48 protein-coding genes are annotated in these 57,671 nt (G+C 49.9%); 32 read left to right on the forward strand and 16 right to left on the reverse strand.

The genetic code is table 11. The features are described 5' to 3' along the window. Window positions 1-79: 79 nt before the first annotated feature. From dnaN to ACHZBS_RS11605, 3 genes are all read left to right on the forward strand, one after another. The gene (gene dnaN, locus ACHZBS_RS11595; RefSeq protein ID WP_319406670.1) at window positions 80-1,195 is read left to right on the forward strand and encodes a DNA polymerase III subunit beta; all 1,116 of its coding nucleotides are present in this window, start codon (window positions 80-82) and stop codon (window positions 1,193-1,195) included. Between the two features lie 22 nt (window positions 1,196-1,217). Next, window positions 1,218-3,614, forward strand: a complete 2,397-nt coding sequence (gene gyrB, locus ACHZBS_RS11600; protein WP_319406671.1) for a DNA topoisomerase (ATP-hydrolyzing) subunit B — start codon at window positions 1,218-1,220, stop codon at window positions 3,612-3,614. A 324-nt stretch (window positions 3,615-3,938) separates the two neighbouring features. Further along, complete coding sequence (locus ACHZBS_RS11605) at window positions 3,939-4,733, forward strand: thymidylate synthase (protein ID WP_319406672.1); 795 nt, start codon at window positions 3,939-3,941, stop codon at window positions 4,731-4,733. Window positions 4,734-4,814: 81 nt separating this feature from the next. On the opposite strand, the gene asnS is transcribed toward ACHZBS_RS11605, so the two are convergent. Together asnS and ACHZBS_RS11615 are read right to left on the reverse strand one after the other, a co-directional pair. After that, window positions 4,815-6,197, reverse strand: coding sequence for an asparagine--tRNA ligase (gene asnS / locus ACHZBS_RS11610; RefSeq protein WP_319406673.1), 1,383 nt, complete (start codon window positions 6,195-6,197; stop codon window positions 4,815-4,817). Next, entirely contained in the window at window positions 6,197-7,774 is a 1,578-nt protein-coding gene (locus ACHZBS_RS11615) for a Do family serine endopeptidase (protein WP_319406674.1), read from the reverse strand. Before ACHZBS_RS11615 ends, asnS begins: the two co-directional genes overlap by 1 nt. Here ACHZBS_RS11615 and ACHZBS_RS11620 point away from each other — a divergent pair. The 11 genes from ACHZBS_RS11620 (at window position 7,664) to ACHZBS_RS11670 (ending at window position 18,726) form a co-directional block, all read left to right on the forward strand. Continuing rightward, a complete protein-coding gene (locus ACHZBS_RS11620) occupies window positions 7,664-10,183 on the forward strand; it encodes a TIGR03960 family B12-binding radical SAM protein (RefSeq protein WP_319406675.1) in 2,520 nt (839 codons plus the stop codon). The genes ACHZBS_RS11615 and ACHZBS_RS11620 overlap by 111 nt on opposite strands. Beyond that, on the forward strand, window positions 10,176-11,717 hold the full coding sequence (locus ACHZBS_RS11625) for an Rne/Rng family ribonuclease (protein ID WP_319406676.1): 1,542 nt from the start codon (window positions 10,176-10,178) through the stop codon (window positions 11,715-11,717). Before ACHZBS_RS11620 ends, ACHZBS_RS11625 begins: the two co-directional genes overlap by 8 nt. Before the next feature lie 185 nt (window positions 11,718-11,902). Then, on the forward strand, window positions 11,903-12,037 hold the full coding sequence (gene rpmH, locus ACHZBS_RS11630; RefSeq protein ID WP_155318169.1) for a 50S ribosomal protein L34: 135 nt from the start codon (window positions 11,903-11,905) through the stop codon (window positions 12,035-12,037). Between the two features lie 36 nt (window positions 12,038-12,073). Then, window positions 12,074-12,469, forward strand: coding sequence for a ribonuclease P protein component (gene rnpA, locus ACHZBS_RS11635; RefSeq protein ID WP_319406677.1), 396 nt, complete (start codon window positions 12,074-12,076; stop codon window positions 12,467-12,469). 11 nt (window positions 12,470-12,480) lie between these two features. Next, window positions 12,481-12,690: a membrane protein insertion efficiency factor YidD gene (yidD, locus tag ACHZBS_RS11640; protein ID WP_319406678.1), complete on the forward strand. Its 210-nt coding sequence runs from the start codon at window positions 12,481-12,483 to the stop codon at window positions 12,688-12,690. Between the two features lie 140 nt (window positions 12,691-12,830). Continuing rightward, window positions 12,831-14,492 (forward strand): membrane protein insertase YidC, encoded by a 1,662-nt coding sequence (gene yidC, locus ACHZBS_RS11645; RefSeq protein WP_319406679.1) that lies wholly within the window; start codon window positions 12,831-12,833, stop codon window positions 14,490-14,492. 15 nt (window positions 14,493-14,507) lie between these two features. After that, complete coding sequence (gene jag / locus ACHZBS_RS11650; protein ID WP_319406680.1) at window positions 14,508-15,290, forward strand: RNA-binding cell elongation regulator Jag/EloR; 783 nt, start codon at window positions 14,508-14,510, stop codon at window positions 15,288-15,290. 30 nt (window positions 15,291-15,320) lie between these two features. Beyond that, the gene (mnmE, locus tag ACHZBS_RS11655) at window positions 15,321-16,736 is read left to right on the forward strand and encodes a tRNA uridine-5-carboxymethylaminomethyl(34) synthesis GTPase MnmE (protein ID WP_319406681.1); all 1,416 of its coding nucleotides are present in this window, start codon (window positions 15,321-15,323) and stop codon (window positions 16,734-16,736) included. A gap of 37 nt (window positions 16,737-16,773) precedes the next feature. Beyond that, entirely contained in the window at window positions 16,774-17,457 is a 684-nt protein-coding gene (locus ACHZBS_RS11660; protein ID WP_319406682.1) for a YkgJ family cysteine cluster protein, read from the forward strand. Window positions 17,458-17,466: 9 nt separating this feature from the next. Then, entirely contained in the window at window positions 17,467-17,811 is a 345-nt protein-coding gene (locus ACHZBS_RS11665; RefSeq protein WP_319406683.1) for a hypothetical protein, read from the forward strand. Between the two features lie 60 nt (window positions 17,812-17,871). Further along, complete coding sequence (locus ACHZBS_RS11670; RefSeq protein WP_319406684.1) at window positions 17,872-18,726, forward strand: 50S ribosomal protein L11 methyltransferase; 855 nt, start codon at window positions 17,872-17,874, stop codon at window positions 18,724-18,726. A gap of 136 nt (window positions 18,727-18,862) precedes the next feature. On the opposite strand, the gene ACHZBS_RS11675 is transcribed toward ACHZBS_RS11670, so the two are convergent. From ACHZBS_RS11675 to ACHZBS_RS11685, 3 genes are all read right to left on the reverse strand, one after another. Further along, a complete protein-coding gene (locus ACHZBS_RS11675; protein ID WP_324292403.1) occupies window positions 18,863-19,045 on the reverse strand; it encodes a hypothetical protein in 183 nt (60 codons plus the stop codon). A 396-nt stretch (window positions 19,046-19,441) separates the two neighbouring features. Next, window positions 19,442-20,569 carry a sodium ion-translocating decarboxylase subunit beta gene (locus tag ACHZBS_RS11680; protein WP_319406686.1) on the reverse strand — a complete coding sequence of 376 codons (1,128 nt, stop codon included), beginning with the start codon at window positions 20,567-20,569 and terminating at the stop codon, window positions 19,442-19,444. An 18-nt stretch (window positions 20,570-20,587) separates the two neighbouring features. Further along, window positions 20,588-20,998: an OadG family protein gene (locus ACHZBS_RS11685; protein ID WP_319406687.1), complete on the reverse strand. Its 411-nt coding sequence runs from the start codon at window positions 20,996-20,998 to the stop codon at window positions 20,588-20,590. Between the two features lie 340 nt (window positions 20,999-21,338). On the opposite strand from ACHZBS_RS11685, the gene ACHZBS_RS11690 reads away from it, so the two are divergent. The 4 genes from ACHZBS_RS11690 (at window position 21,339) to ACHZBS_RS11705 (ending at window position 26,133) form a co-directional block, all read left to right on the forward strand. Next, on the forward strand, window positions 21,339-22,517 hold the full coding sequence (locus ACHZBS_RS11690; protein ID WP_319406688.1) for a BMP family ABC transporter substrate-binding protein: 1,179 nt from the start codon (window positions 21,339-21,341) through the stop codon (window positions 22,515-22,517). A 77-nt stretch (window positions 22,518-22,594) separates the two neighbouring features. Next, window positions 22,595-24,139 (forward strand): ABC transporter ATP-binding protein, encoded by a 1,545-nt coding sequence (locus tag ACHZBS_RS11695; RefSeq protein ID WP_319406689.1) that lies wholly within the window; start codon window positions 22,595-22,597, stop codon window positions 24,137-24,139. Then, on the forward strand, window positions 24,126-25,208 hold the full coding sequence (locus tag ACHZBS_RS11700) for an ABC transporter permease (protein WP_319406690.1): 1,083 nt from the start codon (window positions 24,126-24,128) through the stop codon (window positions 25,206-25,208). Before ACHZBS_RS11695 ends, ACHZBS_RS11700 begins: the two co-directional genes overlap by 14 nt. A gap of 4 nt (window positions 25,209-25,212) precedes the next feature. Further along, window positions 25,213-26,133, forward strand: a complete 921-nt coding sequence (locus ACHZBS_RS11705) for an ABC transporter permease (RefSeq protein ID WP_319406691.1) — start codon at window positions 25,213-25,215, stop codon at window positions 26,131-26,133. 42 nt (window positions 26,134-26,175) lie between these two features. Here the strand turns inward: ACHZBS_RS11705 and ACHZBS_RS11710 are convergent, their stop codons facing one another. Further along, window positions 26,176-27,549, reverse strand: a complete 1,374-nt coding sequence (locus ACHZBS_RS11710; RefSeq protein WP_319406692.1) for a sigma-54 dependent transcriptional regulator — start codon at window positions 27,547-27,549, stop codon at window positions 26,176-26,178. Between the two features lie 400 nt (window positions 27,550-27,949). Here ACHZBS_RS11710 and ACHZBS_RS11715 point away from each other — a divergent pair, with 400 nt between their 5' ends. The 7 genes from ACHZBS_RS11715 (at window position 27,950) to ACHZBS_RS11745 (ending at window position 37,199) form a co-directional block, all read left to right on the forward strand. Next, window positions 27,950-28,816, forward strand: coding sequence for a methylenetetrahydrofolate reductase (locus ACHZBS_RS11715; RefSeq protein WP_319406693.1), 867 nt, complete (start codon window positions 27,950-27,952; stop codon window positions 28,814-28,816). Window positions 28,817-28,874: 58 nt separating this feature from the next. Next, window positions 28,875-33,347 (forward strand): FAD-dependent oxidoreductase, encoded by a 4,473-nt coding sequence (locus tag ACHZBS_RS11720; RefSeq protein ID WP_319406694.1) that lies wholly within the window; start codon window positions 28,875-28,877, stop codon window positions 33,345-33,347. A 186-nt stretch (window positions 33,348-33,533) separates the two neighbouring features. Then, entirely contained in the window at window positions 33,534-33,947 is a 414-nt protein-coding gene (locus ACHZBS_RS11725; protein WP_319406695.1) for a hydrogenase iron-sulfur subunit, read from the forward strand. Window positions 33,948-33,998: 51 nt separating this feature from the next. Then, complete coding sequence (locus ACHZBS_RS11730) at window positions 33,999-34,667, forward strand: methylenetetrahydrofolate reductase C-terminal domain-containing protein (protein ID WP_319406696.1); 669 nt, start codon at window positions 33,999-34,001, stop codon at window positions 34,665-34,667. Further along, entirely contained in the window at window positions 34,664-35,605 is a 942-nt protein-coding gene (locus ACHZBS_RS11735; RefSeq protein ID WP_319406697.1) for a methylenetetrahydrofolate reductase, read from the forward strand. The genes ACHZBS_RS11730 and ACHZBS_RS11735 overlap by 4 nt, the downstream gene beginning before the upstream one ends. Before the next feature lie 131 nt (window positions 35,606-35,736). Next, window positions 35,737-36,126, forward strand: a complete 390-nt coding sequence (locus tag ACHZBS_RS11740; RefSeq protein ID WP_319406698.1) for a response regulator — start codon at window positions 35,737-35,739, stop codon at window positions 36,124-36,126. Window positions 36,127-36,341: 215 nt separating this feature from the next. Beyond that, on the forward strand, window positions 36,342-37,199 hold the full coding sequence (locus tag ACHZBS_RS11745; protein ID WP_394707983.1) for a shikimate dehydrogenase family protein: 858 nt from the start codon (window positions 36,342-36,344) through the stop codon (window positions 37,197-37,199). A gap of 42 nt (window positions 37,200-37,241) precedes the next feature. Here ACHZBS_RS11745 and ACHZBS_RS11750 read toward each other — a convergent pair whose 3' ends face one another. Continuing rightward, window positions 37,242-38,633, reverse strand: a complete 1,392-nt coding sequence (locus ACHZBS_RS11750; protein WP_319406700.1) for a sigma 54-interacting transcriptional regulator — start codon at window positions 38,631-38,633, stop codon at window positions 37,242-37,244. 253 nt (window positions 38,634-38,886) lie between these two features. Here ACHZBS_RS11750 and ACHZBS_RS11755 point away from each other — a divergent pair, with 253 nt between their 5' ends. The 6 genes from ACHZBS_RS11755 to ACHZBS_RS11780 all read left to right on the forward strand — a co-directional run bounded on the left by ACHZBS_RS11755 (window position 38,887) and on the right by ACHZBS_RS11780 (window position 45,911). Beyond that, on the forward strand, window positions 38,887-39,114 hold the full coding sequence (locus ACHZBS_RS11755) for a hypothetical protein (RefSeq protein WP_319406701.1): 228 nt from the start codon (window positions 38,887-38,889) through the stop codon (window positions 39,112-39,114). Between the two features lie 13 nt (window positions 39,115-39,127). Beyond that, window positions 39,128-40,051 carry a hydrogenase 2 operon protein HybA gene (hybA, locus tag ACHZBS_RS11760; protein ID WP_319406702.1) on the forward strand — a complete coding sequence of 308 codons (924 nt, stop codon included), beginning with the start codon at window positions 39,128-39,130 and terminating at the stop codon, window positions 40,049-40,051. After that, window positions 40,048-41,253, forward strand: coding sequence for an NrfD/PsrC family molybdoenzyme membrane anchor subunit (nrfD, locus tag ACHZBS_RS11765; RefSeq protein ID WP_319406703.1), 1,206 nt, complete (start codon window positions 40,048-40,050; stop codon window positions 41,251-41,253). Before hybA ends, nrfD begins: the two co-directional genes overlap by 4 nt. Beyond that, complete coding sequence (locus ACHZBS_RS11770) at window positions 41,250-43,328, forward strand: tetrathionate reductase family octaheme c-type cytochrome (RefSeq protein ID WP_394707984.1); 2,079 nt, start codon at window positions 41,250-41,252, stop codon at window positions 43,326-43,328. The genes nrfD and ACHZBS_RS11770 overlap by 4 nt, the downstream gene beginning before the upstream one ends. A 359-nt stretch (window positions 43,329-43,687) precedes the next feature. Next, entirely contained in the window at window positions 43,688-44,407 is a 720-nt protein-coding gene (gene prxU / locus ACHZBS_RS11775) for a thioredoxin-dependent peroxiredoxin (protein ID WP_319406704.1), read from the forward strand. A 118-nt stretch (window positions 44,408-44,525) separates the two neighbouring features. After that, the gene (locus ACHZBS_RS11780) at window positions 44,526-45,911 is read left to right on the forward strand and encodes a rhodanese-like domain-containing protein (protein ID WP_319406705.1); all 1,386 of its coding nucleotides are present in this window, start codon (window positions 44,526-44,528) and stop codon (window positions 45,909-45,911) included. A gap of 177 nt (window positions 45,912-46,088) precedes the next feature. On the opposite strand, the gene ACHZBS_RS11785 is transcribed toward ACHZBS_RS11780, so the two are convergent. The 8 genes from ACHZBS_RS11785 to ACHZBS_RS11820 form a co-directional block, all read right to left on the reverse strand. Continuing rightward, on the reverse strand, window positions 46,089-48,188 hold the full coding sequence (locus ACHZBS_RS11785) for an ASKHA domain-containing protein (RefSeq protein ID WP_319406706.1): 2,100 nt from the start codon (window positions 48,186-48,188) through the stop codon (window positions 46,089-46,091). A gap of 155 nt (window positions 48,189-48,343) precedes the next feature. Next, window positions 48,344-48,682, reverse strand: a complete 339-nt coding sequence (gene trxA / locus ACHZBS_RS11790; protein WP_319406707.1) for a thioredoxin — start codon at window positions 48,680-48,682, stop codon at window positions 48,344-48,346. Between the two features lie 96 nt (window positions 48,683-48,778). Further along, window positions 48,779-49,096 (reverse strand): hypothetical protein, encoded by a 318-nt coding sequence (locus ACHZBS_RS11795; protein WP_319406708.1) that lies wholly within the window; start codon window positions 49,094-49,096, stop codon window positions 48,779-48,781. A gap of 647 nt (window positions 49,097-49,743) precedes the next feature. Further along, window positions 49,744-51,072 carry an FAD-dependent oxidoreductase gene (locus tag ACHZBS_RS11800; protein WP_319406709.1) on the reverse strand — a complete coding sequence of 443 codons (1,329 nt, stop codon included), beginning with the start codon at window positions 51,070-51,072 and terminating at the stop codon, window positions 49,744-49,746. 12 nt (window positions 51,073-51,084) lie between these two features. Continuing rightward, complete coding sequence (locus tag ACHZBS_RS11805; protein WP_319406710.1) at window positions 51,085-52,746, reverse strand: bile acid:sodium symporter; 1,662 nt, start codon at window positions 52,744-52,746, stop codon at window positions 51,085-51,087. 237 nt (window positions 52,747-52,983) lie between these two features. Continuing rightward, window positions 52,984-54,330 (reverse strand): FAD-dependent oxidoreductase, encoded by a 1,347-nt coding sequence (locus ACHZBS_RS11810; protein WP_319406711.1) that lies wholly within the window; start codon window positions 54,328-54,330, stop codon window positions 52,984-52,986. Between the two features lie 35 nt (window positions 54,331-54,365). After that, the gene (locus ACHZBS_RS11815; protein WP_319406712.1) at window positions 54,366-54,767 is read right to left on the reverse strand and encodes an OsmC family protein; all 402 of its coding nucleotides are present in this window, start codon (window positions 54,765-54,767) and stop codon (window positions 54,366-54,368) included. A 203-nt stretch (window positions 54,768-54,970) separates the two neighbouring features. Next, on the reverse strand, window positions 54,971-55,237 hold the full coding sequence (locus tag ACHZBS_RS11820) for a hypothetical protein (RefSeq protein WP_319406713.1): 267 nt from the start codon (window positions 55,235-55,237) through the stop codon (window positions 54,971-54,973). 238 nt (window positions 55,238-55,475) lie between these two features. On the opposite strand from ACHZBS_RS11820, the gene ACHZBS_RS11825 reads away from it, so the two are divergent. Further along, window positions 55,476-56,894, forward strand: a complete 1,419-nt coding sequence (locus ACHZBS_RS11825) for a sigma 54-interacting transcriptional regulator (protein ID WP_319406714.1) — start codon at window positions 55,476-55,478, stop codon at window positions 56,892-56,894. A 268-nt stretch (window positions 56,895-57,162) separates the two neighbouring features. On the opposite strand, the gene ACHZBS_RS11830 is transcribed toward ACHZBS_RS11825, so the two are convergent. Then, the gene (locus ACHZBS_RS11830; RefSeq protein ID WP_319406715.1) at window positions 57,163-57,645 is read right to left on the reverse strand and encodes a universal stress protein; all 483 of its coding nucleotides are present in this window, start codon (window positions 57,643-57,645) and stop codon (window positions 57,163-57,165) included. Window positions 57,646-57,671 lie beyond the last annotated feature (26 nt).

The following is a 57,671-nucleotide window of genomic DNA, read 5'->3' on the forward strand; positions in this document are numbered from 1 at the left end:
ATAAATTCAATTAATTAAATAATTATAAACTTTTGTCGGCTTCAACTACTATAACAATATATTTAAAAGGGATTATATTATGAAATTCATTATCAACAAATTCCAAATTGTTAATGTGCTGGCAAAAGTGCAAGGCCTTACCGGACGCCGAAGCAATCTCGCTATTACTGAAAATATTTTGATTCGGGCTGTTAACGATGGAATTCATCTGACTGCCACCGACCTTGAAACCGGATTTGAAGGGTTTTATCCGGCGTCCATTGAAAAAGAAGGCGCGGTAGCTGTCAGTGCTAAAAAATTATTTGAAATTCTTAGGGAATTTCCATCAGAGGATATTCTTATCCATGAAGTGGAAAATAAATGGATAGAGATAGGCAATGAAAAAGTTCAGTACCATATTGTGGGTATGAATCCGGACGATTTTCCTGAAACACCTCATATTATTGATGTTGATTTTTTTTCCATCGAAGCATCTATTTTAGAAAAGATGATAGAACGATCCATCATCATATCAGCCGCGGGTGATGAAAAACGAGCGCACATCAACGGAGTTTTCGTTGAAAGGACCCATCAAGATGTAAATCGGCTTAGGTTCGTTTCCACAGATGGCAGCCGTTTAAATGCGGTTAATCATTTTTATGCGTCATCGGAAGATATTCCTGCTGGTGAAGGAGTGTTGGTTCCTAAAAAGGGATTGAATGAAGTAGCAAAATTTTTAGACATCGAAGGAGAAGTTCACATTGGTATAAAGGATAGTAATTTCATAGTAAAGAAGGAAAAAGAAACGATTATTATTCGTATGCTGGAGGGAGAGTTTCCTAAGTATGAAGATATACTGGCAAAAGGGAATGACCATCTTATCAAACTGGATAAAATTAAATTTGGAAAAATGCTTAAAAGAATGTCGATTTTGGCAACGGATAACTATAAAGGAGCTGTTTTCACCTTCGATGACAATAAACTGGTGGTGACTGCCACTAATCCTGATTATGGAGAATCTAAAGAAGAAACGGAAATCGAATTCACCGGAAACCCCATTGAAGCAGCCTTTAACCCAAAATTTTTTATGGATACCCTAAGTGTTATCGATGAAGAAAATGTGATTATTAATATTGTAGACGGTAGCCGTCCCTGTATTGTTGAAGGGGATACAGATAAAACCTTTATCGGCGTCATTATGCCGATGAGAATTTAAAATAAATGAGAATTTAAAATAAATGAACGACAATTACGATGCAGATAGTATTGATGTTTTAGAGGGTCTTGAACCGGTTCGATTGAGACCGTCCATGTATATTGGCAATGTTGATGTGGCCGGTCTCCACCACCTTGTATACGAGGTGGTGGACAATAGTATCGATGAGGCCATGGCGGGATATTGCGAAAATATTCGGGTTACCATTCATAATGACAACAGCATCAGTGTCGAAGACAATGGTAGAGGGATTCCCGTTGATATTCACCGTACGGAAAATGTACCGGCGGTAGAGGTGGTATTGACAAAACTGCATGCCGGCGGGAAATTCGACAACGACAGTTACAAGGTGTCCGGTGGACTTCATGGGGTTGGGGTAAGTGTGGTCAATGCCCTGTCTAAATTTCTTGAAGTTGAAATCTACGCAAAGGGAAAAATTTACTATCAGACCTATGAGCGCGGATTAAAGACCTGTGAATTGAAGATTATTGGAGAAACCGAAAAAAGAGGTACCCGAATTCACTTTGTTCCGGATGACCAGATTTTTAATGTATCCGAATTCAGCTACGACATTTTGTCCCGTCGGTTAAGAGAACTGGCCTTTCTCAATAAAGGAGTAAGTATTTTTATTGAAGATGAGCGGTTCGATAAAAACGACAGCTATTTTTACGAAGGGGGTATCGTTTCATTTGTAGAGTATTTGAATAAACGGCACACGGTTCTTCATGAACCGGTTTTTATTGAAGGTTATCGAAACGACGTTAATATTGAAGTAGCTATCCAATATAATGGGACTTATAAAGAAAATATTTTTTCTTTTGCTAATAATATCAATACAGTAGAAGGTGGATTTCACCTGATTGGATTCAAGGCGGCATTAACCCGGTGTATTAACCAATATGCCGTAAACGGGCATCTGCCGAAAAATCTTACCGCTAAAATCAGCGGTGACGATGTTCGAGAAGGATTGACGGCGATCATCAGCGTCAAAATAAAGTCCCCCCAGTTTGAAGGACAAACCAAAACTAAACTGGGCAATAGTGAAGTCAAAGGCCTGGTTGAATCACTAGTAAATGAAAAACTCAGTGCTTTTATGGAGGAAAACCCCGCGGTATCCAGGAAAATTATGGAAAAGGCCGTGGATGCTGCCAGAGCGCGGGATGCTGCCAAGCGGGCACGCGATATGGCTAGAAATAAGGGAGCACTGATCGATTCTACCCTTCCAGGTAAACTGGCAGACTGTCAGATATCTGATCCGACTCTACGGGAACTGTTTCTGGTTGAAGGAGATTCCGCCGGTGGATCTGCTAAACAGGGAAGGGATAGAAAATTTCAGGCTATTTTGCCTTTGAAAGGAAAAATTTTAAATGTGGAGAAGGCGCGTTTTGACAAAATACTTAGAAGTGAAGAAATTAAAAATATAATTACAGCTTTAGGAACAGGTGTGGGTAAGGAAGAATATAATATTGACAAGATCCGCTATCACAAAATTATTATAATGACCGATGCGGATGTGGATGGATCCCATATTCGGACCCTGTTGCTTACCTTTTTCTATCGGCAGATGCCCGAACTGGTAGACAAAGGGTATTTGTACATTGCCCAACCCCCTCTTTTTAAAATAGGGAAAGGTAAAAGTGAATCATATATGAAAGATGAAGGTGAACTAAATGATTTTATTTTGAAAAAAATTTGTGAAAGAAAGCAGATTAAAATTGTAAATAGCGGGAAAATAATATCTGATCATCAGCTTTTTATTTTTCTGGGTGATTTGAGTGATTACACGTCAGCAATGGCTAAACTGGAAAACCGCGGGTTTGATTCTTTGGTTGTGGAGATGCTGGTCAAAGAGGATGTTCAAGATAAAGCATTCTTGCAGGACTTGGACAAAATGAAAGATTTAAAGGGCAAAATTGATAAGCACGGATATTTGACGGAAAATCTGTCCTGGAATGATGAAGATGAAATATTTGAGTTGACTGTAAGATCAACGGATCCAAATAATTATCAGAAGACCGTCATCATTGGCAGGAGTTTGATTTATTCATCCGATTTTCAAAAATGTTTGATTTTAAATAAAAAATTGGAAGTAGATGATATTCCTCCATTTGAAATATTCACGAAGGATCGCGATGATCCACCAGTAATTATTGAAGATAAACGGCAACTTCTGCTATATCTGCTGGAAGATGGTAAAAAAGGTATAAATATTCAGAGATATAAAGGCCTTGGTGAAATGAACCCCGAGCAGTTGTGGCAGACCACCATGCATCCCGACAAGCGCAATCTCCTAAAAGTTACTGTGGAAGATGCAGTTGAATCTGATGAGATATTTACAATCCTGATGGGTGATGAAGTTGAACCCAGGCGGGACTTCATTCAAAACAATGCGTTAGAAGTCAGTATGCTCGATATATAAAGAACTTACTTTAACAGACAGTTGACTTAAAAAAGAACCCCTGAAATTCCGTTGGGAAGATCAGGGGTTCTTAAATGGGTGCGCTCTTTTAAATAGCAAATAATAAAATCGAATTCCGCTTCAGAAGGAGATTCAGGAGTATAACTGAAAATTTAAGATGAGCCTCAAGTCAGGTTATCTGCATCAAAGAGCACACACTGAATCTCATAAACATCTTTACTTGTCAATTATTTTTTTTAGGCGCTATACTTTTTCTTCCGGTATAATATATCGTAAAAATTGATATAGTTTTTAATTCTTTTCCATGATAGCAAGGTGGAAAAAATGAAAATTCATCGAATAAATGCCAGAGATCTTCCGGATCTGTGGTTTCAAGCGGTTCATGATATTCTTGATAAGGGGAACCGATTTACCATTGACCGTGGCTCGTATGCCGGCCAAACAAGGCTTGAATACGATTATTTTTGTGGACATGTGAAATTTCCGGGAACCCTGCCATTAATACCGGATATTCCCCCATCCTGTTGTATTCCGAATCCGGTTGAAGAGGCTTATATCTTTGGCGGAGAAGGATACAATCGATCGTATATTGAATATTTAATGACTGGACACAAAGAACCCGGGGAATCCTACACCTATGGTGAGCGCTTGACGCGGGTTCCCATTAGCGGCGATAAATTGAGTTGGTGGAAGAAAAAAAACCGCGACATTATCGACGAAAGGGATACTGATGGAAAAGCGGTCTTCACAGAAAATGGAGAGTTGTATCTGAATCAGATCGAATGGATTATTGATACATACAAGCGGTTCGGATCCAGAAATAACCAGATGGTGCTCCAAGTCGCGCACCCCTCTGATTTAACATTGCTCGATCCTCCCTGTTTGCGGTCAATTGATACGCGCATTCAGGACGAGACGCTTCATTTCATCGTTTATTTTCGATCCTGGGACCTTTGGGGGGGGATGCCGGCGAATCTGGCGGGCATTCAAAATTTAAAAGAATATATGGCTGGTGAAATTGGCGTCCAGGATGGAGAAATGATTGTTGAAAGCAAGGGCCTTCATCTATACGGATATGCTGAAGAACTGGCTAAACTTCGTTGTTTAAAGCAAGCCTGATTTTTAAATCACAAGAAAACAAATATCTTGCCGACTGTCGGTCTCCATCATGGTATTATAACTGGTAAACCGAAGATATTTTTAAAACTCAATATTCCCCGGGGTTCTGGGAAAGGGAATCACATCCCTGATGTTCGACAGGCCGGTAATAAGCATTAACAACCGTTCGAAACCCAGTCCAAATCCACTGTGGGGAACCGTTCCGTAGCGCCTTGAGTCCAGGTACCACCAGTAGTTTTCCTTAGAAAGCCCACCCCCGACCATTCGGTTTTCCAGCACGTCTAATCGTTCTTCACGCTGGCTGCCTCCGATCAATTCACCGATTCGCGGCACCAGAATATCCATGGCTCCAACCGTTTCGCCGTCATCGTTCAGACGCATGTAAAAGGGTTTGATGGTTTTTGGATAATCATAAATGATAATTGGTTTTTTAAAATATTTTTCGGTCAGATAACGTTCATGTTCGGATTGAAGATCTGATCCGTAAGACAAATTGAATTCAAAGGATTCTTTTGACCCTAGCAAAATGTCGATGGCGTCTTTGTAGGGAATACGAAAAAAATCAGATGAAATGATATTTTCGAGTGTTTTCATCAACGTTTTGTCAACAAACCGAGCAAACAGGTTTAAATCATCTGCACACGTGTCGATGGCAAAACGGACGAGATGTTTGATGAGAGCTTCACCTAAATCCATGTTACCAGCTAGATCGCAAAAGGCCATCTCCGGTTCGATCATCCAGAACTCAGCCACGTGACGGCTGGTGTTGGAATTTTCAGCGCGAAAAGTCGGTCCAAAAGTGTATACATCTCCTAAGGCGAGGGCAAACATTTCGGCGGACAGCTGTCCTGAAACCGTCAGATTGGATTCCGCGCCGAAAAAATCCTTGGAAAAATCAATTTTTTCGTCTGAATTCATCGGCATGGATGGCTTCAGCGTCGTTACTCGAAATAGTTCTCCAGCACCTTCACAGTCTGATCCGGTAATCACCGGGGTGTGAATGTAGCGAAATCTCCGATCCCTGAAAAATTGGTGGACCGCCCAGGAAAGTTCGGAACGGATTCTGAAGACAGCTCCATATTTATTGGTCCGTGGCCTCAAATGGGCAATGGTTCTCAGATATTCATCGGTATGGCGTTTTTTCTGTAACGGGAAGGTTTCGGGTGCGATACTGATAATATCCATTTTTTCAGCCCGAACCTCCCATTGCTGTCCGCCGCCCTGGGATGGGACAAGGCTACCCGATACGGCAACTGCCGATCCGGTAGTCAGCTTTTTAATTTCGATGTAGTCTGATATTCTTTCATCAACGACAATCTGCATATTTTTCAGACAGGAACCATCATTGACTTCGATAAAAGAAAAATTTTTGGAGTCCCGTTTGGTTCGAATCCATCCTTTAATCAGTATATTATCAATAGGAGCAGAGGTTTTTAGTAGCTCGATAATTTTTTTTCTTTTCATTATGAATTATCTTTCATGGTTGTATTCACATAGTATAGATTTCCATGGCGCTGAATGAGAAGTACCACTGACGGTTTGTTCCGGTATTTTACCATGGCCGCTTTAAAATCCGCCATATTTTCCACCTGGGCTTCGTCGATCTGGCGTATAATATCTCCGGGTCTCACGCCGATATGGTCAAGATAGGAACCCCTGCGTATTTTTATGATTATAACCCCGATGTTGGTCAGGACGTCATATTTGGACTGGACCTGTTTATCAAGGTCGGAAACAGTGATGCCCAACCTCTGTCCGGCTAAATCCAGTGCCCGATCGAGAGGAAATATAGCCGTTTTGATATTTGTTTGAGCGGTTTTTCCTTTTCTTCTGTATTCAACCGATATGGTTTGGTCGGCGGATATTTCGTTCATCTTCAATTGATAAGTGGAGATGTCGGTTGTCTTCAAGCCGTCTATGGAAAGGATGATATCACCTTCACGAAGGCCCGCCTTTGCCGACGGGCCTTGCGGATCCACTGCAGTGACCATTAGTCCAAGATCGCCTTGGATATCGAGATATTTGGAAAGGCTGGAATCAATGGGTTGAACCGTGATGCCGACCCATGCCTGAATCACCTCTCCAAAATTGATCAGGTCGGAAATGATTCGTTTTGCCCGATTTATAGGAATGGCAAAACCGATGCCCTGGGCTTGCGCAAAGATAGCCGTGTTGATGCCGATTAACTCTCCGTTGATATTAAGCAGGGGGCCGCCGCTGTTTCCCGGATTGATGGAGGCATCGGTTTGAATGAAGCGGTGGAAGACCCTTTCTGCGGTCTTGATACTTCGATTGATAGAACTGACCACACCGGTGGTGACCGTATGGGAAAAACCAAAGGGATTTCCGATGGCAATAACCGATTCTCCGATCATTAAATCATCTGAATTGCCCATTTCAATGGCTGGTAACTCGTGATCCGATTTTATTTTAAGCACAGCCAAATCCGAATCCGGGTCCATTCCCACAATGGTCGCCTCGAATTCTCTTTGATCGTTCAGCGCCACGCTGATGGTGCTTGCCTTTTCGACGACGTGGGTATTGGTTAAAACAAAACCGCGCATGCCGTCAATGATGACGCCGGAGCCAAGACTGGTTCGCTTTTCCCTTCGTTCAAGTTCGGGGGAAAAAAAATCCCTGAAAAAGGTATCCAACAGCGGGTCTATCCCATATCCTGAAAAAGGATTGGAATTCTTGCGGATTTCATATTGTGAACTTATATTGACCACGGCCGGGCCTGCTTTTCGTACCGCCTTGACGACATTGTTTTCTCGTGTTTCAATGCCGCAAAAGCCATTTTGCCAGCTGATAAGAGTGATAATCAAAGATCCCGCAAAAAGCAGCAAGGATCTTTTTTTTAGGTCGTTTTGTTTGGCGATCATTGGCATGTCAACCCGTTTCCATAAAAATATCAGGTATAGAAACATAACATGAGTGAAACATCCATTCAAGATATCCTGCCGTTGGTCCAGATGCCCAGCCGTTATTTGGGAAGCGAAATCAACCGTATTAAAAAATCCTGGAATCAAACCCAAGTGCATGTCGCGCTGGCATTTCCAGACCTTTATGAAATTGCCACATCCCACTTCGGCATTCAGATTTTATATGGGATGCTAAATGCTCGGGAGAATATTCTGGCCGAGAGGGTCTTTGCCCCAGCAGTGGATATGGAGGAGCAACTTCGAAAAAACAGGCTGCCGTTAGGCTCTCTAGAGTCCCAAACCCCGCTCAAAGAATTTGATATTATCGGCTTCAGCCTGCTTTACGAGTTAAACTATACGAATATGGTGAACATGCTCGACCTCGGGGGTGTTCCCTTCTTTACCGAGCAGCGGAAAGAAAAAGATCCTTTTGTTATCGGCGGTGGACCGTGTACCTGCAATCCTGAACCCGTGGCTGATTTTTTTGATGCGATCGTGGTGGGTGACGGTGAGGCCGTTATTTTACAAATGACCGATGCATGGAAAGACTGGCTGCAATCGGGCAGGGGCAATAGAGAAGCATTGCTCGACCGCTGGTCGCTGATAAAAGGGGTGTATATTCCTTCATTTTTCGATGTTTCCCTCGATTCTGGCGGAAAGCAGCAGTTAATCTCAAAACGTGCGTCATACCGTGATGTTGAACGAGCCGTTGTTTCCGATCTGAACATGGCACCGTTTCCATTGCAGCCTATTATTCCCTTCGGTAAGCCGGTTCATGACCGGTTACGCATGGAAATTGCCCGGGGCTGCACCCGAGGTTGCCGGTTCTGTCAGGCTGGAATGATCTATCGGCCGGTCCGAGAACGCCATCCGGAATCGATATTGTCTTCAGTGAGCCAATCGTTGGAGGAGAGCGGATATGAAGATCTCTCGCTGCTGTCTCTGAGCACGGGGGATTACTCCTGCATTGCCCCGTTGATGAAAAAGATTATGGAATTCGGTGCAAAAGACCGGGTGGCAATATCCCTGCCGTCCTTGCGGGCGGGTTCTCTGACTCCCGAGCTGATGGAACTGATTCGCAAGGTCAGAAAAACTGGATTCACCATTGCACCGGAAGCAGGAAGCCAGCGCCTGCGAGATGTGATCAATAAAAACATCACGGAAGCAGATATCGTCGATACCGTTGAAAATGCCTTTTCTCTGGGCTGGAAGATGATCAAACTTTATTTTATGGTCGGTCTTCCCACCGAAACGCAGGCAGATATCGAAGCGATTGTAGATCTGGTAAAACATTTAAAACCCATTACCAAAAGACCGGGACGAAGTGGGAAAATTAACGTCAGTGTTGCTACTTTTGTTCCCAAGCCTCACACACCGTTTCAGTGGGAACCGCAGATCAGTCTCGAAACGGCCTTGGAAAAAATTAACTGGTTGAAAGAGAACCTTAAACTCCCCGGCATCCACGTTAAATGGCAGGACCCGCGGGTCAGTATGATCGAAGGGGTCTGGGCCAGGGGAGATCGAAAGTTGAACAAGGTGTTGATCAACGCGTGGAAAGACGGATGCCGGTTCGATGGGTGGACAGATTTTTTTAACTATGATCGGTGGGTCACGGTTTTTGAAGAGAGCGGGATAAACACGTCACAGTATACCTGTGGAACTTCCGATACAAACCAGCCGTTGCCATGGGATCATATCAACATTGGTGTGGATCGGTCTTTTTTAGTGGAAGAAAAGGACCGAGCGTTCGAAGGAAGGATCACCAAGGACTGTCGTACCGGGTCCTGCAGTGGCTGCGGAGTTTGTGATTTTGAATCGCTGAAACCGGTTTCTTTTCATGATCAGAAAGATCTTTTTTCAGGGGAACCCCCGGCGGCTGAATCCGAGCCGTCAGAAAAAAGCATCAAGTATGTGGTCACTTTTAAAAAAATGAACGCTTCGCGGTTTTTGGGCCATCTTGAAATGATAAAAATATTTATAAGAAGCTTTCGACGGGGAGGACTTCCTTTAAAATATTCCAAAGGGTTTCATCCCATGCCAAAAATCTCTTTTGGAGATACGTTGCCCATGGGGATGCAAAGTGAAGAGGAACAACTGCTGGTTACGCTTACCGAATCGATTGATCCGGGAGAGTTGGTTTTGCGTCTCCGCCCGCAAATGCCTGGTGGTCTGGAAATTACCGGTTGCACACCAGAAGTCCAACAAAAGAAATTGGAACGAGACAATAAACAGGCGTATCGGGTCGAACTAAAAGATGGCTTTTTCATGGAAAAAGATTTAGATTGGTTTTTTGGGCAACAAAGCGTAACTATTGAAAGAAAAAGCAAGAAAGGTAAGTTGGTTGTCGTTGATTTAAAAAAGGCGGTTTCCGAAATCAGGCTGTTGGACCGCCATCAAGTTTTTATGTCCCTTGGAACAGATAACAACCTGATGGTAAGACCGGGGCATGTGATGAAAACGGTCTTTAATTTGAGCGATCGGCAGATCCTGACTGCGATAATCACCAAAAGAAAAAAGAATTATGTCTAAAAAAATAATTATCAATGTGGCCGACCACGAAACCCGGGTTGCTCTTGTTGAAGACGAAACCATCGTTGAACTTTTCATTGAGAGAAAGGGAAGCCGCGATAATACCGGTAATATATATAAAGGACGGGTTCAGCGGGTGCTTCCGGGAATGCAGGCGGCTTTTGTAGACATCGGATTGAACCAGGCAGCCTTTATTTATGTTGATGATGTGGTCCGCGATAATTATTCGGATATCGAAGACCATTTTATTTGCAACGATGTTGAGGAAGATGTTTTCTCTGAAGAAGATCACCACGCGACTGCTAATTTAAAAGAAGAAAAATACAACATTGAAGACCTTATTACCGAAGGGCAGGAAATTCTCGTTCAGGTTTCAAAATCACCCATTGGCACAAAGGGTGCCCGAATTACCTCTAATATTTCACTTCCCGGACGCTTTTTGGTGTTGATGCCCACCTCCTCTCATATAGGAATTTCGCGTCGGATTGAGGATGAAAACGAACGTCAACGGCTTAAAAACATTGTTTTTGAGTTATCCAGTAATAGTTCGATGGGCTATATTGTGCGCACTGCAGCAGAAGGGGTGCTGAAAGAAAAAGTAGCCTACGAAATGGGTTTTTTGAAGAACCTGTGGTGCAACATCCAAAAAAAATATCAGACGGCCCCTACACCATCCCTTCTTCATCAGGAATTAAACCTTAGCCTTAGAGCGGTCAGAGACCTGCTCCTACAAGAGGCGGAAAAGCTCGTGATCGATTCGAGAAAGGATTTCGAATCGGTACTGGCGTTTCTTGATACCTTTAATCCTTCCCTTAAAGATTCTGTGGAGTTGTTTGAGGGCAATGAACCTATTTTCGATGCCTATAACCTTGAAGGAGATATTTCAAGGGCATTGAAGAGAAAAGTGTGGCTCAAATCAGGAGGGTATATCGTTATCGAACACACCGAAGCCCTGGTAGCCATCGATGTAAATACGGGTCGGTATGTTGGAAAGTACAATCTCGAAGAAACCATTTTAAAAACAAATCTGGAGGCGGTCAAAGAGATTGCCTACCAAATCCGGTTACGGGATATCGGTGGAATTATCATTATCGATTTCATCGATATGGAAAAAAAATCAAATCAGGAAAAAGTCTTTTCTGCGCTTAATGAAGCGTTTACCAAGGACAGAAGCAAGACCCATATCCTTCCCATCTCTGATATGGGTCTTATTCAAATGACCCGGAAAAGAACCCGTAAACCCCTTACGCGGTTGCTGTGTGATCCGTGCCCCTATTGCGAGGGAGAAGGTTATATAATATCAATCAAAACAGTATGTTACTCAGTATACCGGGAAATTTTAAGATATGCCGCCGATATGACCGGTTCCCGACTTACCCTACGAGTGAATCCCGAGGTTGCCGAGTTTCTTCATGGTGAGGAAAATCATTTGATTCCTGGCCTGGAAAAGAGCATTGAAAAACAGATCGTTATTTATCCGGACGACCGGTATCACATGGAAGCATTCGAAATTATTGAATCTGTACATGATTAAAACGAGATTGGGAATTATCCTGTCTTTTTGAAAATACAAGCTGATAGTTTTTAACTACCGCTTCCGGCGACCCGTTCTTTTTTGCGGCTTGACATCGGTGTTTTCATGTGGTTAGGATACCCGATTCAACTTATTTAGAAAAGAATGCATTGGCATTACATCATTGGAGAGAAGGAAATTAGACGATGAAACGTACTTACCAACCGAGTAGAATTAAACGTGCCCGAACGCATGGATTCAGAAAAAGAATGTCAACGAAGGCCGGTCGCCGTGTTATTAACCGTCGGCGGGCGCGTGGCAGAAAACGACTGGCGGTTTAACTGGATTGTCGATGAAGACCCATTTTTGAATTGTCGGTGGAAAAGAAAAATAAAAAATACTATGAAAACGGGTCTTTATCAACGTTACGATTTAAGTTCACCAAGGCGGATCGAATAAGAACGTCCATTGAATATCGGACGTTGTCTAAAAATGGAGGTCGTTTTTACAGCGACTGTTTTATTATAATATCCCGAAGAAATCAGGTTTCGAGATCTCGCCTTGGCATCACCGTCTCTAAAAAAGTCGGGAATGCCGTGACGAGAAATAGGATCAAGCGAATCATTCGCGAATATTTTCGATTAAACAGAGGCAGATTGCCGGGCCGGCTCGATATTAACATCATTGCCAGACAATCGTCTGGAAGGGTAGGGACTGAGGCAATTATAAACCAACTCGGGTCTTGTTTCGAGATGCTTGCCGGAAAATCCTGAATTGCGGGAAGATGAATAAACTGGCACTACTCCTGATTAAATTGTATCAGATCTTTATTTCACCCGTTTTAGGGCCTGCATGCCGATTTGTTCCGTCCTGTTCCGAATACGCTTACCAAGCGATCTCCAATTATGGTGTTTGGAGGGGATGCCTGTTGGCGCTCAAAAGGCTTTTGCGGTGCCATCCGTTCAACCCTGGTGGCTTTGATCCGGTTCCGTAGACATTCAGCCCCTTTCGAAAATTCGATTTGATTTGTTTTAACCCGCCTCGATTGCCTTCTGCGATAAGCTTACGCCGTTTAAAAAACCTACAACGTATCTTTCGCGACTGTTGGCGCAATTTGGCGTCAAGGAGAAAAAAATGGAACAATTTCGACTGTTGCTTGCCATTGGTCTGTCTTTTCTGGTGCTATTTGTCTGGAGCATGTTTTTTGTTGATCGGCAGCCGGTAATCGACAATCAGAAAGTCCAAATAACGGAAAAGATGACGGCAGAAAAACAAGCGCCGATTAATACTGGCACTACAACGGGCAACACCATCAGTCCTGACGCGATCGAGGAGATGCAAGCGGCTCAGATTCCGGAAAATCAAGGACGGGAAATAACCGTCGAGACCCCCTTCTACTCCGTTCGCATTTCTGCTAAAGGTGCATCTTTTACCAGTTATATCCTCAAAAAATATCGTGAATCCGTAGAAAAGGATTCTCCGAACAAACAACTGATTCCTGAAACCTTCAAAAATGGAGTTATTCGTACATCCCTATCAGGAAAATCGTTGAAAGGTTTGGATGAAGCAATTTTTTCAATTGATCAGGCGGGTGACCGACTGGTCGTCGATGATTCACCGAAAGCTCTGTCCTTTAACTGGGTTGCTCACGACGGGAATATCGTTAATAAAACCTATACCTTCGATCCCGATTCCTACCTTATCGATTTAAAAGTCGTTCTAAAAAATTCATCAAAACGGTTGTTGAAAGATCAACTAGTTCTTTCTGTCCGAAAACCCATAGAAGAGAATAAAGGGTATGGTTTTGTTGGACCTAGTGGGTTGATCAACGATAGTCTGGAGCAGGTTAAAACAAAAAAAATTAAGGAGCAGGATGAATATAAAGGCAATATAAAATGGATCAGCGTAGAAGACCGGTATTTCCTTTCGTGCATTATTCCCGCAAAGGAAATCAACGGAAGCATGAAATTGGCAACGATAGACAAAATAGTCGTAAATCAGTTGGTTAACCCCATTTTTGAAATTTCACCGGGCACCCAGGAAGCGTTTCAGTTTTATGTATTTATGGGGCCCAAAAGCATGGATTTGTTAAACAGCCTTGGCCATGATCTCGGCAAGGCACTGAATTTCGGTTTTTTTAATGTGATCGCCAAGCCCTGCCTGTGGTTTATGAACAAAATCCATAGCGTTGTTCCCAACTACGGAATCGCAATCATCCTTTTGACGGTGTTCACGAAAATTATTTTATGGCCTTTGGGCAACAAAAGTTACAAGTCAATGAGTGAGATGAAAAAGCTTCAACCATTGATGACTGAAATTCGCGAAAAGCATAAGAATGACAAACAAAAAATGAATCAGGAGTTGATGGCGCTATATAAAACCTACAAGGTCAACCCCATGGGAGGGTGCCTACCCATGGTCCTTCAGATACCCGTATTTTTTGCCCTTTATCGGATGCTTTACCAGGCTATCGAATTGAGACATGCACCCTTTTTTCTATGGATCAACGACTTATCAGCTCCTGATCGGCTTTTCCACTTTGGTTTTTCCATTCCTTTTATGGAACCGCCTTATGGAATTCCCGTTTTAACCATTATCATGGGTGCAACCATGTTGCTTCAACAAAAAATGTCTCCTCCTCCAGGAGACCCCACTCAAGCCAAAATGATGATGCTAATGCCCGTGGTTTTCACTTTTATTTTTATCAATTTTTCCTCAGGACTGGTGTTGTACTGGCTCGTTAACAACGTGCTTTCCATAAGCCAGCAATACTACGTTCAAAAGAAAACCACATAAAATTTGGAGGCAATTATGTCTAAATCATATGAATTTCAAGGGAAAAATGTTGATCAAGCACTTGAAAAGGCTAGTGACGAACTCAGTATACCGGCTGAAAAAATCAAACACGAAGTCATGGCTTATGGTTCAAGTGGGATCTTTGGCTTAGTCGGTGTTAAGAAAGCTAAAATTAAGGTGTTTGTTGAGGAAGATAAAAATAAAGCAAAGCGTTTAAAACCGTACCAAAAAAAATCGACTGTCGAAAAATTTGAAAAAACTCTCCCTATTAAAGGCACTCTTGAATCAGAGGGCTCGCCGAAACATGATGAGGAACTACTTTCTTCCGGAATTCAGGGTCTGCAGACCCTTATAAATGGAATTACGGTCGGAGCGACCGTTCAACTAGTTCAGAAAAAGGACAAATTGATTTTTTCAATTTCAGGTGGAGATAGTGGCGTTCTGATTGGGAAAAGAGGGCAGACGCTCGAAGCTATTCAATATCTTCTAGAAAAAATGATTAATAAAAAGAGTACCAATCGAGTCCGAGTGCTGGTGGATGTGGAGGGTTATCTCGATAAACGCAAAAACAATCTCGAACAGATGGCATCTCGTATGGCCGAAAAAGCAAAAAGAACTAAAAAGCCGGTAACCATCGGGCAAATGAACGCACATGACCGACGAATCGTTCACATCTATCTGAAGGATGAAAACGGTGTGCGAACCCAAAGTATTGGAGACGGTTATTATCGGAAATTGATGATTTTTCCAAAAAAACAGTTTGGATCCAATAGAAGAAACACTGATGCAAAAGCGTAAAAAACGGCTGTTTTTTTCATCAGGTGCTCTATGACCCAAAATACGATTGCCGCCATTTCAACGCCGTTGGGTCCCGGCGGAATAGGAATCGTCAGAATTTCAGGGCCAAACGCCTTTGCGATCCTTAAAAAACTCTTTGTTCGGGATAAACAAAAAATCGGACCAATCGGCAAACTTGCCATTGAACGTGCATTGAATTCTCATGTGGTTTACTATGGGCATCTCATTGATCCGGAAAACGGTATTATTCTCGATGAGGTCCTGGCAATTTATATGAAAGCGCCCAAAAGTTTTACACGGGAAGATGTTGTAGAATTCCATTCACACTCAGGTTTTGTGGTTCTGGATCGGATTTTAAGTGTCGTTGTCAACAACGGCGCTGTTTTATCAGGTCCCGGTGAATTTACTAAACGCGCTTTCTTAAACGGCCGGATTGACCTGACCCAGGCGGAAGCGGTTATCGATCTTATTAACGCACCCTGTGAAACGGCCGTTCAATTGGCTAGTTGCCAGGTTGCCGGTGGACTCCGAGACGTAATTCAGGGTGTTTCAGATTCTATAACAACCCTGGTGGCGAGTTGCGAGGCAGGTATAGAGTTTTCCGAAGAGAGCGAAATTGACCAGGAAAGCTATCTTAGAAATATTCAAAAGACAATGAGACAGACTATTTTTCCGGAGATATCTTTGCTCATCCAAAGGCAAAAGGACACCGCTATTTTTAAGGAAGGCCTTCTTTTGGCCATTGCAGGCGCTCCTAATGTCGGAAAGTCGAGCTTATTGAACCGGCTGGTTGAAAGGGAAACCGCCATTGTGTCTGAGGTTCCCGGTACGACCAGGGACGTTGTACGAGAATATTTTTCAATAAACGGGGTTCCTGTAATTATCTGTGACACTGCAGGAATTCACGACACGAACGATCCTGTAGAACGCATTGGTATTAAAAAAGCGCGTGACCATTTCAATCAGGCGGACCTTGTAATTTTGGTTTTAGAAGCAACTCGGGAGGTTAACGGTTTTGAGAAAAAACTGGCTGAGGAGCTTGGAAGATCAAAAACGATTGCCGTGATAAACAAAGATGATTTGGCTGAAGATGACATGGTCTTAAGTATACAAAAGCAAATTGATGGCGTTCCTCATATCAGAGTTTCTGCAAAAACGGGGACCGGGATTGTTGACTTGAAGAGGTTAATATTTAAAGATTTACTTTCGGATAAAAACATCACCAGCCGTGAACGGATCACCCCTAATTTGCGCCAGAGGAAAATTCTGGAAAAAGTATTGAAGGAGCTTGAACAATGCGTGATCGCTGTTGAAACGGTGCAATCGTTAGAAGTTGTTTCTGGAATGTTAAATGATGTCCTCCGTCTTCTGGACGAAGTCTCTGGAAACAGGAACAAGGAAGAACTTTACGATCATATTTTCAGCCAATTCTGTATTGGCAAGTAGTGTTTCACGTGAAACATTCGTTGGGAGAAACCGGCCTATGATACCCGAATTGGAAAATGTATTTAAGAAATATGAAACCTTTGTCGACCAATTGGATGGGATCTTTGAGACCGTTCGAAAACAACATCCAGATTGCGTGAAATGTAAAATGGAGTGTTCGGATTGCTGCCAGGCACTGTTCGACCTTTCTTTGGTCGAAGCGATTTATATTAACTCGAAATTTTCGGAAAATGTTTCGGCCGAAAAGAAAGATAAAATACTTGAGGTTGCCAATACATCAGATCGAAAAATATACCAATTGAAACGGAAAGCGTTTAAGGCGGTGGCGGCCGGCGAGAAATCTGAAGAACAGGTCCTTCTTGAAATGGCTGCCGAACGGATACGCTGTCCGTTGCTGAACGAAGAAAGTCGGTGTGACTTGTATGCGTTTCGTCCAGTGACTTGCCGACTCTACGGTATCCCCACCGCGATTGCCGGACGTGGTCATACGTGTGGGCTGTCTGCCTTTAATACGGGTGAATCCTACCCCACAGTTAATTTGGACTCGGTGCACACAAAGCTTCATGAATTGTCTTGTGAAATCATTGAGGTGTTGCAATCCACGCATGTAAAGATGGGTGATGTGTTGATGCCGCTTTCCATGGCTCTGTTAACCGTTTTCGATGAGGCGTATCTTGGTATCGACGCAGATAAAAAAAAGCCTGAAGACAGTCAGGCATGAGGGGGTAACATGGAGAGCTCTTTTTCCGATGCGGACAAGAAAAAAGCCATTTTTGACACCATGTCGCCCCGGCGGCAAAAACACATTCTAAACAAACTCGGCTACGACAAGTGGGATCCGTTTGAAAAACCGAAAGACCCGATCGATATCCGTAGAGATAAAAGCCGTAGAACGTCTCAAATGTTAGTCAGAGAATTTTTGCAGTCGCGTCCATTGGACGGGTATTCCAACAGCTACGGGAGAGGTGCGTTGGATATGGCGATAGGGATCGTCAATGATGACGACCGTTACCTTGCGATGTATGATTTTGCTTTGTGGCATAATAATCTGTTGAAGAAAGAAGGGCTTAAATAGTGCCCTGTTTTTTCGGTGGGATAGCCGGAAAATGCCATCCCCGATTGAGGTGACAACTATATGTGTGCCTCACAATCCCAGATTCTTCGATTCATCGCCGAATCGCCTTTCAAGGTAAGTTTTTGTTGTTTAAAACGTCATTTCTGCGATATTCACCAGTGTCATCCAAAAAAGCTTAAGCTCTTGATCGCCAGCCTTATGCAAACCGGCCAGTTGTGTTATACCTCCCACTACGGAAATTCCTTCATCGAAATTTCATACGACCAACCAACGGCCGTTTCCGAAAACGTGGTTATAAAGCCACCGTTGAGTTCTTTGAAGCCTCTCCCGGGTCAGGAGGTTGTTTCCCTTGGCAGGGGGGCCTCTTTTGGTGGGGGGGAGCATCCAACCACCCGCCTTGCCATTCAATTGATTGACGAACTTCTTCATCAGCCACGTCTGCGGGATAAGTGCCAAAAGTACAGAGCCGTTGATATCGGGACAGGATCCGGCATTTTGGCGATTGTTGCAGCAAAAATGGGGGTTGGTTTGGTTTGGGGTATTGATTCGGATCCCTGTGCCATTTTTGAGGCCAGAGAAAACGTTCGTCTGAACCAACTGGAAGAACGGGTCAAAATCCTCGATGATGATTTATCTGCCATTACCGGTTCGTATGATTTGGTCTTCGCCAACCTGAGAATGCCAACATTGTATGGATTTCGGTCCACTTTAGAAACAAAGACCGCTGCGGACAGTGTGCTTATTTTTTCAGGGTTGAAAACAGATGAGGCCCACCCCTTGTGTGAGTTTTACAAAGAGGTCGGGTATTTTGTTCATCAAAAATGTTCGGAAAAGGGCTGGAGCGCAATATGCTTAGCCAGAGGCTTTTTTTTGAACGAAAATGTCGTGCCCATAGATAATCATTGGGGGGGGTGAGATCGTTTAAAATTCAAGCACTCCAAAAGCCGTCTTTAACCCTTTGTTTTTATAACTGTTTTAAGGAACTGAGGCGTGGTGGGAAGAATAAAAATCGAAAAGGACTTGCATGGCCGTTTGGCACGATCGCTATCGTTTAACTCTCTCTCAGAAACGATGTTCCCAGATGGTATTCTTCATACTGGGTGGGTCTGGTCTGATAAATCTCTAACATGGCCTCATAGGTTTTCCGCGTCTCACTGTTTTTCCATGCCACCCAGTCTTCCATGCGTTGCCATGTAGCAATGACCGCCATGTTTTCCGGAAAGTCTTTTTGCATGAGGGTTTCTCCCGAAATATATCCAGGCTGGTCCAAAGCTATGGATCTGATCTTGTTTAGCAGTGAAAGAATTTGAGGTGTGTTTTCCTTAACGAATCGGCGTTTGATTATTACTTTTGCAATCATGGCTTCCCCCATTAGTTTAATTGGTTGAAAAAAGAGAACGGCAGTAGATGTGGCGACGAGAGAGGAAGGCTAAGGCGCGTGTTGAAAATGACAGGGCGCATCGAATTCGCCGAACCGTTTCCATTAACATTTTAAGAATCGCACAGTCAAATCCAAGAGGTCAAGCGTAAATCATAGTCTTTAAAACAAGCAAACAAAGATGCCGGAGAATGAATTCAATTCTCCGGCATCTTCAGCGGTGTTGAAACGGGTATCCTCGAATGGTAGCAGTTATCCTACATTAAAACTCCACAGAATACCGGCGCAGATTGCAGACCCGATAACGCCGGAGGAGTTGCAGGCCATGGCATGCATCAGAAGGTAGTTGGATGGATCTTCTTTCTGTCCCATCATATGTACTTCTCTGGCAGACCCGGGAACCGCAGATACACCGGCTGCGCCGAGTAAGGGGTTGATCTTTTCTTTTGACACGAGATTCATGAATTTACCAAAAAGCACACCTGACGCTGTAGCGATGCTGAAGGCCACCGCTCCAAGCGCAAAGATGCCAACCGACTTGGTGGTGAGAAAAACATCGGCCTGGGTGCTGGCCCCGACGGTTAACCCTAAAAAGATTGTGGCCGTATCGATGATGGCGTTTCGAGCGGTTTGTGCAAGGCGGTCGACAACACCGCTGACCTTCATCAGGTTTCCAAAAAAGAAGGTTCCCAACAAGGGAATGGACGCTGGGGCTAGGAAGCAGCAGAGGAATAAACCGACGACCGGGAAAATCAACAACTCCTTTCTTGAAACCGGCCGAGGGTCGGGCATGTGAATCCGGCGTTCGTTCTTTGTTGTCAGCAGTTTCATGATCGGCGGTTGAATGATCGGAATCAGTGCCATGTATGAATAGGCGGCAATGGCGATGGGGCCTATTAGGTGCGGTGCCAGCTTGGCCGTTAAAAAGATGGATGTTGGGCCGTCGGCCCCACCGATGATTGCGATGGAGGCAGCCTCTTTTGGAAGAAAACCCAAGGCCAAAGCACTGAGCAGGGTAAAGAAAATGCCCATTTGCGCTGCCGCTCCGAGCAGCATCAGTTTCGGACGTGCCAGCAGCGAGGAAAAATCGGTCATGGCACCGAGGCCAAGGAATACTATCGACGGATAGACGCCGGTGGTCACGCCAAAATAAAGGTAGTGAAGAACGCTGTTCGGTTCATAGATGCCGAGTCCGAAACCCTTAAAAAAAGGGACATTGCCCAATAAAACCCCAAAACCGATGGGAAGCAGGAGCAACGGCTCATATTGTTTACCGATGGCCAGGTAGACAAAGACGATTCCAATGCCCCACATTAAAAAGTGCCGGTAATCGGCCAGGTAATACCCGGTATTGGTCAGAAACTGCAGTAAAAGATCCATTTATCAGGTCCTTGTTCTTTATTCGGATAGGGGTTGCCAGGAAAAGCGTCCGTCGCCTACAGAAACCAATATGCCTGCGTCCCTGAAGCGTTTGATCGAAAGATGGGGATGGGGAAGTCCGACTTCTTTGGCTTTCCGGTGTAGATCGATCAGGTCGAACGTTTCACCTATGTCTTCGGTAAAGGAGATATAGATCGTTGATGCGGCGCCAAGTTCGTCCGGAAGCTTATCTGGAACGATCCTTTTCGGTTGGGTCGATATTTTCGATTTTTCGATGGGTGGATGGGGCTTTTCTTCAAAAAAACCGGTAAGGCGGGGAATCATCGATATTAAAAAAGAAAGTACCGCCAAGCCGATGAGAACGATACAGGCTCCCGCGCCGGCCATGGCCCACCCGTTGGCTTGTTGTATAGCCGCTAACCCGTACATTTTATCCTCCTGAGACTGACGCTGTCAGTCACCCTTATAATAAGGTGACAAGCGCCCGGTATTTAAGTTTCCTGAAATTACAATTTTCCCATAAAAGACCAAAATAATTAAACAATCATACCGCTAACCCAAAGTCAATGATAAAGCGTCAATAGCCGTTGAATCAGAATATTTCTTGAATTGGATAAAAATGTGATGAACAAATCGAAAAAGCAGAGGCAACACTCCGAAGATTGAAAAACACTGTTGTTGACTTAACGAATCGGATCATCGTAGTTAAAAGTCCTGTTTGAATCAGGAAAAAACGACTAAAAGGTTCTGTCAAGAAAAGGAGGAGCAAATGAGGGGCAGTAAAATATTGCGAAAGCGTTTTGTCTGGATCGTTTTTTGTGTCGTGCTGTATACCCTTTTTGGATCCGGCGTAGGTGTCGCGGCTGAAAAACCGCTCAAAGCCGGTTTTGTCTATATTGGACCGGTTGGCGACTATGGTTGGTCTCATGCCCATGACGTGGGAAGAAAATATGCCGAGAAGCAACTGCCGTGGTTAAAGACCGTTTTTATCGAGTCCGTGGCTGAAGCTGATTCCGATAGAATAATCGACCGGTTTATTCAGGAAGAAAAATGCGACGTCGTTTTTACGACCAGCTTCGGTTACATGGATGGCACCCTTAAAGCGGGCAAGAAATATCCGGACAAACACTTCATGCACTGTTCCGGTTTCAAACAGACTAAAAATGTTGGCACCTATTTCGCCGACCTTTATCAGACCTATTATCTGAATGGGTTGATGGCCGGCGGGCTGACCAAAAGCAATAAAATCGGCTATGTAGGGGCCTTCCCCATTCCGGAGGTGGTTCGCCATATCGATGCCTTCGCCCTTGGTATCAAAGCGGTGAATCCCAAGGCGGACGTTCATGTGCGGTGGACCTATGCCTGGTATGGGCCGGACAAGGCCAGGGAGGCGGCAGAGGCACTGATCGCCGACGGTTGCGACGCGCTTGCGTTTACCGAGGACACACCGGCGGTCATTGAAGTGGGCCAGGAGCATACGGAAAAAGGCAAGCAAATTTATACCTTCAGCCATTACAGTCCGATGCAACCCTATGGAAAAGACTCCGTGGTGTCCGGGCAGTTGGTGGACTGGGGGGTCATGTACGAAAAGATTCTCAAGGATCTTCATGAAGGAACCTGGACGAGTGATGACCTTTGGTGGTTGGTTGCTGAAAAGGCTGCCATCCTCGGCGGTTCATTCGAAGACCCGATCAATCCCAAGTTTGTAGATGCATTGAAGGCCATTTCCGTTCCAACGAAAGATTTTGGATCCCTTTCCGTTTATGACCTGGTCGTCAAGCGCTATGAGCAGATGAAAAAAGGCACCGACGTTTTCGATCCTTACATGGGGCCCATTTCAGACAATACCGGAAAGCTGCAGATCAAAGCCGGAGAAAAGGCCTCCAAGGCAGACCTGCTGAGCATCATGTACTACGTAGACAACGTCGTGGGAAGCATCCCCAAATAAGACGCTTGTTTTGATTAGAAGGGGAGCCGGAGTCTTAAGCCCGGCCTCCCTTTTTGTTTTTTTGGATGACGGCCATTATGAAAAAAATTGAAACGCTTGAAATGATAAATATTAACAAGTCATTTCATGGGGTTCGAGCAAACGATAACATCAATTTGAAGGTGTCGTCCGGAGAAATCCTTGGCCTGCTGGGGGAAAACGGAGCCGGAAAAACCACGCTGATGAATATCCTCTACGGAATTTATCAGCCCGATGCCGGAGAGATCCGGGTCAATGGCCATCGGATTTCGATCGATTCTCCCAAGGCGTCTATCGACCATGGTATCGGCATGGTGCACCAACATTTCATGCTGATTCAGAACCACACGGTGATTGAAAACATCGCCCTGGGTTATGCACACGCGCCCATGCTGTTCCCGCAGAAGAAAATGAGACAAAGCATCGTTTCGTTCTCAGAAAAATTCAATTTCAACATCGATCCTGACAAAAAAGTATGGCAGCTGTCTGCCGGCGAACAGCAACGGGTGGAGATTATCAAAGCGCTCGTCAACGGTGCAGGGTTGTTGATTCTTGACGAACCCACCTCTGTTCTTACCCCTCAGGAAACCCGGGATTTTTTCCAGGTTCTGGAAAAAATGAGAAAAGACGGGCAGATGATTATCCTCATCAGCCACAAGCTGGATGAAATCAAAAAGCTTTGCGACCGGGTGACCGTGCTTCGCAAAGGCCGCGTGGTTGGACATGCGTGTACCGAACAGATGGACAAGCGCTCCCTGGCGCGTATGATGATCGGCCGGGACGTTGTTTTCTCATTTTCCAGGGAAAAGATGCCGAGAAAAGAGAAAGTACTGGATGTGGTGGACGTCAAGGTAGATGGCGACAAAGGATATCCGGTAGTGAACGGCATCTCCTTTGAGGTGTACAGGAACGAAATTTTCGGTATTGCCGGTGTTGCCGGAAACGGGCAGCGCGAACTGGTCGAAGCCATTACCGGCCTGCGGCTGGTGACCCACGGAAGGATTCGGATCAACGATATCGATATTACCAACCAGTCGCCCCGAAAAATCCACAACACCGGCGTGTCCCACGTGCCGGAGGAACGGATCCGGTTTGGCATCGCACCTAACCTCTTTCTTTACGAAAACGCGATCCTTAAGCAGCACCACCAGAAGAAGTTTTCCCGGCGGGCTTTTCTCGCTTATGGCCGCATCAAGGCGCATACCCGGCAGTTGATCAAAGATTTCCAGGTGGCCACGCCGTCCATTAATATTCAGACGAAAAATCTGTCCGGCGGTAATATTCAAAAATTGATTCTCGGCCGTGAGATTGCTGACAAGCCGGATATGTTGGTGGCTTCTCATCCCACTTACGGCTTGGATGTGGGTGCAACTGAGTATCTGCGCAATCAGCTGCTTAAGCGGCGTGCAGAAGGCGGCGCTGTCCTTCTGGTGTCCGAAGATCTGGAGGAAATCTTCGCGCTGTGCGACCGGGTTGCCGTCATTTTTCAAGGGAATTTTATGGGGATTCTGGAATCCGATGATTCCCGGATCGCGGATATCGGATTGATGATGGCCGGCACAAACTATTTAAAAACGGGAGAGGGGGCGGATGCTTCACTTTAAAGTCTCTGATCGAGAGCAGATATCCGCCATCGGCATCTTTTTGACCCTGGTCCTGGCGCTGGCTGCCGGCATGGCGGCTATCGGATTGATTTTTATTTTATGCGGCGTGAACCCGATTTTTGCGTTCGAGAAAATTTTCAGCGGATCTTTCGGCAGTATTTACGGTTTCAAAGAGACCATTACCAAAGCCATCCCGCTTATTCTTATCGGTGGCGGCCTTGCCGTGGTGTTCAAAGCAAAATTCTGGAACATCGGGGCCGAGAGCCAGCTTCTCATGGGAGCTATTTTTGGCACGTGGGTGGGTTTGCACTGGGGGCCGGCGCTTCCCTCTCCAGTGATCGTTCCGTTGATGTTTTTTGCCGGGTTTGTCGGCGGAGCGATTTGGGGATTGATTCCGGCAATTCTCAAACTCCGGTTTTCAATCAACGAGGTGATTTCCACTCTGATGCTCAACTACATCTGTGCTGAGTTTCTCACATTGCTGATCGTCGGACCATGGAAGAGCAAAAAAAAATTCGGTTTTCCATATACCGACGATCTTCCGGATTCGGCGATCTTGTCCTTGCTGCCCGGATCACGAATTCACACGGCTACCTTGATTTTGGCGGTGATTGCCGTTGTCGTGTTATCTGTTGTCATCTACAAGACCCGTTTCGGGTATGAGGTGCGGGTGATCGGCGAAAATCCTGATGCGGCAAAATATGCGGGCATCGATTTTTCCCGAACGACGATGCAAATCATGGTCATCAGTGGCGGCATGGCCGGTCTGGCCGGGGTGGGGGAGGTAGCCGGTATCCATCATTATTTGAGCTATCCCGACTCCATCTCCTCCGGCTATGGTTTTACGGCGATTATTGTGGCCTGGTTGGCCAAGCTCAATCCGATTTACGTCATTTTTTCGGGTATCTTTTTTGCCGGGATTCTCGTAGGTGGAGACGCGATTCAGATATCTCTCGGACTGCCTGCGGCAACGGTGGATGTTTTTAATGGAACCTTGCTGATTTTTCTTATTATGGGTGATTTCTTTACCAAGAACAAGGTACGCTTACTGTTGGGAGAAAGGGCCTAACCCCATGGAGGAGATCATCGTTTCTGTGGTTGAGCGTACGCTGGTTGCCGGAACCCCCTTGCTGCTCGGTACCGTTGGCGAGATCATTTCTGAGCGCTCCGGCATACTTAATCTTGGCGTGGAAGGCGTAATGGCTGTTGGTGCGGTAACTGCATTTATCGTTACCCACCATACTGGCAATCCATGGCTCGGGCTTTGCGCGGCCATCATTGCGGGGATGCTGATTTCCATTGTTCATGCGTTTGCATCGGTGAGTCTTCAATCCAACCAGGTGGTCTCCGGCCTGGCGCTGACCATGCTCGGATTGGGGATGGCGGGATTGCTGGGAAAACCTTACGTGGGGAAGCCGCTGGCCATTAAAATCAACGCCATGCCCATCCCTTTCCTTGCGGACATACCTGTGGTGGGCCCGGTACTTTTCAATCAGAGCCCCTTTTTTTATATGGCGGTGCTCCTGGCCATTGGCGCCTGGTTTGTTCTTGAGCACACATTGCTGGGTATTCGCATCCGTTCGACCGGCGAGAACCCCAAGGCCACGGAAACCCAAGGGGTCAATGTTTCGATGGTCCGATATCTATCCGTAATTATCGGTGGTGGCTTTTCTGGCATGGCCGGTGCCCACCTCTCCATTTCCTACAGCAAATCATGGATCGAGGGGATGATTGCCGGGCGCGGTTGGATCGTTATCGCCCTGACCATTTTCGCCCTGTGGAATCCAATGCGGGCCGTGGTAGGCGCTTTTCTTTTCGGTGGAATCTTTGTGCTTCAGTATATGCTCCAACCCTTGGGGATTTCTCCCAACTTTTTAGCCATGCTGCCCTATATGGCTACCTTGCTGGTGCTTTTGGTGGGGGGGCTTCGGGACAGCCGCCGCCTGAACGCCCCGGCCATGCTGGCGGAACCCTACCGCCGGGGAGACCGGTAGCCCGAACCGTATATGAATTCATGTTTTTAGGGCTATCGCCACTCATTGAATGCCATAGCTGGCCAGTTTGCGCCGCAGGGTATTAAGGCCGATACCCAGCCGTCTGGCTGTTTTCGACTTGTTTTCTCCTGTTTGCTCATATGCTTGTAAAATGTGCGCTTTTTCCACCTCGGCAAGCGGCTTTATCGGCAAACCGCCGGCGGTCACGCCTTCCTCCTCACACGCTGTTAATGTTGCCGTGATATGCGAAGGCAGGTGCACTTCCCGGATCGGTTCTCCGCGAGCCAGATTGACCGCGGACTGGAGAATAGATTTCAATTCCCGGATATTGCCGGGATAGGGATAACGCATCAATAGGTCCAGTGCGGATTTTTCGATAAAGCCTTGTTTATTCACATCGTAATATTTCTCCAGAAATTTGCGGGTCAGCAGAATAATGTCCTCCCGGCGTTCGCGAAGCGGGGGGAGGTGGAGCCAGCCGCCTCGGATGCGGTAATAGAGGTCTTTACGAAAACGTTTCTGGGTCATCATCTGTTCGAGATTTTCATTGGTGGCTGCGATAAAACGCAGGTCTACCTTCTGCCGGGTACTCGACCCGAGTTTGGAAAACTCGCCATCCTGAAGCACCCGCAGTAGTTTCCCTTGGAGGGATAGCGGTAGGTCGCCGATTTCGTCCAGAAACAGAGTGCCCTTATTCGTGTATTCCAGGTAGCCGACCCGGCCATGTTCAGCACCGGTGAAAGCGCCTTTGGTATGGCCGAAAAATTCAGCCTCAAATAATGAACTGGTGAGCGAGGACATGTTGATGGGGCTAAATGGGTGCTGGGAACGAGGACTGGCGCCGTGGATAGCGCGAGCCAGAAGCTCTTTGCCGGTACCGCTCTCCCCGGTAATCAGAACGGGAACCAGGCTGGAGGCATGAAGCTCTGCCTCTTTGAGGATCCGCAGGACTTTTTTGGACTGGGTGATAATGGGACGGAAAGGCTCTTCGTTTTCTAGAGTGGGCAAATCATCGCGCTTCTCAAGGTCCAGCAGATCCAGAAGCCGTTTTCGTTCCAGCGTTCGCTTAATGGACAAAGAGAGGTCTTCGGTGGCCACCGGTTTGACCAGATAGTCATAAGCCCCCTTGTTCAGGCATTCCACAGCGACGCGTGCCTCGTTGATGGCCGTTACCATGATGCACTCCGTGGACGGAGAATTGGCCTTTATTTTTTCCAGCAGGGCCATGCCGTCCATCTCCGGCATGGTCATATCGATGAGGGCCAGGTCGAAAGAGAGCCCATTTTCCACCTCTTCAGCCAGCTTGACGGAATTGTCTTCAAGGCGGACCCGTTTAAAGCCGATATCGGCCAGCTTTCTCCCCAGAACTTCCAGGTAATCCCGGTCATCATCTACGACAACGACATGACTGTTCATTGCTTCCCATCACCCTTCATGCTGTGCCAATATGGACCGTGCCAAATTGGAATGACCTTGGTAACGACCTTAATTTTCTTTGTTTTATGACATTAATAGTCCAATATGGCATAGTTGTCTACCTTTTTTTAAATTCTTTTTTGTTTGGGGGCATGCCTTGAATTATTCTTAACATGTTAATTATATTTAATATAAACATTTTGATGGAGTAGATACAGTTTGCTGGCACAGGCTTTGCTGTCCCAGAATGGCAGGAAAAGGACACAAATCGGCCAGAATTTTTAAGGCCTGCTTTTTCCGGAAGGTGTCCGCATTCTTCCATCGCCAGATACCGATTTGACGCGCTCATTTTTTAACCGTTACCGCGTGTTTTCCGCAGCAACCATAAGGGGATTGGCTTATGCATTTAAAAAACAAATTCGATGTAGGCAAGTTCACCATTCTTGCGGAGATGCAGCCGCCCAAAGGGGTGAATGTTTCAACGATGGTCAACTGCGCAGTTCGCGTAAAGAACATGGTGGATGCCTTCCTCGTGCCGGAAATGGGCAACGCCGTCATGCGGATGAGTTCCTTGGGTGGATCCATGATTCTTCAGAGCCATGGGCTGGAAACCATCATGCAGGTGAACTGCCGGGACCGCAACCGGATCGCCCTGCAAGCGGACCTGCTGGCTGCCTATGGGTGCGGCATTCTCAATATCATGGGGGTTTCCGGAGAAGACCCCGGCCTAGGAGATCATCACCAGGCCAAAGCGGTCGACGATATCGACCTGATGACCCTGTTTAAGGCCGTTTCCGCATTGCAGACCGGAAAGGACCTGGCCGGCAATGAACTGTCCGGTGCACCCTCGTTTCTGATAGGTGCCAACGTCAATGCCCGGGCCACCGGAGATGCGCTTAAAAAAGAGTTGTCCAGGATGGCTGAAAAAACAGAGGCCGGCGTGGATTTTTTCATTGCACCGCCGGTTTTTGATATTGGGGCCATTGCCCCGTTTCTTGAGAAGGTTGATCTTAAAAAAACACGTATTATTCCCACCGTGATGCTGTTGAAATCCGTGGGAATGGCACGGTACCTGGACCGGCACCTGAACGTTACCATTTCTCAGGACTTGATTAAGCGACTCATGCGAGCTCCGGACAAAGCCGTGGAGAGCCTCTCCATCGCCACAAAAATTATATCTGCGGTGAAAGAGGCAGGTTTTTCAGGGGTAATGATTTCCGCCATGGGCTGGGAAGACAAGCTGCAGAAATTGCTGGATATGGTCTGATGGACGGCTGGAAAACTGATAATCCCTCTATCACCAACCCTTTCATGAGGAACGTGTAATGGCAGAAAAAGAAAAAACCCAAGGTAAGGATGTCGTCGGTTCCGTACTTGTGGTCGGCGGCGGAATTGCAGGCATACAGGCATCTCTGGACCTGGCGGATTCGGGTTATTACGTTCATATGACCGAGACGAAGTCGGCCATCGGCGGGGTTATGGCCCAGTTGGACAAAACCTTTCCCACCAACGACTGCTCCATGTGCGTCATCTCACCCAAGCTGGTGGAGTGCGGAAGGCATCTGAACATCGACCTGATGACCTTGACGGAAATCGAAGAGGTAACCGGAGAGGTGGGGAATTTCACGGTAAAGCTTCGCCAGAACGCGCGTTATATTGAAATGGACAAATGCACGGCCTGCGGCGAGTGTGCCAAAGCTTGCCCTATCGAAACACCGAACCTGTTTGACGAAGGACTGCGAGATCGTAAAGCCGCCTTCAAACTCTACCCCCAGGGCATGCCCAGCGCATACGCTATCGATAAGCGCGGAACGGCTCCCTGCAAGGCCACCTGCCCGGCCCACGTGAGCATTCAGGGGTACATCGCCCTGATCAATGACGGTCGCTATAAAGAAGCCCTTAAACTTTTCAAACAGGACCACCCCTTCCCGGGGATCTGCGGCCGGGTCTGCCACCACCCCTGTGAAAGTCAATGTTCCCGCAACGACGTGGATCAACCGCTGGCGATCCGTGAGCTTCACCGCTTTCTGGCCGACTATGAATGTCAGAGCGGGGAGACATATATTCCGGAAATTACGGCGGAGCAACGAGAAGAGAAGGTGGCTATTATCGGTTCCGGTCCCGCGGGTGTCACGGCGGCCTATTATCTACTCCAGCAAGGATATCGGGTGACCATCTTCGAAAAGATGCCGGAACCCGGCGGCATGATGCGCTATGGGATTCCTGAATATCGGCTTCCCCGGGACCTCCTGGCCGGAGAAATCGACGTGATCCGGCAAATGGGGGCTGAAATCAAATGCAGGGTGACCTTCGGTGCGGACATCACCCTGGAAAGCCTCAAAGCCGACGGTTACCATGCCTGCTTCATGGCCATCGGACTGCATGGCGGACGCCGCCTCGGCGTAGAAAACGAAGATGCCGAAGGCGTGCTCCAAGGGGTTTCTTTTCTACGTGATGCCTCAATGGGTAAGGATGTCCAACTCGGGGAGGACGTTGTTGTGGTGGGTGGCGGCAACGTGGCCATCGACGTGGCCCTCACCGCCAAGCGAAAGGGGGCCAAGAACGTCACCCTGATCTGTCTGGAAAAGCGGGAAGAGATGCCGGCCTGGGAACACGAGATTCAAGAAGCCCTGGAAGGTGACATCAAGATTGTCAACAGCTTCGGCCCTAAATCCTTTTACATCGACAAGAACAAGCGAGTGTCGGGAATCGAATTCAAGACCTGTACGGCGGTTTTTGATGAAAAGGGTAGATTCAACCCCGCCTACGACGAAGCGGAATGCCAGCCCTTTTTCGGCGATACCATCATTATCGCCATCGGCCAGAGCACCAATCTGGACGGCATCAAGGAGCAGGGCATCGCTATTTCCCGCCCTGGCGGTCTGGAAGCCGATCCGGTGACCCTGCAGACGCCGATCGACTGGGTTTTTGCCGGCGGCGATGCATTCTACGGACCCAAATCGGTGGTGGACGCCGTTGCCTGCGGAAAAGAGGCGGCCGAGAGCATCCACCGCTTCATCAACGGTATGGATCTCACCGAAGGTAGACAAAAAGAATGGGATTTTGTCAAACCCGATGATTTGAGTAAGGAGCCGACCAAAAAGCGGACACCGGTCCGGTGTCTCGATCCGGAAGCCCGGGAATGCAACTTCCTGGAAGTCTCCTTCGGTTATAACGAAGAAGAGGCCAAGACCGAAGCCGAGCGGTGCCTCAAGTGTGGACTCTGCTCGGAGTGCTACCAGTGTGTCGATGCCTGCCTGGCCAAGGCAGTCAATCACGACATGGTGGCCGAGTACAAGACCATCAACGTGGGAGCCATCATCCTGGCCCCCGGATTTTCCCCTTTCGATCCCACCCAGCACAAGACCTACCAGTATGCCAGCCATCCCAATGTGGTGACCAGCTTGGAGTTCGAGCGGATTCTTTCCGCTTCAGGCCCTTACGCCGGCCACCTGATGCGGCCGTCGGACCACAAAGAACCTGAAAAGATCGCCTGGTTTCAGTGCGTGGGCTCGCGGGATATCAACTGCAGTGACCACAGCTACTGCTCCTCGGTGTGCTGCATGTACACCAACAAACAAACGATCATCGCCAAGGAGCACAGTGACAAGCCGCTGGACACCGCCGTTTTCTTCATGGACATGCGTACCCACGGCAAGGAATTTGAAAAATACTACATGCGCGCCCGGGATGAAAAGGGGGTGCGCTTCATCCGTTCCAAGGTGCATACCATCGATCCGGTGGAAGGTGACAACCTGCGGCTGCGCTATATTACCGAGGAAGGGAAACTCATTGAGGAAACCTTCGATATGGTGGTCCTGGCCGTTGGCCTGGCTCCCAACAAGGAATCGGTGGACTTGGCCAAAAAGGTGGGCATCGATCTCAACGAACACCTTCATGCCGCCACCCGGACCCTCGAACCGGTGAGTTCGAGCCGGCCGGGTGTGTTTGTTTGTGGTGCCTTCCAGGAGCCCAAGGATATCCCCCAGTCGGTCATGGAGGCCTCCGCCGCCGCATCAACGGCCACCCGGCCTCTGGCGAAAGCAAGAGGTACACTGATCAAAACCAAAGAGCTGCCGCCGGAGATCGATGTATCCGGGCAGGAACCCCGGGTGGGGGTTTTCGTATGCAATTGCGGCATCAACATCGGCGGTGTAGCCGACGTGCCCGCGGTGAGAGAGTATGCCGCTACCCTGCCCCATGTGGTCCATGTGGAGGACAACCTGTTCACCTGCAGCCAGGATACCCAGGACAAGATGAAAGAGGTGATCAAGGAACATGGCATCAACCGCGTGGTGGTGGCCTCATGTTCCCCGCGAACCCACGAACCGCTGTTCCAGGAGACTATCAGGGATGCCGGTTTGAACAAATACCTGTTTGAAATGGCCAACATCCGCGACCAGAACACCTGGGTTCACATGAACAACCCGGAACGGGCCACGGCCAAGGCCAAGGACCTGGTTCGCATGGCTGTCGCCAAGGCCGCCTACATCGAACCGTTGCACCAGGTTCGGCTGGAGGTGACCCAGAAGGTGCTGGTGGTGGGTGGTGGTGTGGCCGGCATGGAGGCGGCGCTGGGCGTTGGCGACCAGGGGCTCCCGGTCTATCTGGTGGAGCGGAGCGATGTGCTGGGCGGCGTCGCCCACAAACTGCGGTCCACCTGGCAGGGGGAACCGGTGAAACCCTATCTGGAAGCGCTGGTCGACCGGGTGCGCAACCATGAACACATCCGGGTTTTCATGAAAACGGAACCGGTGGAAACCACCGGTATCATGGGCAACTTCACCACCACCCTCATGACTTCCGGTGAATCCCTGACCGAGACGGTGGTGGAACACGGTGCCACCATCATCGCCACCGGCGGCAAGGAATACATCCCCAGCGAGTACCTGTATGGTAAGAACGCCAATGTCATGACCCATTTCGACCTGGATGCCGCCATGGATGCAGACGATCCACGGCTGTCTGCTGCCCGGAGCGTGGCATTTATCCAGTGTGTCGGGTCTCGGACTACGGAAAGGCCATACTGCAGCCGGCTGTGCTGTACCCATACTGTCAAGAGCGCCTTGAGTCTCAAGGAAAGCAACCCGGAGATGGACATCTATGTGCTCTACCGGGATGTCCGCACATACGGATTCCGCGAAGAGCTTTATAAAAAGGCCAGGGAAAAGGGCATCATCTTCATGCGCTACAACCTGGAAGACAACCTGCCCGATGTGAAGGAAGCCGACGGTCATCTGAGTGTAACGGTTAGGGACCATGTGCTTCAGATGCCTGTGGAATTGAATCCGGATTTGCTCGTGCTGGCAACAGCCGTGCTGCCCAATGAAAACAAGGACTTGTTTGAGCTCTTCAAAGTGCCGATCAATGCCGACGGTTTCCTGGTGGAGGCTCATGCCAAGTTGCGTCCCGTTGATTTCGGTTCCGAGGGTATCTTCATGGCCGGATTGGCCCACTATCCCAAGGCGTTGGACGAAAGCATCGCCCAGGCGCGGGCCTCGGTGTCAAGGGTCATGACCATCCTGTCCCGCGATTCGATCATGGTGGGCGGTGTGGTGGCCGAAGTGGATCCGGACAAGTGCGCCGTCTGTGTGACCTGCGTGCGAACCTGCCCGTACCACATCCCCTATATCGGGGAGGAGGGTCATGCGGTGATCGAACCGGCCGAGTGCCATGGCTGCGGTTGTTGTGTGGCCGAATGCCCCGGCAAGGCTATCCAGCTCAAGCATTTTACCGACGAACAGATCGTGGCCAAGACGGCGGCCCTTTTTGAAAAGAAAAAAGGGGCAGCGGCTTGATCAAACAGGGAATATGGGCGCCAGAACAACCGGCAGCCTGAGAACTCCGGGCGCCCGAAATATAGGCAGATAGGCTGAAGGGGGTTAGACTGAAGACAGAAATGAGAGCAAACAAGAAATATGGAGTCTTTTTTTTCGACCTTCGACCTAAACAACTAAACTCCTAAAACACATCGGAGAATGACCATGAATGAAACCTTTGAACCCCAGATCCTGGCATACTGCTGCAGGTACTGCGCTTATGCAGCGGCCGACCTTGCCGGATCCATGCGCTTGAATTATCCAAGCAATGTGAAGGTGATTCAGGTGCCGTGCAGCGGCAGGGTGGACATCCTTCACCTGCTGACCGCCTTCGAAGGAGGAGCTGACGGCGTATACGTGGCCGGTTGACTGGAAGGTGAATGTCATTTCCTGGAAGGAAATCTCAAAACCAGACGGAAAGTCGAGTACGTTCAACGAACCCTCAAGGAACTGGGCATAGAGCCGGAACGGGTGCAAATGTTCAATCTTTCTTCAGCCCAGGGCCCACGCTTTGCGGAAATTGCCACCGAAATGACCGACACGATCAAGGCGCTGGGACCCAGTCCGGTGACTTCTTAAACACAGATAAGAGGCGGAGTCTTCCGCCTTTGGATCCTAAGAGGTGAACAAATGATAATTGCGGATCGAAAATCTCTGGAAGAGATACAGGACATGATCAAGGCGTACAAGAAAATTCTTCTTGTGGGGTGCAAGGGGTGCGTCACCGTATGCAATGTCGGCGGTGCCAAGGAGGTGGGGGTGCTGGCCGCCACCTTGAAGATCGCGCGCAAGAAAGACGGCAACCCCATCGAGATCGACGAGAAAACCTTGGAGCGCCAGTGCGATCCCGAATACGTGGAGCAGATCCGGGACATCTTCGACCAATACGATGCCGTCGTCTCCATGGCCTGCGGCGTCGGGCCCCAATTCCTTTCCGAAGCCTATCCCAGCCAGAAGTTTTTTCCGGCGGTAAACACCAAGTTCTTCGGCGGTGCGGTTCAGCATGGCATCTGGGAAGAGCGGTGCGCCGGGTGCGGCACCTGTGTCATTCACTATTACGACGGGCTGTGCCCCATCGCCCGGTGCTCAAAAAGTCTTCAGCATGGACCCTGCGGTGGTAGCGCGGGCGGTAAGTGCGAAATTGCCAAGGACGTGGAATGCATTTGGGATACCATTGTCAAGAAAAAAATGGAGCAGGGTCGGCTGGAGGATCTTCGAACCCTTCGGGCGCCGAAAGACTGGCAGACGGCAAGGGACGGCGGTCCCCGGAAAAGCATTAGGGAGGAGTTGGTGCAATGAGCAATAACGGTTTGAAATCAGGAAGTAACCTGGAGAAGGTGCTCAAGGCGGGCCACTTTGCGTTTACCGGTGAATGCGGTCCACCCAAGGGAGCCAATGTCGAACACCTGAAGGAAAAATTCGAACACCTGCGGGGCAAGGTTGATGCGGTGAATGTCACCGACAATCAGACCGCCGTGGTGCGTATGTCCAGTGCGGCTGCCTCGGCCATCATGGTGGCCAACGGCATCGAACCCAACTTTCAGATGGTGTGCCGGGATCGCAACCGCCTGGCCATGATGGCCGATGTCCTCGGGGTGTACTCCCTTGGAATAAGGAACATGCTCTGCCTTTCCGGCGACCACCAGAAGTTCGGCAACCATCCCCAGTCAAAGAACGTCTATGACATCGATTCCATGCAACTGATCGCCATGGTGAAGAAGATGAGAGACGAAGGCAAATTTATTAACGATGAGGATATTGACGTGCCGCCGAAGATGTTCATCGGAGCCGCCGCCAACCCGTTTGCCGATCCATATGAATTCCGGATTTACCGGCTGGCCAACAAGATCGACGCCGGCGCGGACTTCATCCAGACCCAGTGCATTTACAATATGCCCCGGTTCCGGGATTTCATGAAAAAGGCCGTGGACATGGGGCTGACGGAAAAAGCCTACATTCTCGCCGGCGTCACGCCCATGAAAAGCGCACGCATGGCTCAGTATATGGCAAAGATGGTTCCCGGCATGGATGTCCCGGAAGAATTGATCGAACGGCTTAAGGGTGCTGGAAAAGGCAATCAGGCTGAAGAGGGGATCAAATTTGCTATCGAGCAGATCGAAGAGTTCAAAGAAATGGAAGGGGTTGCCGGTGTTCACCTCATGGCCATCGAATGGGAACACAAGGTACCGGAAATCGCCGAACGGGCCAAGGTCTTGCCACGGCCTCAGGTTGATTAATCCGATGGAGCCGGAATGGCAGGGTGGCGGGAGAAATAAACGCCACCGCCCCACCCGGCCCAGACCTGCGATTTATATTAGCTCAGGCTGCTGATTTTTCAACAATCAGCTTGTTATAAAGGAGAACACAAATGAGTGACAAAAAACGAATCCTTGTGGTGGACGACGAGCCCGATTTCTGTTCGATCGTTCAGGGGAACCTGGAAAAGGAAGGTTTTGAAGTGGAGGTGGCCTATGATGGCGTTCAGGGTTTGGAAAAGGTCCATGCCAATCCACCGGATGCCATCGTTCTGGACGTCATGATGCCCGAAAAGGACGGCTATGCGGTGTGCAAGGAATTGAAAAGCAATGAAAAATACGCGGACATTCCCATTGTGATGCTCACCGCCGTGGCTTCTCACGTCTCTTCCACCCGTTATTCCCACTACGACGGCATGAGCATGGAAGCCGACGACTATCTTCCCAAACCGGCTTCAGCGGAAGAGATCACTGAAAGCCTGAAAGGGCTGTTGAACCTGTAGCCTGGTATTGGCCAAAAACGGGTTGCCGGCGATGGTTGCTTGTATCGATTGAACCACGAACGGTTGTCATCGTCATTTTTTCACAGCAACAAGCCTGCTCGGGAGGTGCGAGCAGGCTTGTTATCCTGAAATACGGTTAACAATCAAACCCAGATCATTGCAGCGGCCATTATTATCGAGGGGGCATTGATCATCAACAACCGAGACCCAGCCAGATGAATCAGCCTTCAGGAATTCTGGACGTGACATACGCGTTTCAGAAAAAGGTATTCTGTATCATCAGTGATCAGCGGGTCTTTCGATCCAGGGCGCCGGCGATATTTACCACGGTGCTCGGCCGGACAGGCATCAATGGGGCCTATGTGCCCTTTATGGTTGAAGATGGCAATATCGGCAAGGCGCTGGAGAGTCTCCGGGTGCTTAACATTGCCGGCGCCAACATATCCTCGCCATTCAAGGAAAAAGTGTTGCCCTATCTGGATGTGCTTTCCGAAGGGGCCAACATCATCGGCGCCGTTAATACCATTGTCTGCAAGGGCGGCCAGCTTAAGGGATACAACACCAACGCCATCGGCGTCATGGATGCCCTCAACGAGGTGAAATTCGACATTGCGGGAAAAAAGGCGCTGGTGATCGGTACCGGCGGCTCTGCGCGGGCCGTGGTGTTTATCCTCAACTGGCTGCGGGCCGAATCGGTTGTCGTGGCCGGCCGGGACAATGAAAAAACCTGCCGTCTGGCCGGTCATTTCAGCTGTATCCCACGGATGTTGAAGGATCTGCCCGGCGTTCCCCTGAACGCGGATCTCATCATCAATGCAACATCCATCTCCGGCCGTGATGAATCCAGCGACTTGGCCGGCATCGTCAGCAGCATGATGAGCAACGGTTGCCAATTGGTGTTCGATCTCAATTACGGTCACCGGGAGAATATCTGGCAGTCCCTGGCGGAAAAAAGCGGCATCCGGTTTATGGACGGTCTTTCCGCCCTGGCCTATCAGGCCCGCCGAACTTTCCTGCTGTGGACCGGCCAGAACGTGCCGCAGGAAGAATTCTTAAAGGCGCTGGAAGAATAGCGCGCCATTCTCTTTATCAAGGCGTTGTTGACCTGCGTCTGATTATCGTTTGATTTCGCGTTTCAGGTTGATCCCGTATTTTCGCATTCGGTTCCAAACGGTTACCCGATTGACGCCCAAAAGCCGGGCTGCCTGGCTTTGGTTACCGCCGGCGGACTGAAGGGCATCGATGAGTTGCAGCCGTTCGGTGTTGCCGATTTCCCGGATCGTCCGGTTGGATGTCGACGTGGCCGGCACCGCATGGGTCTCCAGGTGGGGCGGAAGGTGATCGATGTCGATAGCGTCCTTGTCCGCAACGGTGAAGGCATACTCCAATGCGCTTTTCATCTCTCTGACGTTTCCCGGCCACCGGTAATTCATGAACCGGTTCAACGCTTCCCGGGTCAGCCCCCGGACCGGTTTGCCGGTCCGTATCTCCAGCCGATCGATGAAGGTGTTGACCAACAGGGGGATGTCATCCTTTCGTTTTCGAAGCGGCGGTAGATGAATGGGAATCACATTGATGCGAAAGTAGAGATCTTCCCGAAAGCGCTTCTGCTCGATAAGTTCCAACAAATTCCGATTGGTGGCCGTGATAATCCGTACATTCACCGAAACCGGTTGGTTCTCTCCCACCCGCTCGAATTGACTGGTCTCCAAGACCCGCAGCAGCTTGATTTGGATAGACAGGGGGATGTCTCCGATCTCGTCAAGGAACAGGTCTCCCCCGTTGGCCGCCTCGAAACGCCCGACCCTGTCGCGGAAGGCGCCGGTGAAAGACCCTCTCACATGGCCGAATAGTTCGCTTTCCAGCAGGGCTTCGTTGAGTGCCGCGCAGTTGAGCTGAACGTAGGGGGCCGTGTTTCGTTTTCCCCGTTCATGGATCGCCCTGGCCACCAACTCTTTGCCTGTTCCGCTCTCTCCAAAAATGATGATGGGGGCGTCACTTTGGGCCGCCTTTTCGATGATCGCGAAAACCGATTTCATCGCATCGCTGCCGCCGATGATGGCGCCGTAGCCACTGTTTTCGTCCAATTGGCGGGATAGAATTTCCACCTTTCGGTCCAAACGGTCAATTTCGCTCAAATCCGTCAGGGTCTCCACCGCCCCAAGCAACGCCCCGTCTTCGTCGCGTAGGACCGAGGCGTTTTTCATGGCCGGCAAAAAGGTCCCGTCCTTTTTTTTAATGGTACAGCGGCAGCGGCGCATTTCCGGCTGGTCGGGTTCGAACAGCTTGCACCACCCGTCGCCCTGATTGTTGATGGCCATTTCACAGGCCTGGCATGCCAACAGCGTGCAGGGCTGGCCGGACACCTCGCTGGCCGAATACCCGGTCAACTCTTCGAATGCGTGGTTTACCGACAGGATCCGACCCTCCTTGCTGATGATGAGCAGCGCCTCGGCCATGGTGTTGACAACGCGTTCCCAGTGCTGATTGATCTTTTTGATCGGCATCCCCGCTCCCTTCAAAAGTGTTTAAACAAACATTTATTTCGTTAACATGTGTTTAAACAAAATTTAAACACTTATTTTGTTCAACGCCGTCAGAAAAATAAAATTATTATATAATTTCAAACTTTTACAACATTTTGTAATTTTACATGAGACTGGCACATTTTTTGTTAATCTCTGTTAATCCATCTCTCCCTATGCGGACAAACTGACGATGGTCGTTATTCGTTCAAAAAGAACAGGGAAAGCATGTAGCATGTGTCGGCATCTTCATATCAACCTTGAGGATCTTCCCTGGCCGGTAAGCGTTCTCAAATTTAACCAGGTTGTCTATGAAATGCAGCCCGGAGACAACATGATCGCCACGATCAAAGATGCTGATGTTGTCAGTAACTTGCGGCTGCTCTTAGGCAGCCAGCCGGACGTGAATTTTGATCTGTCCCAAACGGACACGCACTATCGCATCCGGGTAATCAAACGTTAATCGAGGAGGGCCTATGGGGTTGAACAGACGCGATTTTTTTAAATATGTGACCGCTGCCGGCGCGGCGGTGACTGGATCCGAACGATCCGCCCATGCTTGGCAATCCAGAGCGCCTTCCGACCCTGTCGGCTGCCTGGTGGACCTGACCCGGTGCATCGGCTGCCGCAAGTGTGAAGATGCCTGCAACCGGGTGAACCTTCTACCCGCGCCGGAACAATCTTTTGAAGATTATACGGTCCTCGACAGAAAACGCCGACCCGACGAAAAAGCCTATACGGTGGTCAACCGCTACACCTCGGGTCAGATCGACGAACGGGACCAGTTGATTCCTACTTTCGTCAAGCTGCAGTGCATGCACTGCCAGGACCCGGCGTGCGCTTCTGCCTGTATTGTGGGCGCCCTGTCAAAAAAGGAGAACGGTACGGTCCATTACGATGTCACCAAATGCATCGGCTGCCGCTACTGCATGGTGGCCTGCCCCTTCGAGATCCCGGCCTACGAATACCATGACCCCATTACCCCCCGGGTGATGAAGTGCACCTTCTGCTATGAACGGGTGCAAGCGGAAAACAAGCTTCCAGGGTGTGCGGAAATCTGTCCGGTGGAGGCCATCACCTTCGGCCGACGGAGCGATTTGCTAGCCGTGGCCCATCAGCGGATCAAAAAAAACCCAGGTCAATATATCGATCACGTCTATGGCGAGAAAGAGGTGGGCGGTACCAGCTGGATGTACCTTTCCGGAGTGCCTTTTGAACAGGTGGGCTTCAACACCCTGCCGGAAAAACCCATGCCCCGGCTGGCCGAAACCATCCAACACTCCCTGTTCAGCTACATGTGGTCTCCCATCGTTCTTTTCGGCATGCTCGGCGGGATCATGTGGGCTTCCAAGGACAAGGGGGACCGGGCCGGCAATGGCAAGGAAGGAGGCGGCAAATGATGCATCATGCAGCGCCCATCAAGGCAAAATTCTGGACCCCCGGTGTCGTGGTGCTGGCCGTGCTCATGGCGGCCGGTGCAGCCGTCATTGTGGCCCGTTTCATCGGCGGCATTGGTTATGTGTCCAACCTTTCTACGGCACGGCCCTGGGGACTGTGGATCGGGGTGGATGTAGCCTCCGGAGTGGCCCTGGCCGCCGGCGGGTTTACCACCGCCTTTCTGGCTCACATCATCGGCCGGCACTATTATGAAGCGGTCGTCCGTCCGGCACTTTTGACGGCCATGCTAGGCTATACCTTTGTGGTGCTGGGGCTGCTGGTGGATATCGGCCGGTCCTGGGCCATCTGGAAGCCCTTACTATACTGGAATCCCACCTCGGTGCTGTTCGAGGTGGCCATGTGCGTCATGTTCTACCTGAACGTCCTGTACATCGAGTTCCTGCCCATTGTGGTGGAACGGTTCAAAGGCCGCGTGGACCTGCCCGGACCGCTGGCCGTGCTGAATGCACCGGTGGACGGGCTGCTCAAACTGGCCGACACCATTTTGCCCCGGATCATGTGGTTTCTTATCATTGTTGGCGTGGTGCTGTCCTGCATGCACCAGTCCAGCCTGGGGTCGCTGATGCTCATCGCCCCGACGAAGCTGCATCCTTTGTGGTATACGCCCATGCTGCCGCTGTTGTTTCTCACCTCGGCCATTGCCGTGGGCTACCCCATGGTGGTTTTCGAGGCGACCCTGGCCACCACATCCCTCAAACTGGATTCGGAGATGAAGATTTTGACCCCGCTGACCCGCATCACCATCTTTTTACTGGGGCTGTATCTGGCACTGAAGGTGGGTGATATGGTGGTTCGCGGTACCTATGTGTATCTGCTGGACGGTACGGCCCAGACGAATGCCTTCCTCGTCGAAGTAATCCTGGGCGTGATCGTGCCTTGGTTGATGCTGCTTGCACCAAAGGTTCGCCGGTCGCGCCAGGCCCTGTTCATTGCTTGTTCGATGATTGTCGGCGGGGTGCTTGTCAACCGGATTAACGTCTTTGTTGTGGGATACCGTCCCCCTATCAGCGAGGCCAATTATTTTCCGGCCGTCGGTGAAATTATGGTCACGGTAGGGCTCATCGCTGCTCTGATGTTCATCTATCGAGCGCTCGTGACCTATTTGCCCGTACTCAATAAACCGGAACAGGAGGTGTCTGCATGACCCGAACAGGACCAGGTGTGCGTTTCATTGTAATGGTGGCCCTGGCCGGCATCCTTGGTTGCACAGCGGCCCTGGCAGCCAACCCGGCACCGGCGGAAACGTCGGCGGAAGTCGAGTCCGCCTGGTTTGCCCCGGACCAAGAAGCGGCCAAAAAGCGTGCCCAGGAGGTGGTTCCCTTTGTCGAAGCCGTCAGGGACGAATGCCGGTTATGCCGTCAGCAGCGGCTTCGGGACAAGGGCCTGGGAGTCAAAGACCAGACGGAAAGCTATTTTCTGCTGGACAGCCCCATTATCCGTAAAACGGAAGATCATTATGGCCCGGTGCGGTTCATGCACGCCAAGCATGCTTTTGTCGCTAAGGACTGCGCCCTGTGCCACCATTACCGGCCCCTGGATGAATCGGCTTCGGAAACGACCCGCTGCTCGGCATGCCACCAGGAGCCCTTTCAAAAAGACCACCCGGAACGCCTGGGCCTCAAAGCGGCCTACCATCAGCAGTGTATGGGGTGTCATCAACAGATGAACAAGGGCCCCATCGACTGTGCCGGCTGTCACCGAAAAAATGTGCCCGATCATAAAGATTTAATTCAGCTGGCGGCGAACCCGGACCCATCCCAGGTAACCAGCGAATGCCTGCGTTGCCACAAACCCGCCGGCGAGGACATGCTCAAATCGGCCCACTGGCTTTGGAAAGGGCCTTCCCCATTCACCCTGAATCATAGAAAAATGGTCGATCTTGGCAAAGCCACCATTGCCACGAACAACTTCTGAATTAGCATCATCAGCAACGAGGCTCGTTGCACCAGTTGTCACGCCGGCTACGGATGGAAAGACGCTACCTTCGACTTTACCGACATGACCAAAATTGACTGTTTAGTGTGCCACGATCGTACGGGCACTTACAAGAAAACACCCACGGCTGCCGGTATGCCCGATCCCGAAGTGGATCTGGTAGCGGTGGCCAAAAGCGTAGGCCGCACATCCCGCAAAACCTGTGGGGATTGTCATTTCAACGGGGGCGGCGGCGAAGCCGTCAAACACGCCGATCTCTCCCGACAACTCCTTCATCCGGAGCGTAACTGCGATGTCCACATGGGCGGCTACGACTTCCAGTGCTCGGAGTGCCACCGTACCCGCAACCATAAGATAGCCGGACGCAGTTCTTCGGTCCCCGTGGTTGAAGGCAGTATGGCCTGCACCACCTGTCACTCGAAAACGCCCCACGACAGGGAGCATTTGCTCGATCACCATTTGAACAAGCACTGCGACAATATTGCTTGCACCACCTGTCATTCACCGGTTTACGCTAAATGCAAGCCCACCAAGACCTTCTGGGACTGGTCCACGGCGGGTGACATGACACGCAAACCCAAAAAAGACAAGTACGGCATGCCCGACTACGACTGGAAAAAAGGCGATTTTATATGGCAGGAGTCGCCCAAACCGAATTACGCTTGGTACGGTGGCTTTATGAAACGAGTGTTTTTGGGAGACAAGCTTGATCTGACGCAAGCTGAGATCAACATCAGCGAACCCGTCGGGTCCATCAACGATCCCAACTCGAAAATATCGCCTTTCAAGATCATGAAGGGGATTCAGGCGGTTGACGCCGAATACAAATATCTGCTCATTCCCCATCTGTTTCCCCGGAACAAGGAGGATAAGACCGCCTATTGGAAAAACCGGGACTGGCAGAAGGCTTTTTCAGACGGTATGAAAGTTGCCGATATGAAATACAGCGGCAAGTACGAATGGATCACTACCAATATGTACTGGGGGGTCGAACACGAGGTGATGCCGGCGGACTCGGCCCTCTCCTGCGTTCAGTGCCACGAAAGTCTCAAGGGCGAGCGGACCTGCAACCGCTGCCATCAGGACAGCCGCGACGTTGATTTCAAATCCATCGCCCACAAGGGGACCGATTTTTCCTACATGGCTGCCAAGGGGCGCGACGTGAGCCATCTGGTGGGCACCACGGATTATATCGACTTCAAGGCATTGGGCTATAAGGGTGATCCAATTATAACCGGTGGTCGGTTCAAGATACTGCCCATGGGTTACAAGGCCAAGGAGTAATCAAACGGTGTTTTTGGGTCGCGTGTCGGATCGATCACCCGCCATCACCGGAATCTGGGTGATCGACCCGACACGCAGCCGTCCGCTGAGCTGATTGTGATTTCCAACGCTGTCCACGAAGGTGCCCTTTCTGTTTGATGATGGTTTGACATCATTACTGGATTTAAATAGTATTTAAATCATATTCTCAAAAAAGCTTGGCTGTTGACCACCGGGTCGATACCGACTTGACAGTCGGATCAGTTCTCGATATTTATCTTGATAAGGATAATGGTTTTCCCCAGATAACCGATTTTATAAATGTCCCATTCTTCCAGAAGGATGGGTTTTCTACCAATACCCAACGAAAGGAGACAGGTATGCCAGAAGAGTTGGAGGTCGGGTGCGCCCGACCCACCGGAGGACCCGTTGGAGAGGCGGTCCCGGAGACCGCCAAAGAGGCAACTGCATCCATCAAGGAGGAAATGAAAATGATTCATGTCGGCGAAAAAGCACCGGACTTTGTGGCACCGGGTTATCAAAAGGGAAAATTCATCAACGTCAAGCTATCCGATTATCTGGGAAAATGGGTGTTGGTCTGTTTTTACCCCGGCGATTTCACCTTTGTATGAGCCACCGAGATTTCGGCGGTCGCCGAAAAATATCCCGAGTTCCAGAAACTGGGTGTGGAATTGCTTTCCATGAGTATCGACAGCATGTTCGTCCATAAAATGTGGGATGACCACGAATTGAGCAAAATGGTTGATGGCGGCGTTCCCTTTCCCATGTTGTCCGATGCCGGAGGAAAGGTGGGTAAATTGTTTGGTGTTTTCAACGAAGCGGCTGGCGTGGAGAACCGGGGCCGATTTATCATCGATCCCGATGGGGTGATCCAGGGATACGAGGTGCTGACCCCACCGGTGGGCCGCAATGTGCAGGAAACCCTGCGGCAGGTCCAAGCCTTCCAGCTGGTTAGAAAAACCAAGGGTGCCGAAGCCACGCCGTCGGGATGGCGGCCGGGGAAAAAGACGTTAAAACCCGGACCAGCCCTGGTCGGTAACGTCTGGAAAGAGTGGAAAACCAGTATGGCGTTCGATTGATCCGATAGTCTTTCAAGCTGTTGTGGGGGCCCGGACGGGGTGTGCTGTTGGCGACGGCCCGGGCCCCCATGGTTGTGCCGACAGGCCCTGCCGAAAATCATCAACAAAGGAGATGGACATGTATTTCAACCAAATCGCCGTTCCCGGATTGGGGTGTCTTTCCTACGCCATTGGCTGCCCGCGGGCCAAGGCGATGGCCGTCGTGGATCCCAAGCGGGATGTTCAGGACTATCTGGAGATTGCCCGGGAGGAAGGGATGCAGATCACCCACATCATCAACACCCATGTTCACGCTGACCATGTCAGCGGGGACCAGGAGCTGCGCCTGGCCACTGGAGCGGACATTTACATCCATGAAAGTGCGCCGGTGGAATATCGGCACAAGGCGATCAAGGAGGGAGACGTGTTCGAAATCGGTGCCGCAAAAATGGAAATCCTGCATACCCCGGGGCACACACCGAATTCCATCTCCTTGCTGGTTACGGATAGGGGGCGATCCGAGGAGCCCGAGATGCTGCTTACCGGCGACCTGTTGTTCGTGGGCGATATCGGCCGACCGGACCTGCCCGGCGCGGAAATCCTGGATGAGCAGGTGGAAAATCTGTACAACAGCATTTACGTCAAACTGGCCGACTACCCGGATCATCTGGAAGTGTTTCCGGCCCATGGCGAAGGGTCACTGTGCGGACGGGGCATGAGCGCCAAGAAAAGTTCCACCCTGGGTTACGAACGGCGGGCCAACCCTATGCTGCGGTTCGCGTCTTTCGAGGCATTCAAAAAAGATGTGATGTCGGCGTTTCCGGTGCGCCCGAAAAGCTTTTCGCACATTATCCAGACCAACCTCAAAGGTGCGGCCACCCTAGACGCCTGCCCCATGGACAAGGGCCTGACCCCCAAGCAGTTCGAAGAGATGGTTGCCGGCGGGGCAACTATCATCGACGCCCGCGATTCAGCCGCCTTTGGCGGTTTTCATATCCCTGGCAGCATCAATATCGGATTCGAAAAACAGTTGGCCAACTGGGTCGGCATGGTGGTGGATCCCGGTGCAGAACTTCTCCTGGTGGTGGATGACCGCGAGGATTACGATCGCATGATGACCGAACTGCATCGTATCGGTTATGATCTTATTTTCGGCTATCTTTCCGGCGGGATAATGGCCTGGCTGATGAGTGGTCGGGCCGTGGATCAGCTGGAGCAGATTTCCCCCCACCAGTTGGCCGCGCGTCTGGAAAACAGCGGCATCCGTATCATCGATGTGCGCACGCCGGCGGAATGGAAGGCCAACCGAATCAAGTGGGCAGAGCATTTACCCCTTTCCGATATTCTCGCCGATCGTCTACCCGAAGCAGAAAAGGACGAAGAACTGGTTCTGCAGTGTGGCAGCGGCTATCGCTCCAACATCGCCGCCAGCATCCTCCGCCAGTCGGGTTTTTCATGCGTCAAATCCCTGGCCGGTGGCGTGTTCGCCTGGTCCAATGCGGGTTTTCCGCTGATCGCATCGTGATGGCGCCCTCCGTGTCCGCCCGGGTTAAATGGGCACGGAGGGCGTTTAATCGAACGCCGCTGCCGCGGAAAAGTTTTCCCTGGCAGCCTTTAACTTGTCGTTCAAAGTTCTTCAAGCGATTAACGAAAGAGCGTCCTTTTGCCAGAAGCAGAAAAACCAACGCACGGCTGCTTTCATTCATTGGATAGCCGAAGATGCCGCTGTGGTAACACTGGGAAAAGCGTTCAGGTCCGTGTGGGGCAGAAAAAGGGCCGAGGTGAATTCGTCCATGTACCGGGGGTTGCTGGAAAAGTCGACATAAGTCATGCTCTCGCAGATCGTTCGGGCCTCCTGTCGATACTCTGCAGACAACAGTGCCATGTAGGCCCCCACGATGGAGCTGTTGCCCATGTAGGCAAATTTGCTGCGGTCGATGTCGGGCAGCAGGCCGATGGAAATCGCCTTTTCGATGTTGAGATACTGGCCAAACCCACCGGTGATGATCATGCGGTCCACCATTGAAAAATCCATGCCCGCGTGGCCCAGCAAGGTGGTGAAGCCGGCATAGACAGCGCCCTTGCTGTATATGAGGTTTTTTAAATCCGATGCGGTGAAGACGATATCTTCCTCCATGGACGTCCTTTCGCCAAAGGTGAGGACGTAGGCCCATTCATCTCCCAGCTTGCGGATCCGTTCGTTGTCCAGCCCCTCGGCAAACTGGCCGCTGCGGTCAACGATGCCGGTTTTTAACAGCTCGGCAATCAGATCGATCATCCCCGACCCGCAGATCCCCCGGGGAGGGGCGTCTCCGACCATTGACAGGTCCGGCACCAGGGTTTGCGGGTCGATGGTCACCTTTTCGATGGCCCCCTCCTCGGCCCGCATGCCCCAGCGGATGCCCCCGCCTTCGAAGGCCGGCCCGGCGCTGCAGGCGGCGGTCATCAGCCACTCCCTGTTGCCCAGGACGATTTCTCCGTTGGTGCCGATATCGATGAACAGCGTGACCGGATCTTCTCGGTGGAAACCGGTATACAGCACCCCGGAGACAATATCGCCGCCCACATAGCTGGCCGGTCCGGGCATGACGAACACGGCCGCCATGGGATTGGCTTTCAGGCCGATCTCTACGGCTTTCAGGATAGGAAAGTCCGACACCGTTGGAATATAGGGGTCCCGGCGGAGATAGCGGGGTTCGATTTGAAGCAGCAGGTGGACCATGGTGGTGTTGCCGGATACGACCACGTTGCGGATGGCTTCCTTTTTAACGCCGGCGCTGTCAAGGGCTTCGCCGATGAGGTCGTTGATGGTGGCCAGGGCCATGCGGCTGAGTTTTTTGACCCCGTCTTTTTCCGCGCAGACGATACGGTTGATGACATCATCTCCGCAATCCGCCTGGCGGTTGTGGCCGGCAGTGGCTGCCAGCACCGACCCGTCGGCCATGTCCACCAGGTAGACCACGATGGTGGTCGTGCCCACGTCGATGGCAAGGCCCAGCGATTGGTGCTGTCCGTTGCCGGGCCGCACCTCCAGAATTTCATTGGCGCATTTGCGGCGGATGACCGATACGGTGATTTTCCAGTTGTCCCGGCGGACCACATCGGCCAATTGACGCATGACCTTGATGCCCACGTTGAGCCGGGCCACATCGCATCCATGCTTTTTCAGTCCACGGTTGAGTCGGTCCAGATCGGAGACCGAATCGTCGAGGGTGGGGGGCGCTAAGGTCAGCGGGATCTCTTGGAGCAGGGGGTCGATGTCCGTGACCCATCCTTTGAGCCGGTCGGTGATCGCCTGCCCCATGCCCGCGATTTTGAGTTTTCGCTCCAGGGCCTCTTCGGGAATCTGCACGGAGACATTTCCGAAGATCCTGCTTTGACAGGCTAATACATACCCCTTGGCCTTTTCGCCGTCCGTTAGCAGTGGTGTGGGTGCTGTTTCTACTTCACCCGCAACGACTACCAGCTTGCATTTTCCGCAGGAGCCTTTTCCGCTGCACGAGGCGTTGACATGGATCTCCGCGGCCTGGGCAGCCTCCAGCAGGGTGCTTTCGTCGGGAACGGAAACTGTCTGTCCGTCGGGCAGAAACCGGACCGTATGAGCGGCCGCGGCCGCTTCCTGTCTATCTTCGGCCTCCCATCCTTCCTTGCGTTTGCCCATGAACCAGATGGGGCAGGCAGAACGGTGTTTACAGTAGATTTTCGGGTCTCGGCATTCCAGACAATCCTCACATAAGTAGATTTGATGTTTCATGCAGATGTATGGGGTTTCACGATCCGGATGATTGATACACGTTCCCATGTTTACAGCACTCCCCTTTAACCGCCGACGGGTCGGCGTGTTTATTTATTAGTTGCGATGGATCATAGCATAAAATAGAACTCACGAAAACGGCAGGAAATATTTGAAACCCATGTCAACACCGGATTTTCAAAAAAGGGTCGGATACGGTGCGATCAGTTGGGATGTCGCGGCCGATCGATCAACTTTTTTAATGCTCGGGTAAGCGTCCCAGCGGTTTGAACGCCAATAAATCGGTCCATCTCTCTGCCGTCTTTGTAGAGTATGATGGTGGGAATGCTCTGCACACCGAGATGCATAGCGATGTCTTGGTTATCATCGATATTTATATTCTTGACGGCGGCCTTGCCGCGGTAGTTCTTTTTCAATGCATCGATAATTGGTTTTTGAGTGCGGCAGGGTCCGCACCAAGGGGCATCGAAATCTACCAGTGTAACGCCGTGCAGGACCGACTGTTCAAAATGCTTCCGGGTCAATCGTCCAATGGCACCCATTGCTATTCTCCTGGCCTCATTGGGAAACTAAAGGGCGGCAATCTGGAACATTGCCGCCCTCACTGATCATTCATCCATCGAATCGGTTTCCGGCGTTCATCCACCGAAGTTGCCGCCACCCAGTCCCCGCATGGCTTCTTCGGTTGTTACCCGAAGTGTTGAGATCGAATTGTTAAACGCTTCCCGCTCCTTCTGAATGTCATCCATGCCGGTTTCCGGTGTGCAGTTTTCCCGGATCTGATCGATCCGGTCGTCCATTTCCGCGATCAGGATGTGCAGGTCTTCGATGTTGGGCAGAATTTTTTCTTTTTCGCCGCCGGGCAGGGTGTCCATTTTACGAGCAATATCGTAAACGATGGCCTTCCAGCCGGTGAGTTCCATTTCCATTGTTTTGCAGCAGTTTTTTGCCATCATGACAAGATTCTCCTTTTTTATGGTTTGGGTTTATCGATCATGCCGTTCCTGAAGTCCCGCTCTTCCCTCCAAGACAATCTGGGTATTGCTCGTGTTAAAAACCAATCGTTGCGGCTCCGAGCTTGGTGAACAAGAAACGTGACGTCCTCAGGGCCTTAATTCAACAACTGTTATTAGGTATAATCAACTTTTGTGCCACAAGGGCGATGTAATAAAAAAATTGAGAAGAACTATAATATATTATAAAAACTGTTAGTTATGTGCTTAATAACTAAATGCTAAAATGCATCGAGATGCCCACAAGGGAATAAAAAGTAAATCAATGCCGTTACTTTCAGACAGGCATGCTTAAAGTTAACGTTAGGTAACGTTTTTTTGGGTGATGCTTGTGCCGGAATGAATTTTCGCAAACAAGCGTTGGGTGATCAAAGGCAAACCGATTACTTTGCGTTGAGATCGCGAGTGAATTCTCGATTGCCCGAGGAAATGCTTTATGGCAAGCTGGAAATCGGTTTTTTCTTGCGGTGAAGACACCCCGCGGAAAACTGCGGGGCGCCTTCAATAATAACGGTTAAAAAATTTCATCGCAACCGGTGAGGTGGCCGACTACCTGCGGCGACGGGGTTCGGCTGGTTTTCTAAAACGGATCATTTGGACATAGCGGTTTTTGTTGCAAAAACATAAGTGTTATCAGATGGTTTTGCCGCCAGTTCGGGATGGGTCGCATATTGGTAGTCCATGAGATTGTCCATGGTCGCACCCATTTGAATGGCAAAGGAGATAAAATCCACATTGTGGGCCGAGCAGTTCCCTTTCCGCAAGACACTGCCGCCGACTATTTTCCGATTTTCCCGGTTAAACACCAGCTTGGTTCGAATGGTGTCCACCGGGCTCATCATCGGATATTTGCTCAAGACGTCGGAATATCCGGTTACGACGTCAATGCCGGCATCCCTTGCCATTTGTTCGGTCAGTCCGGCGGATCCCAGGCTCCAATCATATACCGCCGTCACATTGGCATTAATGATGCCGGGGAATGTTTTCTTTTTTCCAAGAATATTGTGCGCAACGGTTTTTGCCATGAAGACCGCGTTGGTACCGAATTCGCCGCGGGTGGGTTGGCCGGTGACAAAGGATGTCTTTTCCGCGCAGTCTCCGCAGGCAGATACACCCTCCGCATCGGTTCGCATGTGTCGATCCACACAAATCCCCAATCGGCTGGTTTTTATACCTGCCTGGGCGGCCAGTTCGGTGTTGGGTGCAACACCCACCGATAGCACCACAAAATCCGCCGCCAACGACTCCCCGGAACCAAGCTTTACTACCACCTGGTCGGCAGACGGGTGCACGAATTCAACCACTTTTTCATTGGTCAACAGCTGGACGCCCTTTTCCGACAGTGCCTCGGTTACCCGTTCGATAAATTCGGGCTCAGTCGTTGCCATGAGAATGCTCGGCAGCATTTCTACGACAGTAACATCGAGCCCCATTTGCTTGAGAACGACGGCGACTTCAATGCCGATATATCCTCCACCGACAACGACGGCGCGCTTGCCGGTTGAGGCCAGTTGCCGAAGCAGGGACAGGTCCTTGATGGATCGTACGGCGGTGATGTTTTTCCCCTCTACACCGGGAATCGGCGGGATGACCGGACGAGAACCGGTGGACAGCACCAGCTCGTCATAAGGGTATCCACCGCCCGCAGCCGTAAAAACCTGCTTTTTAATCGTATCGATCTTCTCAACGCGATCAATCACCAATTTTGCACCAAAATCGGTCACCAGGGCGTTGGGTATCTGAAACTTTTCCAATGGTTTTTCATCCGGGATGCCATAAGGTACCGCACAGCGGTTCGCATTGATTTTTTCATCCTTGATCAAGGTAACGGACATCTTTTGGCCGGAGGCATGGAGCATATGAACGAGGGTGCGCCCGGCCGGGCCACCGCCTATGATAACGACCTGCCGTTTTTTCACATTACATCTCCTTTAAATGAATCTTTGATTGTTTTTGCCGGTGGGTCTAATCGGCTTTTCAACCGTTTCATTTATATGCCATTGTCGACGAGTTGTAATCGGTGCTTTCTCGGGAAGGCGAATCACCGTCACCGGTACATAGCTCAACCGAATGACATCGCTGGCCGTGCTGCCGATGATGCGTTCTTCCATTTTCCCGTGGCCGTGGGTCCCCATGATGATGAGATCGAAGTGGCCTTCCTGCGCCGTCGCAATAATTTGTTTGACCGGATTCCCGATTTTGACAACCACATTGTCCTCGGTTAGCGGGCAACTGGGAATCTCTTTGGAAACACGGCGCGAGGTTTCCCGGATGCGCTGATATATGGTTTCTTTGGCTTTTTCGATGCCGTTGATATGAAAATCTGCCCACGCTTTTTTGCCCATATGATCGGCCAGGTCGATGCCGGCTTCCCTGGAAAGTGCGTCGAGGACATCCGGAATGACGTGGAGCAACGTTACTGAGGCGCCAAAACTGTTGCCAATGCTGCAGGCGTATCGGACCGCATGGCGTGCCGTATCGGAAAGATCGGTTGCATACAGGATTTTTTGAATCGGTGGAACCATCGGTTCGTCCACCGTCGTTAGCCGGGTGGGAAGTTCAGTGACCGTGGCAAGTTTTTCGAGGGCGGGCCGGTTGACCTGCGGCGAGGGCTGTTTTTTGGCATCGCCGAAGATTTTTCCGACTAAACGGACATACCAGGCGGCTGTCTGGATCTGGATCACATAGGCCATGGCGATGAGCAGGGCGATGGTGAGTCCTTGCTTGCCAAAGGCGGTCATGGCGATGGCCAAGGCAATGGACAGATCTCGCATGACCACCCCGAAAACCATGGCGATGGCATCCTCGCGTTTAAAGAATAGCCGCCCGGCAACGGAGAGCACCCCATAGGTAATCAGATAAAACACCGCCAGGGGAATCAGGATGGTGAGGATATCTGCCGGGTTGGCGATGATATTCCTGGCTTTCAGCGACATGGCCACGAAAGCGATCAGGATGACACCCAGGGCCGAGAATGGTGGGAACTTCGGTTTGATGCGATCGTTCCAGGTCTGGTTGCCGACTTTTTTAATGGCGAGGTACTGGGTCAGCAGGCCGGCGAACAGCGGTACAAAGACAAACAGGGCGATCTGTTTGAACATATGCAGCATATCCACATCGATGGTGGCGCCCATGAAGGCTTTGGTATAGATCGGTGCTGCCAGCGCGCCGAGCACCAGCCCGAAGACTACCATTTTGATGGCGGCTTCCTTGTTGCCCCTGGCGAACCCGGTCCATGAAATGGTCATGCCCGACGTGGGCAACACGCCGATCAGAAACAACCCGACGGCCCACAGGCCATATTTCTCAGGGCCCCCGCCGAAAAACAATCGGCCGGTGTAGAAGGCCAGCAACGGCACGAGGACGAAGTTAATAATTTGGGTGGTGATTTGGAGTTTGTAGTCTTGTCCCTTGAAAATCGTTTTTACATTCAAGGTTACCATCATGGGGTAAACCATAATAAAGGTCACCGGGATAATGACTTGTTTCAGGGGGCGGGCATCAAACAGGTACCCGTACAGCAACCCGATGATCATGGATGTGGGAATTGACCAAACCAGGTTTTTTTGAAGAAATGAAAGCACACGTAACATATTGATCTCCTTGTTTAATTTTCTAATCTAAAACATGGTTGACGTTTGAACGTATGGAGAGTTAAATCAATATTTGTGCCATTATTTTAATCAACGTCGGTGATTGAATTATTGATTGTGAAACTGGATGGTTAAAGAGTTTTTAGCCCGGACAAGGAGGTGGGACAGCGGAACACGGAAACAAAAAAAGCGTTACCTGTGTTGCGGATGGACAAAAGGTAACGCTTGGAGACGGTTTCAACTCAATTTTTTCAACAATTGATTGGCCGCGGTTAGCAGCGGATCCCAGACCGGGCCAAAGGGTGGGGCATAGGCCAGATCCGTTTGAGAAAATGCTGCCACGGACATGCGGTTATGCAAGGCGACGGCAGCGGCATTGATGCGATGGGCAACCCCCTCGCACCCTACCATTTGGGCGCCCAGCAGCTGCCCGCTTTTTTTGTCACCAATCAAATTTACCCAAATCGTTTCGGCCCCGGGGTGGGCGTGAGCCCGGGATCGGCTTTTGATGGTTACCTCAACCGGCTCGAATCCGAATCGGTGCGATTCTTCAAGCGACAGCCCGGTGCGGGCGACTTCGAGATTGAATACCTTGAAAACGGCGGTGCCGGCAACACCCTCCAGTCGGGTCTCCTTGCCGCAGACGTTGTCCGCTGCGGCCCAACCGGCCCGATTGGCCCGCAGTGCCAGCGGAATCCAGGTTTTTTGGCCGGTGACCACATGATAGGCGTCCGCACAATCGCCTGCCGCATAAATCCTTTCGTCTGAAGTTTGCATTTGATGGTTTACGGCGATGGCGTTGCCGACCCCCGTCTCGAGTCCGGCCTCGGCGGCCAGCTCGCTGTTCGGTTCGATGCCGATGGCGACCAAAACCATCTCTGCTGTCAGGGTTCGGTCATTGCAGACGATATGAAGACAGTCGGCGGTTTTGTCGATCCCCTTGATTTCGCAGCCGAGGTGCAATTTGACCCGGTTGGCTTCCAACTCCTGGTTGACGACCCGTGCGAGTTCACGCGCCATCCAAGGCAAGAGATCGGGACCGGGTTTGACCATCTCGACATCGATGTTTCTCTCCCGAAGCGCTTCGGCCATTTCCATGCCGATGTAGCCCATGCCGACGATTACCGCTTTTTTGACCGTGTGTTCCCGGATATGGGCTTTTATTATTCTGCCGTCTTTCAGATTTTTAAGGGCGACCACACCGGGCAGATCGAATCCGCTGCCGGCCGGGATGGTGGGCCTTCCCCCCGTGGCGATCAGCAGTCGATCATAAAAAAAGCGGAACCGCTCACGGTTGTGCCGGACCGTCCCGGAGACGATGCGGTTTTTAGTATCGATCGATTTAACATGGTAACCGGTCAGCAGGTCGATCCCCTGCTTTTTGCGGAACACGTCGGCGGTTCTGACCACAAGGTCGTTCATGTCCCGATTTGCATCAGCGATATTGTAAGGCATGCCGCAGGCGCTGTAAGAGACGTCATCCGTTTTTTCCAAAACGATGACATCCATCTCCGGCATGGTTCGTTTGACCCTGCTGGCTGCGCTCATGCCGGCAGCATCTCCCCCGATGATCACGAATTTCATAAGTCACCTTACGAGCCGGTCTGAAGTGCAATCTTTTAGGCGTTCACTCCAGTGGCAGTTATCTCGATTTCCGGTGGCTGGGCCAGAGTGCGTTTTACCGTGCACATTGCCGCCGCACGAATCACGGCCTTGCGATATTTTTCGGGGAAACCGGTTGGCAAGCGGATGTCCATCGCTATTTTTTCAACCAGATGAGACGATTCATTGCGCTCAAACCGGAGGGTCATCGATATTCCCTCCGTGGGGATGTTGCGGCTTTCGCAAAAATAGACGATGTATACCCCGGCGCAGGTGCCCATGGACGATAAAAACAGATCATAGGGTTCGGGTGCCGAGCCGTCGCCGCCCTCGCTTGGTGGCTGATCCGTCTCCACCGTAAATCCTTTGTAGATTGAGTTTACGCGCTTTCCGCCCGGAAAATTAACTTGCATCTCCATTGTCATCGCTCCGTTTTGTGCTGTTCACGGGGAAAATTTATATCGTTCAGTGGCTCCATCTATCTATCATGCACGCAAGGCGCACTTATCGGCATCAGCGGACAAGATAATGGTATACCCTGCCGCGCCGCTACGGGTCAAGGCAGCGACAAGAAGATAAACGGACGAAGTTGTCCAACACCGGGGGATCAGCGTTGCCCATGTCAGTCGCAGTCCGGGTGACTTTCTCCATAAGGAATCGTTTCTCCCGGTTGCCAGGTTGAAAAGGCGTTCTCGGTGACACCATATCCGGGTTTGACTTTCTCCTTGAGCCAAACAATGCGGGTGTCGCACTCCCACACCTTTTTTTTGCCTAACCGGGCCATGCGCTTTTCCAATGCATGTTCGGCGGTTTTCCGGGTTTTGTGTACGGAAAGCACCTGTTTAAAGGGTTTGTCCTGTTCATGGGCGTCATAGATTAATGCAAACATAGGCACCTCCTTTGTTTGGTGGTTGCCAATGAAAATGCATATTAAATGCCAACCTTCTATCCCGAGCCTGTTGGCGAATAAGCCCTTTTCAAGTGGTTGATGGCAAAGCCGAGGCTTTAATACCCTATTGCTTGCGGCGGGGAAGTTATTTTGATCTTGACCCTTCCAGCGCTATAGTCTTAATAATCGTGTAACGGTTCGTAACGCTATCGTAACGCCAAGAATCTCAGGAGCAATAATGGAAAACAAAATTCATGAAATCTGGAATGTGCGCTTCATCAACCGAATCATTGATTCCATGGCCGATGGGGTGTTCACCATGGATGCAACAGGTCGAATTTCTTCATGGAACCCTTCCATGGAGCGGATCAGCGGGTATTCGGCCAAGGATGCGTTGGGAAAAACCTGCCAGTTGATTCAGTGCAGTCGCTGTTTTGGGAAAAACTGCCCGGCCAGCATAGAAAAATGCCGGATTGTGGAAAAAGGGCAGTCAGAAGCCAAAGAGTGTCATCTGCGTCATAAGGATGGCCATGATGTGTCGGTGATCAAAAACGCCAGCGTTGTTAAAAACGACGACGGCAATGTCATCGGCATCGTCGAAACGGTCACCGATATGACCGAACTGATGAGGGCGCGCAAACAGGCTGAAGAGGCTGTTTTCCGACTGGGAGAGATCCACCGCATGGATAACATCATCGGTAAAAGTCGGGCCATGAAGCAGGTGTTCGAGGCAATCCGGGCAGCCTCTGCCAGCGAGGCGACTATCCTGATTCAGGGGGATAGCGGTACCGGCAAAGAGCTGGTTGCCGGTGCCATCCATTTCAACAGCGATCGTCGGGAGGGCCCGTTGGTGGCGGTTAACTGCAGCGCCCTTTCCGAAAACCTGCTGGAAAGTGAACTGTTCGGACACGTTAAAGGTTCTTTTACCGGCGCCAATCGGGATCGCATGGGACGTTTTGAAGAGGCATCCAGCGGAACGATTTTTTTGGATGAAATCGGTGAGTTGAGCCCCTATATTCAGGTGAAGCTCTTGAGGGTGCTGCAGGAAAGAGAGGTGGAGCGGGTGGGAGATTCGCGGAGACGCAAGATCGACATCCGAATTATTACGGCCACGCATAAGGATTTATATGCCCGCGTGCGGGAAGGGCTTTTCAGGGAAGATTTATACTACCGGTTGAAAGTCTTCCCCATCTACCTGCCACCCTTGTGCGAGCGCAGAGAGGATATTCCGATTCTCGCGGACCACTTCATAAAAACCATGAACAAAAAAACAGGCAAGCAGATCACGGGGTTTTCAACGGCGGCGATGCGTGTATTCATGGATCATCCATGGCCGGGAAACGTCCGTGAATTGGAAAATGCCATTGAACATGCCTTTGTATTATGCAATCGCAAAGCGATCGATATTTCAGACCTCCCCATTGAAATTCGTCAGCCGGAGCACTTGACTCATTATAACACGAGCATTGAAAGCAATTTTCCCTTAAAATCGTTGAAAAAAAATCGCAGGAAATTGTCGAAGGATGCTTTACGTGAACTGCTTGATGATTGCGATTGGAATAAGGCCGAGGTGGGGCGGCGGGTGGGACTGAGTCGTACAGCCATTTGGAAGTATATGAAAAAATGGGATATTCCATTAAAGCCGCCGGAGCGATGAGGTTCGGGGACCAAGCGGCATCGTGTTCATCGAAAATGCCTTTGGGATGCTGTGGAAAAAAGAAACCGAAATCCGTAAACCCGCGGTAAAACATATGGAATAATTGATTTTTTAACGTCTCCATTGCTCGAAACGCCGAATATCATAAACCCCTATGGTGGTGACCAGTGCCGCCAGGGAGCCGGCCCCAATGATGTCCGGAACGAATTTTCCATACCCGTTCAAACCTGTTCCAAACGGACGGATTGGCAATCTCAACGAGGACAACTCACTTGAGCTTGTATGGGTTGATCGAGAGTACTGGAATGGGTGCGTTCTTCACCACTTTTTCCGCCACGCTCCCAAAAATCACGTGCTCCAATCCTTTGCGGCCATGGGTGCCTATGATCAACAGGTCTATGCCTTCGGACGCAATGACCTTTAGAATTTCATCCGCAGCATCTCCGGAAACGACGATTTTTTGAAAATTGGGGCAGCGTTGCAATTGATTGTCACAAACGATTTGCATAGCCTTTTTGGCAGCTTCGATGGCTTCTTTTTGGAATTTATCCATGGAAGGATGCGGTACATAGAGTTTGCCCCATTTGTTAAGATCCTGTACCACGTGGAGAAGGACAACACTGCTGTCGTATTTCTCGGAAAGCGATAATACATAGGGCAAAAGCTTGGATGAATTTTCGGTTAAATCCACGGGGAATAAAATCTTCTCGATTTTTATCGTGGCTTCAACCCTCTCTCTCTCTTTTTCCATTGGTTTCCTCCCTTTTTTCCTTGACG

The sequence above is a fragment of the uncultured Desulfosarcina sp. genome (assembly GCF_963664155.2).
Taxonomy (GTDB): domain Bacteria; phylum Desulfobacterota; class Desulfobacteria; order Desulfobacterales; family Desulfosarcinaceae; genus Desulfosarcina.

Bases quoted from the DNA above. Each gene is read 5' to 3' on its own strand.
- dnaN (WP_319406670.1), top strand. From the start codon at position 80: ATGAAATTCATTATCAACAAATTCCAAATTGTTAATGTGCTGGCAAAA.
- gyrB (WP_319406671.1), top strand. From the start codon at position 1,218: ATGAACGACAATTACGATGCAGATAGTATTGATGTTTTAGAGGGTCTT.
- ACHZBS_RS11605 (WP_319406672.1), top strand. From the start codon at position 3,939: ATGAAAATTCATCGAATAAATGCCAGAGATCTTCCGGATCTGTGGTTT.
- asnS (WP_319406673.1), bottom strand. From the start codon at position 6,197: ATGAAAAGAAAAAAAATTATCGAGCTACTAAAAACCTCTGCTCCTATT.
- ACHZBS_RS11620 (WP_319406675.1), top strand. From the start codon at position 7,664: ATGAGTGAAACATCCATTCAAGATATCCTGCCGTTGGTCCAGATGCCC.
- ACHZBS_RS11615 (WP_319406674.1), bottom strand. From the start codon at position 7,774: ATGCACTTGGGTTTGATTCCAGGATTTTTTAATACGGTTGATTTCGCT.
- ACHZBS_RS11625 (WP_319406676.1), top strand. From the start codon at position 10,176: ATGTCTAAAAAAATAATTATCAATGTGGCCGACCACGAAACCCGGGTT.
- rpmH (WP_155318169.1), top strand. From the start codon at position 11,903: ATGAAACGTACTTACCAACCGAGTAGAATTAAACGTGCCCGAACGCAT.
- yidD (WP_319406678.1), top strand. From the start codon at position 12,481: ATGAATAAACTGGCACTACTCCTGATTAAATTGTATCAGATCTTTATT.
- yidC (WP_319406679.1), top strand. From the start codon at position 12,831: ATGGAACAATTTCGACTGTTGCTTGCCATTGGTCTGTCTTTTCTGGTG.
- jag (WP_319406680.1), top strand. From the start codon at position 14,508: ATGTCTAAATCATATGAATTTCAAGGGAAAAATGTTGATCAAGCACTT.
- mnmE (WP_319406681.1), top strand. From the start codon at position 15,321: ATGACCCAAAATACGATTGCCGCCATTTCAACGCCGTTGGGTCCCGGC.
- ACHZBS_RS11660 (WP_319406682.1), top strand. From the start codon at position 16,774: ATGATACCCGAATTGGAAAATGTATTTAAGAAATATGAAACCTTTGTC.
- ACHZBS_RS11665 (WP_319406683.1), top strand. From the start codon at position 17,467: ATGGAGAGCTCTTTTTCCGATGCGGACAAGAAAAAAGCCATTTTTGAC.
- ACHZBS_RS11670 (WP_319406684.1), top strand. From the start codon at position 17,872: ATGTGTGCCTCACAATCCCAGATTCTTCGATTCATCGCCGAATCGCCT.
- ACHZBS_RS11675 (WP_324292403.1), bottom strand. From the start codon at position 19,045: ATGCAAAAAGACTTTCCGGAAAACATGGCGGTCATTGCTACATGGCAA.
- ACHZBS_RS11680 (WP_319406686.1), bottom strand. From the start codon at position 20,569: ATGGATCTTTTACTGCAGTTTCTGACCAATACCGGGTATTACCTGGCC.
- ACHZBS_RS11685 (WP_319406687.1), bottom strand. From the start codon at position 20,998: ATGTACGGGTTAGCGGCTATACAACAAGCCAACGGGTGGGCCATGGCC.
- ACHZBS_RS11690 (WP_319406688.1), top strand. From the start codon at position 21,339: ATGAGGGGCAGTAAAATATTGCGAAAGCGTTTTGTCTGGATCGTTTTT.
- ACHZBS_RS11695 (WP_319406689.1), top strand. From the start codon at position 22,595: ATGAAAAAAATTGAAACGCTTGAAATGATAAATATTAACAAGTCATTT.
- ACHZBS_RS11700 (WP_319406690.1), top strand. From the start codon at position 24,126: ATGCTTCACTTTAAAGTCTCTGATCGAGAGCAGATATCCGCCATCGGC.
- ACHZBS_RS11705 (WP_319406691.1), top strand. From the start codon at position 25,213: ATGGAGGAGATCATCGTTTCTGTGGTTGAGCGTACGCTGGTTGCCGGA.
- ACHZBS_RS11710 (WP_319406692.1), bottom strand. From the start codon at position 27,549: ATGAACAGTCATGTCGTTGTCGTAGATGATGACCGGGATTACCTGGAA.
- ACHZBS_RS11715 (WP_319406693.1), top strand. From the start codon at position 27,950: ATGCATTTAAAAAACAAATTCGATGTAGGCAAGTTCACCATTCTTGCG.
- ACHZBS_RS11720 (WP_319406694.1), top strand. From the start codon at position 28,875: ATGGCAGAAAAAGAAAAAACCCAAGGTAAGGATGTCGTCGGTTCCGTA.
- ACHZBS_RS11730 (WP_319406696.1), top strand. From the start codon at position 33,999: ATGATAATTGCGGATCGAAAATCTCTGGAAGAGATACAGGACATGATC.
- ACHZBS_RS11735 (WP_319406697.1), top strand. From the start codon at position 34,664: ATGAGCAATAACGGTTTGAAATCAGGAAGTAACCTGGAGAAGGTGCTC.
- ACHZBS_RS11740 (WP_319406698.1), top strand. From the start codon at position 35,737: ATGAGTGACAAAAAACGAATCCTTGTGGTGGACGACGAGCCCGATTTC.
- ACHZBS_RS11745 (WP_394707983.1), top strand. From the start codon at position 36,342: ATGAATCAGCCTTCAGGAATTCTGGACGTGACATACGCGTTTCAGAAA.
- ACHZBS_RS11750 (WP_319406700.1), bottom strand. From the start codon at position 38,633: ATGCCGATCAAAAAGATCAATCAGCACTGGGAACGCGTTGTCAACACC.
- ACHZBS_RS11755 (WP_319406701.1), top strand. From the start codon at position 38,887: ATGTGTCGGCATCTTCATATCAACCTTGAGGATCTTCCCTGGCCGGTA.
- hybA (WP_319406702.1), top strand. From the start codon at position 39,128: ATGGGGTTGAACAGACGCGATTTTTTTAAATATGTGACCGCTGCCGGC.
- nrfD (WP_319406703.1), top strand. From the start codon at position 40,048: ATGATGCATCATGCAGCGCCCATCAAGGCAAAATTCTGGACCCCCGGT.
- ACHZBS_RS11780 (WP_319406705.1), top strand. From the start codon at position 44,526: ATGTATTTCAACCAAATCGCCGTTCCCGGATTGGGGTGTCTTTCCTAC.
- ACHZBS_RS11785 (WP_319406706.1), bottom strand. From the start codon at position 48,188: ATGGGAACGTGTATCAATCATCCGGATCGTGAAACCCCATACATCTGC.
- trxA (WP_319406707.1), bottom strand. From the start codon at position 48,682: ATGGGTGCCATTGGACGATTGACCCGGAAGCATTTTGAACAGTCGGTC.
- ACHZBS_RS11795 (WP_319406708.1), bottom strand. From the start codon at position 49,096: ATGATGGCAAAAAACTGCTGCAAAACAATGGAAATGGAACTCACCGGC.
- ACHZBS_RS11805 (WP_319406710.1), bottom strand. From the start codon at position 52,746: ATGTTACGTGTGCTTTCATTTCTTCAAAAAAACCTGGTTTGGTCAATT.
- ACHZBS_RS11810 (WP_319406711.1), bottom strand. From the start codon at position 54,330: ATGAAATTCGTGATCATCGGGGGAGATGCTGCCGGCATGAGCGCAGCC.
- ACHZBS_RS11815 (WP_319406712.1), bottom strand. From the start codon at position 54,767: ATGGAGATGCAAGTTAATTTTCCGGGCGGAAAGCGCGTAAACTCAATC.
- ACHZBS_RS11820 (WP_319406713.1), bottom strand. From the start codon at position 55,237: ATGTTTGCATTAATCTATGACGCCCATGAACAGGACAAACCCTTTAAA.
- ACHZBS_RS11825 (WP_319406714.1), top strand. From the start codon at position 55,476: ATGGAAAACAAAATTCATGAAATCTGGAATGTGCGCTTCATCAACCGA.
- ACHZBS_RS11830 (WP_319406715.1), bottom strand. From the start codon at position 57,645: ATGGAAAAAGAGAGAGAGAGGGTTGAAGCCACGATAAAAATCGAGAAG.